A 56,232-nucleotide genomic window follows, 5' to 3' on the forward strand; every position below is an offset into this window, starting at 1 on the left:
CGCCAGGCGCCGGAAGTGATCGAAGGCGCGGACTACGTTGAGGAGGCTGACCTGGTGATCAAGGCCTTGGGTTTTGAGCCGGAAGAGCTGCCCGTGCTGTGGAACCAGCCGGAGCTGCCGGTGACCCGCTGGGGCACCGTCAAGGCGGCGTTCAAGACCGGCGCTACCGAGCTGGGCGGCGTCTATGCAGTGGGTGACATCGTGCGTGGCGCGTCGCTGGTGGTCTGGGCGATCAAGGACGGCCGCGATTGCGCGGAAGCGATCCTGGAGAACTTCAACAGCAAGGCCGCGGTGGCGGCGGAATAACCCGGCACCCCCTGTACATCGTCTGTGCACCCCTTGTGCACCGGCGGAGCAGCGACAAGCCGCAGCAAGGTCAGCATTGCTGACCCAGCCAGCAGAAGGAAGATGGACATGAGCGAATTGCAGGGACAATGCATGTGCGGTGCGGTGACTGTCACCGCCACGCCCGCGCGCGCCTCCATTTCCGCCTGCCACTGCGAGATGTGCCAGCGCTGGGCCAGCGGCCCGTTCCTGAGCTTTCAGGCGGCCAGCGGTTACGCCGCGCTGGGTCCGGTGCAGACCTATGAGTCCTCGGGCTGGGCTGAGCGGGCGTTCTGCGGCAAATGCGGATCGGCGCTGTGGTACCGGATGACCGCAGGAGAACATAAGGGCCAGACGCAGATGTCGGCTGGCCTGTTTGAAAACGCAGGCGGCAATGAATTGCGCCTGGAACTTTACATCGACAAAAAGCCAGCGGGCTACGTTTTCGACAGCAGCAGCCGGAAGCTGACCGGCGCTGACGTGATCGACATGTTTGCCCCCTCCGTAGAAGGAACCAGCCAATGACCAAATATGATGCCGATTGGGTGCGCGCCGAAGAAACCAAGCGCAAGTGGATGGCTGAAAACGGCCTGTATTCCGAGGAGGAAGAGCATTCCTCTTGCGGTGTGGGACTGGTGGTCTCCGTTGACGGCAAGAAAAGCCGCAGGGTGGTTGAGGCCGGCATCGATGCGCTGAAGGCGATCTGGCACCGCGGCGCGGTGGATGCCGATGGCAAGACCGGCGATGGCGCCGGTATCCATGTGCAGATCCCGGTTCCGTTCTTTTACGACCAGATCCGCCGCACCGGCCACGAGCCGCGCCAGGATGAGCTGATGGCGGTGGGCCAGGTGTTTCTGCCGCGCACCGATTTCGGCGCCCAGGAACGCTGCCGGACCATCATGGAAACCGAAGTTCTGCGCATGGGGTATTCCATCTATGGCTGGCGTCATGTGCCTGTGGACGTGACCTGCCTGGGTGAAAAGGCCAACGCGACCCGCCCCGAGATCGAGCAGATCCTGATCTCCAACGCCAAGGGCGTGGACGAGGAAACCTTTGAGCGCGAGCTGTATGTGATCCGCCGCCGGGTTGAGAAGGCGGCCAATGCCGCAGCGATTTCGGGCCTGTATATTGCCTCGCTGTCCTGCCGGTCGATCATCTACAAGGGCATGATGCTGGCCGAGCAGGTGGCGGTATTCTACCCCGACCTGATGGATGCGCGGTTCGAGAGCGCCTTTGCGATCTATCACCAGCGCTATTCCACCAACACCTTCCCGCAGTGGTGGCTGGCGCAGCCATTCCGGATGCTGGCCCATAACGGTGAGATCAACACGCTGAAGGGCAACCTGAACTGGATGAAGAGCCATGAAATCCGCATGGCGTCGGCGACCTTTGGCGACCATGCCGAAGACATCAAGCCGATCGTGCCGGGCGGCGCGTCGGACTCGGCGGCTCTGGATGGTGTGTTCGAAGTTCTGGTGCGTGCGGGCCGGTCGGCGCCGATGGCAAAAACCATGCTGGTGCCGGAAAGCTGGTCCAAGCAGGCGGTGGAGCTGCCGCAGGCCTGGCGCGACATGTATTCCTACTGCAACTCGGTGATGGAACCCTGGGACGGACCCGCAGCACTGGCGATGACCGATGGCCGCTGGGTCTGTGCCGGCCTGGACCGCAACGGTCTGCGCCCGATGCGCTATGTGGTGACCGGCGACGGGCTGGTGATTGCCGGCTCCGAAGCAGGCATGGTTCCGATCGACGAGGCAAACGTGGTCGAGAAGGGCGCGCTGGGTCCGGGCCAGATGCTGGCTGTCGACATGCAGAAGGGCAAGCTGTTCAACGACCAGCAGATCAAGGACAAACTATCCCGTGCGCTGCCGTTCGGCGATTGGGTCAAGCGGATTAACGATCTGGACACTACCCTGGCCAGCGCCACTGAGCAGCCGCTGTTCACCGGCGAAGAGCTGCGCCGCCGTCAGGTTGCCGCCGGCTATACCATCGAGGAGCTGGAGCAGATCCTGGCGCCGATGGCCGAGGACGGCAAGGAATCGCTGGCCTCGATGGGCGATGATACGCCGTCTGCGGTGCTGTCGAAGATGTACCGCCCGCTAAGCCACTTCTTCCGCCAGAACTTCAGCCAGGTGACCAACCCGCCGATCGACAGTTTGCGTGAATTCCGGGTGATGTCGCTGAAGACCCGCTTCGGCAACCTCAAGAACGTGCTGGACGAAGACAGCAGCCAGACCGAGATCATTGTGCTGGAGAGCCCCTTTGTCGGCAACGCCCAGTGGGACAAGCTGGTGGACCAGCTGAACGCGCCGCTGGCCGAGATCGACTGTTCCTTTGCGCCGGGCCGCGGGTCGCTGAGTGCAGCATTGGAGCGGATCCGGGCCGAGGCCGAAGAAGCCGTGCGCTCGGGCGCCGGCCATATCGTGCTGACCGACCAGTTTTCAGGCGCGGGCAAGGTGGCGATGCCGATGATCCTGGCGACCTCTGCCGTGCATTCGCATCTGACCCGCAAGGGGCTGCGTACCTTCTGTTCGCTGAATGTGCGGTCAGCTGAGTGCATTGACCCGCATTATTTTGCGGTGCTGATCGGCTGCGGTGCAACCGTGGTGAACGCCTATCTGGCCGAGGATTCGCTGGCTGACCGGATTGACCGCGGTCTGCTGGACGGCTCGCTGACCGAAAACGTTGCGCGTTACCGTGAAGCCATTGACCAGGGTCTGTTGAAGATCATGGCCAAGATGGGGATTTCGGTGGTGTCATCTTATCGCGGCGGTCTGAATTTTGAAGCCGTGGGCCTGTCGCGCGCCATGTGCGCCGAGTATTTCCCGGGCATGACCTCGCGCATTTCCGGCATCGGTGTGACCGGCATTCAGACCAAGGCGGAGGAGATCCACGCCAAGGCCTGGACCTCAGCCGAAGGCGTGCTGCCGATCGGTGGTTTCTACAAGGCGCGCAAGTCGGGTGAGACCCACGCCTGGGAAGCGACCTCGATGCATATGATGCAAATGGCCTGCAACAGAGCCTCATTCGAGCTGTGGAAACAGTATTCGGCCAAAATGCAGTCGAACCCGCCGATCCACCTGCGCGACTTGTTGCACATCAAACCGCTGGGCAATGCCGTACCGATTGAGGAGGTGGAATCGATCACCTCGATCCGCAAGCGGTTCGTGACACCTGGCATGTCGCTGGGGGCGCTGTCGCCCGAAGCGCATAAGACGCTGAACGTGGCGATGAACCGGATTGGCGCCAAGTCGGATTCGGGCGAGGGCGGCGAAGATCCGGCGCACTTCGTGCCGGAGCCGAACGGCGATAACCCCTCTGCGAAAATCAAACAGGTGGCGTCGGGCCGGTTCGGCGTGACCGCGGAATACCTGAACCAGTGCGAAGAGCTGGAGATCAAGGTGGCCCAGGGTGCCAAGCCCGGCGAGGGCGGCCAGCTGCCGGGGATGAAGGTCACTGACCTTATTGCCCGCCTGCGCCACTCGACCAAGGGGGTGACTCTGATCTCGCCGCCGCCGCACCACGACATCTACTCGATCGAGGATCTGGCACAGCTGATCTACGACCTGAAGCAAATCAACCCGCGCTGCAAGGTGACGGTGAAGCTGGTGGCGTCCTCTGGCGTTGGCACAATTGCCGCCGGCGTGGCCAAGGCAAAGGCGGATGTGATTCTGATCTCGGGCCACAACGGCGGCACCGGGGCGTCGCCTGCGACCTCGATCAAATATGCGGGCCTGCCGTGGGAGATGGGCCTGACCGAAGCGCATCAGGTGCTGGCGATGAACAACCTGCGCGAGCGGGTGACGCTGCGCACCGACGGCGGATTGCGCACCGGGCGCGATATCGTGATGGCGGCAATGCTGGGGGCCGAGGAATACGGCATCGGCACCGCAGCGCTGATCGCGATGGGCTGCATCATGGTGCGCCAGTGCCAGTCCAACACCTGCCCTGTGGGGGTCTGCACCCAGGACGAAGCGCTGCGCGGCAAGTTCACCGGCAATGCCGACAAGGTGGTGAACCTGATCACCTTCTATGCGCAGGAAGTGCGGGAAATCCTTGCCTCCATCGGCGCGCGTAGCCTGGATGAGGTGATCGGCCGGGCGGATCTTCTGGCGCAGGTGTCGCGCGGTTCCGCCCATCTGGACGATCTGGATCTGAACCCGTTGCTGATCACCGTCGATGGCTCGGCCAACATCGTTTACAACCGCGACAAGGACCGCAATGCAGTGCCGGATACGCTGGATGCGGAGATTGTGCGCGACGCCGCCCGCTTCCTGCAGGATGGCGAGAAGATGCAGCTGTCTTATGCGGTGCAGAACACTCACCGCACCGTGGGCACCCGCACTTCCAGCCATATCGTGCGCAACTTCGGCATGCGGAACTCGTTCCAGCCGGATCACCTGACGGTGAAGCTGCAGGGGTCGGCAGGGCAGTCGCTGGGTGCATTTGCTGCACCCGGGCTGAAGCTGGAAGTGTCGGGTGATGCCAACGATTATGTCGGCAAGGGCCTGTCGGGCGGCACCATCGTGGTGCGCCCGCCGCAGGTCAGCTCGCTGACTGCGTCTGAAAACACCATCATCGGCAATACCGTTCTGTACGGCGCCACCGACGGCTACCTGTTTGCAGCCGGCCGCGCAGGCGAGCGGTTCGGCGTGCGGAACTCGGGCGCCTCGGTTGTGATCGAGGGCTGCGGTGCCTGCGGCTGTGAATACATGACCGGCGGCGTGGCTGTGATCTTGGGCACAATCGGCGCCAACTTTGGTGCGGGCATGACCGGCGGCATGGCCTATCTTTATGATCCCGACGGCAAGGCTGAAACCATGATGAACATGGAATCGCTGGTCACCTGCCCGGTCACCGTGGCGCATTGGGAGGGTGAGCTGAAATCCCTGATCGCCCGCCATCTGGAGGAAACCGGCAGCCGCAAGGCCGCAGAGATCCTGCAGCACTGGGACATCGAAAAGGCAAACTTTCTGCAGGTCTGCCCGAAAGAGATGCTTGGCAAGCTGGCGCATCCGGTGATGCAGGAGCAGGCGGCAGTTCCGGCGGAATAAACCAAGTTAGAGGCTGGTAATTAGACCCCGCAGGCAAATGCTTGCGGGGTTTTCTTTTTGGCGGTTGGTCACCGGGGGCATGCTGGCCTATAGAGGGGCATGGCAAAGGCAGTTGCGAAAAAGAAGAAAGCCAAGAGCAGTAAGAAGGCGGTAAAGCTGAAGGTTCAGCCCCTTCGCTGGCTGCGGCGCTGGCTGTTGCGGGCGGTGCTGGCAGCGGCGGCGGGATTCGCCTTCCTCATCCTGTTGTTTTCGGTGGTGAACCCGCCGATCACTCACACCATCTGGGCAGAACAGCGCCGCTTGGGTGAGGTGGACCGGATTTGGGTGCCGCTGGAGGAGATCGCTCCGGTTCTGGCGCGCTCGGTGGTGGCCGCCGAGGATGCGCAGTTCTGCCGTCACTGGGGGTTCGATGCCCGCGCTATCCAGGCGGCGATTGAGGCAGGCGGTGCCCGCGGCGGTTCTACCATTTCGCAGCAGGTGGTCAAAAACGTGTTCCTGTGGCAAGGCCGCAGCTGGCCGCGCAAGGTGCTGGAGACGCTGCTGACTCCGGCGGTGGAGATTGTCTGGAGCAAACGGCGGATTCTTGAGGTTTACCTGAACGTCTCCGAAATGGACGAGGGCGTGTTTGGCGCCGAAGCTGCGGCACGCAAATACTTCGGTGTTGGCCCGGATCAGCTGAGTGCACGTCAGGCAGCGCTGATTGCCGCTGTGCTGCCCAATCCCAAGGACCGTTCTGCCCGCCGACCCAGCGGTTTCGTGCAGAGCCGCGCCGCACAGATTGCCGATGGGGCGGCCACCATTCGCGCAGACGGGCGGGCGGCCTGTTTCGAGGATTGAATCTTTCCTGCTGGCGGGGCATTGCTGGGCCATCCGCTGTAAGTTTTTTGGAGACCCTCTGTAGCCATGGCGCGCCTTTATCACGTTCCCCTGTCCCCGTTTTGCCGCAAGGTGCGGTTGTCACTGGCGGAAAAGAAAATTGAGGTGGAATTGGTCGAGGAGCGCTATTGGGAGCAGGATGCTGATTTCCTGCGCCGGAACCCGGCGGCAAAGATCCCGGTGATCCGCCTGGATGGCAAGATGATGGCCGAAAGCGCGGCGATCTGCGAATATCTGGAAGAAACCCGGCCTGAGCCATGCCTAATGCCCCGCGATGCCGAAGGCCGCTATGAGATGCGCCGGCTGGTCAGCTGGTTCGATGACAAATTCCACAGCGAAGTGACGTCGAAGCTGCTGTATGAGCGGGTGAACAAGAAGATCACCGGTGAGGGCTATCCTGACAGCCGCAATGTGAAAGCCGGCGCCAAGGCGATCAAATACCATCTGGATTACATGGCCTGGCTGCTGGACCACCGGCGCTGGCTGGCGGGCGATATGATGACGCTGGCGGATTTTGCCGCGGCTGCGCATCTGTCGTCGCTGGATTATATCTCGGATGTGGACTGGAACCGCTCGGCGGTGGTCAAGGACTGGTACGCCAAGATCAAGTCGCGGCCTGCTTTCCGGTCGATCCTGGCGGATCAGGTGCCGGGGTTCCGGCCGCCGCCGCATTACACTGATCTGGATTTCTGATATCAACGGGGCAAGGGGCGCTGCCCCTCTTGGGCCTTTGGCCCAATTCACCCCGGGGTATTTGGGACCAGAAAGAAGATGAGTGCAGCGCTGAAAGAACGGCTGGTGGCACAGGCACTGGCCGAGGGGTTTGTCTCCTGCCGGGTCTGCCGTCCGTGGGACGTGCCGCAGGTGCCCGGGCGCCTGCAGGCGTTTCTGGACGCCGGGTATCACGGGCAGATGGGCTGGATGGCGGAGCGCAGCCATTGGCGGGGCGACCCGGCGCTGCTGTGGCCGGATGCGCGGTCGGTGATCATGCTGGCGGAGAGTTATACGCCGGACGAGGACCCGATGGCAGTGGTGGGCCAGGCCGACCGCGGTGCGGTGTCTGTCTATGCCCGCAACAAGGATTATCACGACCTGGTCAAGAAACGGCTGAAGCGGCTGGCGCGCTGGCTGATTGCGGAGGCAGGGGAGGACTGCGAGGTCAAGGTTTTTGTTGATACCGCGCCAGTGCCTGAGAAGGCGCTGGGGATGGCGGCTGGACTGGGCTGGCAGGGAAAGCACAGCAATCTGGTGAGCCGCGATTGGGGGAATTGGGCTTTTCTAGGCTCTGTTTTCACCACAATTGAGCTGCCTGCCGATGACGCTGAGCGGGACCGCTGCGGGTCCTGCCGGGCGTGTTTGGACAGCTGTCCGACGGATGCTTTTCCGGCGCCCTATCAGGTTGATGCGCGGCGCTGCATTTCCTACCTCACCATTGAGCACAAGGGGCCGGTGGATGAAGAACTGCGCGGAAAACTGGGCAACCGGATATATGGCTGCGATGACTGTCTGGCGGCCTGCCCGTGGAACAAGTTTGCGGTTGCGGCGAGTGATATGCGCTATGCTGCGCGCGATGAGCTGAAGGCGCCAAAACTGGCGGAGCTGGCGGTTCTGGACGACGCGGCTTTCCGGGCAGTGTTTTCCGGCTCACCGATTAAGCGGATTGGGCGGGACCGGTTTGTGCGCAATGTGCTCTATGCCATCGGCAATTCCGGCCAGCCGGACCTTCGGGACGTGGCACGCGGGCTGACAGAGGACCCTGATCCGGCAGTTGCGGACGCTGCGAGATGGGCAGTTCAGCAGCTTTCGTGACGCAAACAGGATGGACGCGGCGCAAATAGGCGTTAGACCCTGTCCGGCGAACAGAAGCGGAGAGGACCGGGCATGACGCTGCTCTTGGGTGTGGATACGGGCGGAACCTATACCGATGCGGTGCTGATCCGCGACGAGAAAGAGGTAATCGCCTCGGCCAAGTCACTGACCACGCGGCAGGATCTGGCGATTGGCGTTGGCGGTGCGATCCGGGCGGTGCTGGAACAGTCGGGAGTTCAGCCGGAGGAGGTGTCGCTGGCGGCGCTGTCCACCACCTTGGCCACCAATGCGCTGGTCGAGGGCCAGGGCGGCCGTGTGGCGCTGATCTATATTGGTTTTGCCGAGAGCGATCTGGACCGGCACGGATTGAAGGATGCCTTGAAAGGGGATCCGGCGCTTGTGCTTGCCGGCGGGCACACCCATGCGGGCAGCGAGGCGGCGCCCTTGGACGTGGAGGCATTGGAGAGGTTCCTGCGCACCGAGGGTCAGGGGGTAACCGGCTTTGCGGTTGCCGGGGTTTTTGCCACCCGCAATCCGGCGCATGAGATTGTGGCGGCGCGGATCATTCACGAGATGACCGGGGCGCCTGCCACCTGTTCGCACCAGCTGTCGGCCAAGTTGAACGGGCCTAAGCGGGCGGTGACCGCGGTGCTGAACGCGCGGCTTATCGGCATGATCGACCGGTTGATCGGGCGGGCGCAGGACACGTTGCGCGATCTGGGTATCAAGGCGCCGATGATGGTTGTGCGCGGCGACGGCGCGCTGATGAGCGGCGGGCAGGCGCGGGAGCGGCCGATTGAGACCATCCTGTCCGGCCCGGCGGCCTCAATCGTCGGCGCGCGCTGGATGACCGGCGCGGATCATGCGCTGGTGAGCGACATTGGCGGCACCACAACGGATGTGGCGCTGATCAAGGACGGCAAGCCGGCGATTGATCCGGCGGGGGCCCGGGTTGGCGAATTCCGCACCATGGTCGAGGCGGTGGCGATGCGCACCACCGGCCTGGGCGGAGACAGCCAGGTGCATTTGAACACCAGCGGCCTGGCGGGCGGGCTGACCTTGGGGCCGCGCCGGGTGGTGCCGGTGTCGTTGATTGCCACGGATGCGCCTGAGGTTGTGCACGCCGCGCTGGATGAACAGCTGCGCAACAGCACAGTGGGCGAGTATGATGGCCGGTTTGTGCGGGCGGTGCCGGGGGTGCCGGTTGCGGGTCTGAGCGAGCGCGAGGCCGGGCTGCTGGGACGCATCGGGATGCAGGTGCATCCTCTGGGCCAGATACTGCGTACCCGGATGGAGCACGGCTCCTTGAACCGGCTGGTGGACCGCGGGCTGGTGCAGGTCTCTGGCGTGTCTCCCTCGGATGCGAGCCACGTTCTGGGCCGGGTGGACGCCTGGGACCGCGAGGCGGCGGAGAAAGCGCTGACACTGTTTGCCCGCCGCAGGGTTGGCAGCGGTGATATGGTGGCACAGGATGCAGGGGCGTTGGCGCAGATGATCATTGCTCAGCTGACCGAGCAAACCGCTTTGACCTTGTTAGAGTCTGCTTTTGCCGAAGAAGCGGAAAACTTTGGCCTGCCGGAGAAAGAGCTGGCCCGGCATGTGCTGCTGCAAAAGGGGCTGGCCCGGCACCGTGGCCTGTTGGCGCTTGATGCTGTGCTGAATGTGGATGTTGTCGGGCTTGGCGCCTCTGCCCCAAGCTATTACCCGGCGGTGGCGGAGCGGCTGCATTGCAATATGATCCTGCCGGAACATGCCGGTGTCGCCAATGCCATTGGTGCCGTGGTGGGCCGCGTCACTATGCGGCGCAGCGGCACCGTGACCTCGCCCGCCGAGGGCAAGTACCGGGTTCATCTGGAGAGCGGGCCGGCGGATTATCCGGAGTCCAGAGAAGCGCTGGAGGCGCTGGAGGCGGCCCTGGCGCAAGAGGCCCGCGGTGCGGCGGAAGAGGCCGGTGCCGAGGATATTCACGTGCATGTGGAGCGGGATATCCGCACAGCACAAGTGGAATCGCGGGAGGTCTTTGTTGAGGGAACGCTGACGGTTGAAGCCAGCGGACGGCCGCGGGTGGCGGCCGATTAGGCCAGCTTCAGAAATGCGGGTTTTCCATGAAAACCCGCTGCCTTCGGCGGGGATGTTTTAGGCCAGAAGAAGCGCCGGAGCCTGGAATGGCCTCGATATGAAAAGCCCCGCCGTACTGGGCGGGGCTGAGTACTGGCTTGTTAGAGCCTATTCTGCGGCGGCGTTCCGTTTCGGGAGCACCCAATCGGGACGCGCGAAATGACAGGTGTAGCCGTTGGGCAGGCGCTGCAGGTAGTCCTGGTGCTCGGGCTCGGCTTCCCAGAAATCGCCCGCGGGCTCGACTTCTGTCACCACCTTGCCGGGCCAGAGGCCGGAGGCGTTGACATCGGCGATGGTGTTCTCGGCCACGGCTTTTTGTGTTTCGTCGACGTAGTAGATGGCCGAGCGGTAGCTGGCGCCGAGGTCGTTGCCCTGGCGATTCAGTGTGGTCGGGTCGTGGATCTGGAAGAAAAGCTCCAGCATCTCCCTGAAGGAGGTGTCGGCGGGGTCGAAGGTGATCTCGATCCCTTCGGCGTGGGTGCCGTGATTGCGATAGGTAGCATTGGGCACATCACCGCCGGTGTAGCCGACGCGGGTGCTGATGACGCCGGGGCGCTTGCGGATCAGTTCCTGCATGCCCCAGAAACAGCCGCCTGCCAGGACGGCGCGTTCGGTGGTGCTCAATTCACGACCTCCACTTGGTTGATGTAGGCGCCATAGCCCTCGGCCTCCATATCGTCCAGATGGACAAAGCGCAGGGAGGCGGAGTTGATGCAATAGCGCAGGCCGCCCCGGTCCATTGGGCCATCTGGGAAGACATGGCCAAGGTGGCTGTCGCCATGAGTGGAGCGGACTTCGGTGCGGATCATTCCGAGGGTGCGGTCCTCCAGTTCCTGCACATGTGCGGTCTCAATGGGTTTGGTGAAGCTGGGCCAGCCGCAGCCGCTCTCATATTTGTCGGAGGACGCAAACAGCGGCTCGCCCGAGACAATGTCGACGTAGATGCCAGGCTTCTTGTTACTCAGCAGCTTGCCAGTGCCGGGGCGTTCTGTTCCCGCGTTCTGGGTCACATAGAACTCTTCCTCGGAGAGGGCGGCAATGGCGTCCGGATTTTTGGTGTATTTGGTCATGGTGTCCTCCCGCCTGTTTACTTGTCGCAGAACATGGGGTGTGAGGGCGCAAATGCAATGCCCTGTTACAGGCGGCTCGCAAAGCCGTGTGCGGCGGCGGGTTTGGTCAGGCGGTGAAGGCGCCGGCCAGATCTCCGGGCAGGTCGAACTCTGTCAGCACCCGGGCGCGGGCCTCAGCCGACATCTTGCGGGCGGTTCTTTCGACAATACGCTGGACCTTGTCCGCCGGGTGTTTAGCGGCAAAGGGGGCAAAATACCACTTCAGGAAGACAAAGCAGATGATGTCCTCCAGAGCCTGTACCTGATCGTGGCGCTTGATGCCTTCCTTGCGCAGCATCCTTGCGGCGGCGTTTGCATCGTCTGCGCCATAGCCTGCCTCCTGCATCAGGGCAGAGACCACCTGGGCGTGGTGTTCGGCTTCGGCTTTGCGCCAGGCGAGGTAGCCGGCGCGGCCTTCAGGATAGCTGCTGCGCTGCAGCTTCCAGCGCTCCACATGCTGGCCGCGGGCGGCGATTTTCAGCGCGTCTGAGGCATCGGGGAACAGGCGCATCTGCTGTTCGCTCATACGCTGGCCATACAGCAGCGCGGCAGGCTGGCCGTCCTCCAGGCTGGGATCCTGGGCATTGGCGGCGTCGATGGCGTCCAGAACCTGGGTCAATTGCGCGCTCATGCTGCGTCCTCCTGTTTAGTCATTGAGGGCCAGAATAATGCGGAAGCGCGGCGGGTTGCAACGGCCCGGCACGCCGTCAGGCGTGCCGGGCCCAAGGGGCAGCGACGGGCGTCAGCCCGGCTTTGCCGCGCGGGAGAGCGCCGCTGGCGGCAGGGCGGGGCGGCGGGCAAGCTGAACCGCGAGAATGCCGCCGGTGACAATGGCCACCCCCAGCACATCGAGCGGGCCCAGCTTTTCACCCAGCAGCACGCTGGCGACGGCCACGCCGAACACCGGGTTGAGGAAGTGGAAAGTGGCAGCCCGCACCGCACCGATGCGGTTCAGCAGCATAACCCAAATGAGGGTGGCCATCAGCCCCGGCACTACCGTGGTATAGGTAAAGGCCAGCGCCAGCCGCAGGGTGGGGCGGACGAAGATCTCCTCGGTCAGAGGGGCTGCTATAAACAGGATGACGGAGCCGATCAGCATCTGCAGCCCCACCACCATCATGAAATTGCCGCCTGAGGTGGCGCCGCGCAGGGACAGGGTTGCTGTGGTCAGCGCCAGCACGCCGATCACGCAGAGGAACACTCCGAACAGGTCTACCCCGGCGCCAAGCCGCGTGCCCATGATCATTGCCACGCCAAGGACGCCTGCCGCCAGCCCGGCATAGCCCAGGGGGCGCAGCCGTTCGCCGAACAGCGCCCAGCCCGCCAGCGCAACCAGCAGCGGCATGGTGGAGGCGATGATCGCGGCGAGCGAGGCCTCGATCCATTGCATGGCGACGAAATTCAAACCGAGGTACAGCGCGTTCTGGCAGATGCCGAAGATCACCGTGGCACGCCATTGGCCCGGCGTCAGCCGCCATGTCTGACCCATGGCGCGGGCGATGGCGACACCGATCAGGCCGGAAATCAAGAACCGCACGGCGAGGGAAAACAGCGGCGAGGCGTCTTGGACGATGATCCGGGCGGAGGTGAAAGCAGAGGACCACATCAAGGCAAAGGCCAGCCCCATGGCTATAGCGCGCGCATCCATTTTGAGTACCTTTCTCCCGGAGCGGACCTTCGGGGAATTGATAGAGGAGATCAAGCTGGGTTGAACCGGAATCAGCTGAGCTTGGCCATTAGGATCTGCCAGCTGGCAGCGCCAAAGGCGGCGGCAAAAAGGGCTTCAAACCCGCGGCGCAGGCGGATGTAGACCCGGCTGGCAGTGGTGCTGGAGAACAGAATGGCATAGCCGTGGAAGATCAGCGTACTTTGCACGGCGATGGCGGCTATTACCGTCAGCAGCGCTGATGGTTCAGTACCGGGCGGGATGCCGATGGCGTAAAGCGACCCAAAGAACAGCACCGCCTTGGGATTGGTCAGATGCAGGGCCAGCCCCTTTGCATAAGCCGCGCGCAAGGACCCGGCTGCAGAAACCTTGAGTTCCGGGTTTCCGGGGCGCAGCGCGGAACGGGCCGAGCGCAGCGCGAGATACATCAGGTAGCCTGCACCGAAATAGCGAACGCCCTCAAAAATCCAGGCATTAGCCAGCATCACTGCGCCGAGGCCAAAGGCTGCGGAAACGGACCAGATCAGCGAGCCGCTGCTGACGCCGGCGGCGACGGCCAGCCCGGCGGAGCGGCCGCGCTGCATGGCGGTGCCGGCGATGGTCAGCGTCGCGGGACCGGGGCTGGCACCGGCCAAGAGCGCGGCCCCTAGGATCAGGATAAGGTTCACGTCAGTCATGCAGCAGTCCTCCTCCGGTGTGACGGAAGGGTGCGCTTGACGGGGGCAATAGGCAAGCAACAACGCTGCGGCCGCGGGCGAAGCTTTTCCGCAGCCGGGAAACATCCGGGTAAAAGAAAAGGGCCGCCCGTGCGGGCAGCCCTGAAACCGTCCGGTTTGTCGCCGGTATCAGCCGTTCACGCTGTCTTTCAACGCCTTTGCGATGGTCATTTTCACAACCTTGTCAGCTTCTTTTGTGAACTTCTCGCCGGTGGCCGGGTTGCGCACTTCGCGCTCGGGGCGCTCGCGGCAATAGATCTTGCCGACGCCCGGCAGGGTCACGGCACCGCCGCCCGACACTTCGCGGGTGATCAGCGAGCAGACCGCTTCCAGAGCGGAACCTGCGACTTTTTTGTCGCTGCCCATTTCGTCAGCCAGAGCGGCAACAAGCTGGGTTTTGGTCATCGGTTTGGACATTCTTCGTCTCCTTAAACTGCCCGAACTCTAGGGCCTCATCGCCGGATATTATCGTTATGTTGTATGATAACACAACTTCTTGTGCGCGCCGGGCAGGCAAAAATAGGCATTTTTTCTAGGAAAACTGCAAAATTCAGCCTTAAAGGAAGGCCGTTTCATCGAACGAGCGCAACTTCCGGCTGTGCAGCCGCTCCAGAGGCATTCCGCGCAGCCGTTCCATTGCTCTTATGCCGATTTGCAGATGCCGTGCAACCTGTGTCCGGTAAAAGTCCGAGGCCATGCCCGGCAGCTTCAGCTCCCCATGCAGCGGTTTGTCGGAGACGCACAGAAGCGTGCCATAAGGCACCCGGAAGCGGTAGCCATTGGCGGCGATGGTGGCGCTTTCCATGTCCAGCGCGACGGCGCGGGACTGGGACAGTCGCTGCACCGGACCGGACTGGTCGCGCAGTTCCCAGTTGCGGTTGTCGATGGTTGCGACGGTGCCGGTGCGCATGATCCGTTTAAGGTCAAAACCCTCGTATTCAGTGATCTCGGCCACGGCCTCTTCGAGTGCGACCTGGATTTCCGCCAGCGCCGGGATCGGTGTCCAAACCGGCAGATCATCATCCAGCACGTGGTCTTCGCGCAGGTAGCCATGCGCCAGTACAAAGTCTCCCAATGCCTGAGTGTTCCGAAGGCCTGCGCAATGGCCGACCATCAGCCAGGCATGCGGGCGCAGCACCGCGATATGATCGGTGGCGGTTTTGGCATTGGACGGGCCGACACCGATGTTGACCAGGGTGATGCCGCCTCCGTCTGCGCGCTTCAGGTGATATGTGGGCATCTGCGGCAGCTTGCCTATCACCGGTATTACGGCAGCGGGGTCAGTGATCTCATGATCGCCGGTGCTGACAAAGCTGGTATATCCGGAGTCCGGATCCGCCAGCTGAGCGCGGGCGTAGGCTTCAAATTCGGCGACATAGAATTGGTAATTGGTGAACAGCACGTGGTTCTGGAAATGCTCGGCGCTGGTGGCGGTGTAATGGCTGAGCCGGGCCAGCGAGTAGTCGATGCGCTGTGCGGTGAACAGCGCCAGCGGTCCGGTGCCATTAGGCGGCTGATAGGTGCCGTTGACGATATCGTCATTGGTGGTCGACAGATCCGGCACGTCAAACACGTCGCGCAGGGTGAACCCGGCTGCACCGTCCTGCGGCACTGTCAGGTCAGGACGCGAAGCAACTGCGAAATGCACTGGGATCGGAGTGTCAGAGACATCGATGGTCACTGGCTGGCCGTGGTTGCGAATGAGCAGGGTGATCTGCTGGATCAGGTAATTGCGGAACAGGTCCGGCCGCGTCACCGTGGTGGCATAGGTGCCGGGTGCAGAGACATGACCAAAGCTGAGGCGGCTGTCTACCTGGGCAAAACTCGTGGTGGAGAACCGGATCTCCGGGTAATAGGCGCGGATGCGCTGGTTGTCCGGCGCCCCGTCAGCCATCGCCCGGCTGAATTCCTCGCAGATGAAGCCGGTGGCCTGCCGGTAAAGCAACTCAAGCCGGTCCACCGCTTCGGTTGCGTCGTTGAACGTTTCGGTTGGCGGATGGCCGGGGTGTTTTGTTGTTATCATTGAGCAGGCTCGATTACCGGGATTTTCTGGAAAGTGCGCACATCGACTAGACCAAGGTCGGAAATTCTCAGCTCCGGGATTACGACCAGCGCCAGCAACGAGTGCTGCATATAGGCATTGTTCAGGCTGCAGCCGCAGGCCTCCATCGCTTCCATCATGACTTGCGCCTTGGCAGCCACCTCGGTTGCGGGGCTGTCGGACATCAGGCCGGCAATTGGCAGCTCGACCAGAGCCAGTTCCTTGCCGTCCTGGTAAAGGGTGATGCCGCCGCCCACTTGGGCCAGGCGGTTGGCCGCCAGCGCCATCTCGTGGCGGTCGGTGCCGACCACGATCATGTGGTGGCTGTCATGCGCCACGGTTGAGGCCATCGCCATCTTACCGGTGTAGCCGAAGCCCGAGACAAAGGCGTTGGTGACACCGCCGGTGGCGCGGTGGCGTTCGACCAGCGCAATCTGGCAGACATCGCCCGTGCCCTCGACCAGCCCGTCCACAACCGGCAGTTCTGCCTGCAGCGCCTTGGTGGGAGCCTGATTTTCCACCACGCCGATCACATTGGCGGTGACCGCATTGGCGCCCTCGGGTGCAGCAAGCTCAAAGTCTTTCGCCGTCAGTTCGTGACCCAGATGCACTGTGCCGCGGGCGCTGGCGGGCCAGGTGTAGTGCGGACATTCGACCTTGATAGAGCCTGATTCCGCGACGATTTGTCCGCGTGCGACAACGAGTTCGATAGGCAATTCATGCAAGTCGGAGGTCAGGATCACGTCAGCCCGGCGGCCAGGGGTGATCGAGCCGATCTCACGTTCCAGCCCGAAATGGGTGGCGGTGTTGATGGTGGCCATCTGCAGCGCAACCACCGGATCGCAGCCGCAGGCAATCGCGTGGCGCACCACCCGGTTCATATGGCCGTCATTGACCAGGGTGCCGGAATGGCAGTCGTCGGTGCAAAGGATGAAATTGCGCGGGTCCAGCCCCTTTTCCGTCACCGCAGTGATCTGGCTTTCGACGTCATACCAGGCCGAGCCCAGCCGCATCATCGACCGCATCCCCTGGCGGACACGTGCAATGGCGTCGGCCTCGCAGGTGCCCTCGTGGTCATCCGCCGGACCGCCTGCCACATAGGCGGCGAAATCAGGGCCAAGATCCGGAGAGGCATAATGGCCGCCCACTGTCTTGCCCGCGCGCTGAGTGGCGGCGATTTCAGCCAACATCTTAGGGTCGGCATTGGCCACGCCGGGAAAATTCATCATCTCCCCCAGGCCGATGATGCCGGGCCAGTTCATCGCCTCTGCCACATCCTCGGCAGAGATTTCATAGCCGGTAGTCTCCAACCCTGGTGCCGAGGGCGCGCAACTGGGCATCTGGGTGAAGATGCTGACGGGCTGCATCAGCGCCTCGTCATGCATATAGCGCACCCCGTCCAGACCCAGAACATTGGCGATCTCATGCGGGTCGGTGAACATCGAAGTGGTACCATGCGGGATCACCGCGCGGGCGAATTCCGCCGGGGTCAGCATACCGCTCTCGATGTGCATATGGGCATCGCACAGGCCGGGGATCATGTAGCGGCCACGCGCCTCTATGATCTGCGTCTCCGGTCCGGTGCAATAAGAGGCATCCGGTCCGACATAGGCAATGCGGCCGGCCTTGATCGCAATATCATGGCCCGGCAGCTGCTCGCGGGTGTGGACATTGACCCAGATACCCTGCCGGATCACTGTATCCGCCGGCACGCGGCCGGCTGCGACGTCGATCAATTGAGGGGCGGAGTCGGGCCAGCTTGGAAAAATGTTTTCTGACATATTCCAATTGTTCCGATTGCACGCGGGAAGGCAAGCGGATTGCTGGCTTTGCCATCAAAGCTTCATACGGGCGGTGGAAAGGCGCCGAGGGCTGACGCAATTGGCGTTGCCACCGGGCGGTTTGCGGGGAAGACTGGGTTCATGGATTATGAAGCAATAGGTGCGGACAGTTTCGGCCGCTCCCTGCGTGGGATCGGGATCAATCTGCTGGTGCGGGATGTTCCGGCGGAAGTAGCCTTTTTAGAGACTGTTTTTGATATGAGGGGCCATCAGGTAAGCAAGGATTTTGCTATCGTCACATATGGCGGTCAGGTCTTTCAGCTGCACAGCGACGGCACCTATGCGGAAAATCCGCTGCTGGGGCTGCTGCCGGAAAACCCGCCGCGCGGGTCCGGGATTGAAATCCGCCTGTATGATACCGACCCGGATGAGGCTGTCGACCGGGCAGAGGCGGCGGGATTCACCGTTCTGCAGGCGCCCGCGGACAAGCCGCATGGCCTGCGGGAGGCATATATCCTGTGTGAAAACGGCTACGCCTGGGTTCCAAGCCGGCCGAAAGGATAAGCGGCGGGAATTCCTCCCCTTTCCACTGAAAGAACACCGGTCCATGCTGGCGGTATCTTTTGGATGCCATGAGGGGCCGCCGATGCACGCCATTGCCGATACAACCGCGCTGGTCAAGGAGGGGGTGCTGACTGCGGGTCAGGCCCGCACCATCGAGGCGCGTTCACGCGAAGTGATGGTGTCACTGGCGGTGAATGCGATCCTGTGTTTCGGGATTATCGCGGCCACCGCCGGTTTCATTTTCTGGCTGGCTGATCCGCTGGCGGTGGCAGTGACCGGCATTTTGATGCTGGGCGGCGGGCTGGCGGTGCTGGCGCGCGGCCGCGAGATGCTGCGGATGTTTGGCAATTCCGCCACCCTGATCGGGGCAGGCATGCTGATGGGCGGCGCCGGGATTGAGCTGGTGGACAAATACGAGGATATCGCCGGTGGGCTGATGCTGCCTGCCGGAGCGCTGGTGGCAGCGATTTGTGTCTGGCGCTGGCGGCGCGGGGCCTGGTCCACGGGGTTTGTGCTGGGGGCGATCCTGCTGATGGGGCTGGCAATGCATTTGGCGGGTATTGAGCTGCTGCTGCAGCAATACGAGATCGGCTCGCCGCTGCGGAACCTGGCGTTGCTCTATTATGCTGCCGCGCTGGCCCTGGCTGGCTGGCAAGTGGATGTGCGCTTTGTCACTGCGCTGGCGATTGCGCCTTTTGCCCAGATGCTGGAGACCGGCACCGGCTATTTCCACGCGGCCTATGTGTTCTATTCGCCGGAATCGACGCTGACGATCCTGCAGATGCTGCTGCTGATCGTGCTTTGTGTCTGGGGCGCGTCCCGGCTGGCCGAGCGCGACGCCCGGCACCTGCGCATTCTGGCAATCCTGGGGTTTGCGGTGGCCAATCTCTGCGCGCTGGTCGGCTCGCTGTGGGGCGATGTGGTGGGCGAAACCGTCTGGGGGCCGGGCCGTTACAGCGACGGTTACGAAGACTGGGAAGCCTATTCCGCGGCTCGCGATGCTTTCCGCGACAGCACGCTGTTCATCTCCGAAAACGTCTATTCCGTGCTTTGGGCAGCGGTGCTGGCGGTGGTCATCTTCTGGGCGGCGCAGCGGCATCAGCGCGGACTGTTCAATGCGGCGCTGACCTTTGCTGCGATCCACGCCTATACCCAGATGTTCGAGTCCTTCGCGGATGAGCCGCTGGCCTATGTGATCGGCGGGCTGGCGGCGATTCCGCTGGCCTGGGGGTTGTGGCGTCTGAACCAATGGATGGCAGCCCAGCAGAGCTAGCTGTTGCGAAGGCTGCGGGGCGTGGCGCCGAACTCGGCTTTGAAGGACCGGGTCAGGGCGCTGGGATCATTATACCCACAGCGCAGGGCAATCTCGGAGACACTCAAGTCAGTCTCCAATACAAGTTTTCTGGCGTGTATCAGCCGGAGCCGCCGGTAAACGGCCTGGGGAGTTGCACCAAGTTCCGCCTTCATCCTTGCCTCAAGGTCTTTTTGGCTGCGGCCAGCCTGGCGGGCGACCGCTGCAATGGGAAGCGGCGCCTCCAGGTTTGCTTGCATCATGGCAACTGCGCGGGCGACGGATTTGCTGCGGGCGAGGATCGGGTCCTGGGTTTCCGTGGCTTCGGGGCTCATGAACAGCATGGCCACTTCCAGCCGCAGCGCTGCCCCGTGATGCTCTCCGATCAGCTCCATCATAGTGTCAAAGGCTGCCAGGGCGCCGGTGCAGGTGATACGGTTGCCATCCATGACTTGCCGGGCGCGCTCGGCCTGCACTTCGGGGAAGGTTTCGGTGAAACGGCTGAGTTCCTCCCAATGGATCGTTGCCCGCCGCCGGTCCAAAAGACCCGCCTCCGCCAGCAGCCAGGCGCCGGTGTCAAACCCCGCAATTACCTTATAGCGGTGCGCCGCAGATTTCAGCGCCCGGGCGGCAGTCACAGTGGCATGGCGCAGGAAGTCATAAGACGGCATCGCAATCAGCAGATCGCCGCTGCAATCACCCAATTTCCCATGCGCCCGCACCTCCATGCCCGAGGACGACACCGCAGGCCTGCCGTCCAGCGTGAGGAACCGCCAGGCATAGGCCCGGCGCCCGGCAAAGGTATTGGCCGCGCGCAGCGGCTCAACCGTATTGGCCAGGCAATGGGCCGAGAAGGCGTCGAACAGCAGTACATCCAATTGCTGCACCGCAGCGTTATCTTTTGCCCAACTTCGCATGATTTCTTCTAACTCTGCACGATAGGCGAGGGCAAGCCGCCTAATCTGGCTGGCAACAGATTTGCGAAGGGAGACCGCCATGCAATTCGGGATGACTGAAGAACAGTCGATGATCGTCGAGACCACCCGCGCCTTTGTGGAAAAGGAGCTGTATCCGCATGAGGCAGAGATCGAGCGCACCGGTCATCTGGACATGGATGTGATCCGTGATGTGCAGAAAAAGGCGATGGACGCGGGGTTGTATGCCGCAAACATGCCCGAGGAAGCAGGTGGCGCTGGCCTCGATACGCTGTCGTGGCTGATGTATGAAAAGGAACTGGGCCGCGCTAACTATGCGCTGCATTGGACAGGTGTTGCGCGCCCGTCAAACATCCTGCTGGCCGGTACGGACGAGCAGAAAGAGAAGTATCTCTACCCTTGCATGAAGGGAGAGAAATGGGATTGCCTGGCGATGACCGAGCCGGACGCGGGCTCCGACCTGCGCGGTATGAAGGCGACCGCACGCCAGGACGGCGGCGACTGGATCCTGAACGGCACCAAGCATTTCATCAGCCACGCCGATATCGCCGACTTCGCCATCTGCTTCATGGCCACCGGGGTTGAGGAAACCCCGCGCGGGCCGAAGAAGAAAATCACCGCCTTCTTTGTCGACAAGGGCACGCCGGGCTTTGAGGTGCGCGACGGCTACGGCAACGTCAGCCACCGCGGCTACACCAACGCAGTGCTGGAGTTCGACGATTGCCGCCTGCCGTCCTCTGCCATTCTGGGGGAGATCGACAAGGGCTTTGAGGTGGCCAACACCTGGCTGGGCGCCACCCGCCTGCAGGTCGCGGCCACCTGCCTGGGCCGGGCTGAGCGAGCGCTGCAGCACTCGATCGAATACGCCGCCGAGCGCAAGCAATTCGGTCAGCAGATCGGCAAGTTCCAGGGCATTTCCTTCAAGCTGGCCGACATGGCGCTGGAGCTGAAAGCGGCGAACCTGCTGACCTGGGAAGCCGGCTGGAAATTCGACCAGGGAACCGTCACCGAGAGCGACATGTCGATGGCCAAGCTGAAGGCGACCGAGATGCTGGCCATGGTTGCGGATGAAGCGATCCAGATCCACGGCGGCATGGGGCTGATGGACGAGCTGCCGCTGGAACGCATCTGGCGCGATGCGCGGGTCGAGCGTATCTGGGAAGGCACCAGTGAAATCCAGCGGCACATTATCAGCCGCGAGATGCTGCGCGCCGTCGGAGGCTGATCCATGACCCAAGCCGGGAAACCTGTTGTGATCATTACCTACTGCACCGGCTGCAACTGGCTGCTGCGGGCAGGCTGGATGGCGCAGGAGCTGCTGCAGACCTTCCAGGACCGATTGGGCGGGGTGACACTGGTTCCCGGAGAAATGGGCGGGATCTTTGAGATCCATGTTGATAAGGAGCTGATCTGGGAACGCAAACGGGACGGCGGCTTTCCTGATGTGAAAGAGCTGAAGACCCGCGTGCGCGACCGGATTGACCCCGGCAGGGATCTGGGCCATCTCGACCGAAGCGCGGACGGGTAAGCCGGATGCCTCCGGCGGGGATATTTGGGGCAAGAGGAAAAGGGCGGCCCGCAAGAGCCGCCCCGGTAAAGAGAAATGCTCTCTTCCCCTTGCACGGCCATCGGCGTCCCCGCCTGTACCGCACAACTATTGAGTGTGATTCTGGTTAACCAAAGCTTACTTCCTCATGCGGGAAATATCCCCGCCGGAGGCTCCCGAACTCTCTACCAGCGGAACCGCTAGAAAATGACACGCGACCTTTCCCGCCTCTTCCGACCTAAAACCATTACTGTGATCGGCGGCGGCGCATGGTGCCGCCTGGTGATTGAGCAGTGTCAAAAGATGGGGTTTGAGGGCACCATCTGGCCCGTTCATCCCAAGGCAGACGAGGTCGCGGGCCTGCCAGCATTTAAGGACGTGGACAGCCTGCCGGCAGCACCCGATGCAGCCTTTGTCGGAGTGAACCGCTTTGCCACCATAGAGGTAGTGCGCGCGCTGTCGATGCGCGGTGCCGGCGGGGCGGTGTGTTTTGCTTCCGGCTTCCTGGAGGCAGCGGCAGAGGATGCCGAAGGCGCTGATCTGCAGGCGCAGTTGCTGGAAGCGGCTGGAGATATGCCTTTCCTTGGCCCCAACTGCTATGGTTTCATCAATTATCTGGACGGGGCGCTGCTGTGGCCGGACCAGCATGGCGGGGCGCGGGCAGAACGGGGCGTGGCGCTGGTCACCCAAAGCTCCAACATCGCCATCAACCTGACCATGCAAAAACGCGGCCTGCCGGTGGCCTATGTAGTGACGGCCGGCAACCAGGCACAGTCGGGCATCGCTGCCATCGGCGAAGCGCTGCTGGAAGACGACCGCGTCACAGCACTTGGCCTGCATATCGAAGGTTTTGGTGATTTGCGTGCGTTTGAGGCATTGGCGGCCAAAGCACGCGAATTGGGAAAGCCGATCGTTGCCCTTAAGGTCGGCAGATCCGCCGAGGCCCAGGCCGCGACTGTTTCTCATACCGCCTCGCTTGCGGGCGGTGACGCGGGTGCGGGGGCTTTGCTCTCACGCCTTGGCATTCCGCGTCTTTATGACTTGCCGTCCTTCCTGGAGACACTGAAATTGCTGCATGTGACGGGGCGGCTGCCTTCGAACCGCATTGCAACGATCAGCTGCTCCGGAGGGGAGGCTAGCCTAGCCGCGGACACCTGCCATGCGCGCAATGTCGTGTTCCCGCCCCTGAATGATCGCCAAAAGGCGGATTTGCGGGAAGCGCTGGGCCCGATGGTGGCGCTGGCAAACCCGCTCGACTACCACACTTATATCTGGCGGGATGCCGAGGCGATGACGCAAGCATTCTCGGCAATGATGGATCCACAGCTGGCGATGACTATGCTGATCGTCGACTTCCCGCGCAATGACCGCTGCGATGCCTCGGATTGGGAATGCGCAATCCAAGCAGCGATTGGTTCGTGTGAGCGGACAGGAGCAAACGTTGGTCTGGTGGCGACGCTTCCCGAGTTGCTGCCGGAGGATGTTGCAACCCGTCTGATGGATGCTGGAGTGGTGCCTTTCGCTGGGCTTAGCGAGGCAATTGCTGCCTGCGAGGCCGCGAGCCTGCCATTGCAGGCAGCACCTTCACCGCTGTTGCTGCCAACCCCTGCGGTGGACCCTGATCTGGTGCCTGAAGCCGAGGCAAAGCGGCAGCTGGCAGACTATGGCCTGCGCATCCCACGGTCTAAACGGGCGGCCTCGGCCACCAATGCCCGCGCCGTTGCGGTGGATGTCGGCTTCCCGGTGGTGCTGAAGGGCGAAGGCGTTGCCCACAAGACCGAAGCAGGTGCTGTGGTGCTGAATCTGAACTCGGGGCAGGACGTGAGTGATGCCGCTTTCAACATGCCGGCCTCGTGCTTTCTGGTCGAAGAAATGGTTACCGGTGCGGTGGTTGAGCTTCTGATCGGGGTGGTCAAGGATCCAGCGCATGGGTTTGTCATGACTGTGGCGGCGGGCGGCACCCTGACCGAGTTGATGAAAGACAGTGCTTCCTTTCTGCTGCCAGCCTCGGATGCAGAAATCGAAGCTGCGCTCAACTCTTTGCGCATTGCCAAACTGCTGGACGGCTACCGGGGTGCCCCGGCAGCAGACAGGGAGGCGATCCTGCGCGCCATCCGCGCAGTCGAGGCCTATGTGATGGAAAACGCGCTGGGATTGGAAGAGATCGAGATCAACCCGCTTCTCTGCACGCCAGCTGACGCCGTTGCAGCAGATGCGCTGATGCGGCGGAAATACTGAGGCTTAGGCCTGAAACAAGAGCGGTACTACCGTGCCAGGAGGAATTGATATGACCGACAGCCCCGTGAAAACCCGCCGTGATGGTGCCATACTGGAAGTAACACTGGACCGGCCAAAGGCAAATGCCATCGACCTTCAGACCAGCCGGGTGATGGGCGAGGTTTTCCGGGATTTCCGCGACGACCCTGACCTGCGGGTGGCGATCCTGACCGGCGGTGGAGAAAAGTTCTTTTGCCCGGGTTGGGACCTGAAAGCGGCGGCTGACGGCGATGCGGTGGATGGCGATTATGGCGTCGGCGGCTTTGGCGGTCTGCAGGAGCTGCGCGACATGAACAAGCCGGTGATTGCCGCTGTGAATGGCATCGCCTGTGGCGGCGGGCTGGAGCTGGCGCTGTCAGCGGATGTGATCATCGCTGCCGATCACGCCACCTTTGCGTTGCCGGAAATCCGCTCCGGCACCGTCGCGGATGCGGCCAGTGTGAAACTGCCCAAACGCATTCCCTATCACATCGCAATGGAGCTGCTGCTTACGGGCCGTTGGTTTGACGCAGAAGAGGCCAACCGCTGGGGCCTGGTGAACGAGATCGTGGCGGCGGACCAGCTGATGGACCGGGCCTGGGAGCTGGCGCGGCTGCTCGCCTCCGGCCCGCCGCTGGTCTATGCGGCAATCAAGGAGATCGTGCGCGACGCAGAAGATTCCAAATTCCAGGACGCGATGAACCGGGTTACGCAGCGGCAGCTGAAGTCGGTGGATGTTCTCTATGGTTCCGAGGACAACCTGGAAGGCGCCCGCGCCTTTGCCGAAAAGCGCGATCCGGTCTGGAAGGGGCGCTGACGCGGCGCGCCGCCAGGTGCGCTGCCGGGCCCAAAGGCGCGGGCGGCATCGCAGATGCCGTCCAAAGACGCGGGAGCTCCCGCCTGTTTCAGGAACATCTGAAGATGTCCCTGCGCAGTTGGGCCCGGCGCCGCGCTTTGCGCGGCGTTTGGATCCCCGCCTGTCCAAAATGATAATGGCAAAGGGGCGCTATACTTTTTGAAATCGCGCGATCAGGGCGGTGTCGTTCTTGTGCGCCCCCGTCGCGCGAGGTCCGTAGATGGGCAGTTCCGGCAGAGTAAGATTCTTGATCCATTGCCCGCGCAGCAGCCGGCCGAAGGCTTCGGAAAACCCCGCCTTATCGTAGAACCGGGCATTCACCGACAGAGCAAACCAGGCATCGGGTGCGGCCACCCGCAACAGGGCGGGCAGGACTTCCGGGCCGAGGTGCCCATGGGTGAAGGTGCCGGAAGAGACCACGCCGCAGTAGGACCCGCGCGGCACAGGGATGCCTTCCAGCAGATCAGCTTCGATCACGTCGCGGTAGGCATCCTTGCGCAAGGCTTCGGCCAGCATCGCGGCGCTTAGATCGGTGGCGTCGATAGGTTCTATTCCAATCGCCCGCAACGCTTGGCCGCACAGACCGGTGCCGGCACCGACGTCCAGCACCGGGCCGGCTCCGCCGGCGGCGGCAAAAACCTTGGCGGTCAACCCGGGCAGGAGGTAGCCCTGCCCGGCGGCGAAATCCTGATCGTATGTGCTCGCCCAGTCCCTGTAAAGCCGTTTGGAATCGGCAGGTGTCTGCAGGGCGTAGGCGTTTGAAAGTCCCGGTTTCTGTTTATCCATGCGCGCCATGAAAAGGCTGATCGGGATTCGAATCAACCCTTGCACAGCAGGCGCGGTCAACGCATCTAGGAGCCATGAGGAAAACGCTGCTTTGTCTTGGATTTGGCTATACCGCCCGGGCGCTTGCACCGCGCCTTCTGGCGCAGGGATGGCGGGTTATCGGCACTTCGCGCGAGGTTGTGGAGGCCGAAGGCGTGGAGATGATCACCTGGCCCGGGCAGGACGTGCCGCTGGACGGGGTCACCCATGTTCTAAGCTCGATAGGGCCGAACATGGCGGGTGACCCGGTGCTGGCCGCGATGGCTGGTCAAATCACTGCTGCACCCGGTCTGGAATGGGTGGGGTATCTGTCGACTACGGCAGTTTATGGCCACCACGACGGCGCCTGGGTGGATGAGGCCACGCCGGTGACGCCGTCCAGCGAACGCGGCGACTGGCGCGCTGGGGCCGAGGCGCAATGGCAGGCCATCCCCGGTCTGCCGCTGCATATCTTCCGGCTGGCCGGTATCTATGGCCCCGGCCGCGGTCCCTTTGCCAAGCTGATGGCGGGCAAGGCGCGGCGGATCGTGAAGCCGGGACAGGTGTTTTCCCGTATTCATGTGGATGATATTGCCCAGGTGCTGGCGGCCTCCATCGCGCGGCCCAGCCCCGGTGCTATTTACAATGTCTGCGATGACGACCCCGCGCCGCCGCAGGATGTTTTGGGCCACGCCGCCGAGCTGCTTGGCCTGCCGGTGCCGGCCGAAGTGCCGTTTGACGAGGCCGGCATGACCCCTATGGCGCGCAGCTTCTATGGCGAGAACAAGCGGGTCCGCAACCGCCGTATCAAGGAAGAGCTGGGTGTGGAGCTGCTCTACCCGACCTACCGCGAGGGGTTGCGCGCAGTGCTGGAAGCCGAGGACATGGAGAGCTTTGTGCCGCCTGCGGAGCCGCCGGGGGTTTAGGGTTTGGGAAGCTGGCACCTTCTGTTTGTATTCCTGCAGTTTCGCAGGCTGGGGCGGTTGCGCCGGCGATTGAGAGCGGTTTATCCAGACAGCTTGGAAACAATCTGGTCTGATCTGGGTTTCACCAGACGGCTCGATATTGCGTTATCACCGTCAATTTTTACCGTGGTTTCCGACCGCGCGGCATTGCTGAATCTATTTGTTGCCCGTCAGGATGAGATACAGCCCGCGTGGATGGGAGACGAAACCATTGCGCAGCTTGTCTTTGCTTTGAACAGGCATTGGTCAGCGCCGGGCTATCGGTTGCTTAGCCGGCTGACTGGACTTTCCAGAAGCTGACAGGCTGAGAGACTTGGCTTAAGCCCGCTTCTCGCCAATCGTTGCCACGCCCAGAACCTCCAGCACCTTGGCTTCGATCTGCGGCGCGTTCATTGCTGCGACCTCATACATATCCGCAGGGCTGGCCTGGTCGATGAACGTATCGGGCAGCACCATCGAGCGGTACTTGAGGCCGCTGTCGAACACGCCTTCCTCGGCCAGCAGCTGTGCGACATGGGAGCCGAAACCGCCCACCGCGCCTTCCTCGATGGTGATCAGCGCCTCGTGATCCGCAGCCAGCTGCAGGATCAGATCGCGGTCCAGCGGCTTGGCAAAGCGGGCGTCAGCAATTGTCGGCGTGATGCCCTTGGCGGCCAATGCTTCGGCGGCCTTTTTGACCTCACCCAAACGGGTGCCGAAGGACAGCAGCGCGACGCGTTTTCCCTCCTGGATCATCCGGCCCTTGCCGATTTCCAGCACTTCCGGGGTATCCGGCATCTCGACGCCTTCGCCCTCGCCGCGCGGGTAGCGGAAGGCGATGGGGCCGTCGTCATGGGCGGCTGCGGTGGCGATCATGTGGGCCAGCTCGGCCTCGTCTGCGGCGGCCATCACCACCATGCCGGGCAGGTTGGCCATGAAGCCGATGTCAAAACTGCCTGCGTGGGTGGCACCATCGGCGCCCACCAGGCCCGCGCGGTCAATTGCAAAGCGGACGGCCAAGCGCTGGATCGCCACGTCATGCACCACCTGGTCATAACCGCGCTGCAGGAAAGTGGAGTACATCGCGCAAAACGGCTTCATGCCGCCTGCCGCAAGGGCGGCGGCAAAGGTCACGCCGTGCTGTTCGGCGATGCCCACGTCAAAGGTGCGCGAGGGGTAGCGTTCGGCCATCAGATTCAGACCGGTGCCGTCGGGCATCGCCGCGGTCACGGCGCAGATCTTGTCGTCCGCGGCTGCGAGCTTCACCAGTTCATTGCCGAACACCGAGGTATAGGAGGGCGCGTTGGAGGGCGCCTTTTTCTGCTCCCCCGTCACCATGTCGAATTTGGCGGTAGCGTGGCCCTTGTCGCGGGCAGCCTCGGCCGGGGCGTAACCCTTGCCCTTTTTGGTCAGCACATGGATCAGGATCGGGCCGGTGGCGCGGGCCTTGACCGTGCGCAGTACCGGCAGCAGCTGGTCCATGTCATGCCCGTCGATGGGACCGAGGTAGGAAAACCCCAAGGCTTCGAACAGAGTGCCGCCGACGGCCATGCCCTTGAGCATGTCCTTGGCGCGTTTGGCGCCTTCGCGGAAAGGTTCGGGCAGCAGCGAGACGGCCCCCTTGGCCGCCGCTTTCAGCTCCTGGAAAGGCTCGCCGGCATAAAGCCGCGACAGGTAGGAGGACAGCGCGCCGACCGGAGGGGCGATCGACATTTCGTTGTCATTCAGGATGACGATCAGCCGCTTGCCCAAATGGCCTGCGTTGTTCATCGCCTCAAACGCCATGCCGGCCGACATCGAGCCGTCGCCGATCACCGCGATGGCGTCGCCGTTGCCCTCGGGGATTACACCGCCCAGATCGCGCGCCACGGCAAAACCAAGCGCGGCGCTGATCGAGGTGGAGCTGTGGGCGGCACCAAACGGGTCATAGGGCGACTCGGAACGTTTGGTGAAACCGCTGAGCCCGTCCTTCATCCGCAGGGTGCGGATGCGGTCGCGGCGCCCGGTCAGGATCTTATGCGGGTAGCATTGGTGGGAGACGTCCCAGATCACTTTGTCTCGCGGAGTGTCAAAGACTGCGTGCAGGGCGGTGGTCAGCTCCACCACACCCAGGCCTGCGCCCAGATGGCCGCCGGTGACGGAGACGGCAGCAATGGTTTCCTGCCGCAGTTCCTGCGCCACTTGCACCAGTTGCGCATCCGTCAGCCCCTTCAGATCCGCGGGGCGGGTAATCTGGTCCAGAAGCGGGGTCTTGGGCCGGTCGGACATGGTGTCTCCTTGGGCTGCGCCGGGCAGGGGTGCCGGGGCGTGGCGCGCGGGGTTAGCTGTCGCGCGCAATAACGAAACGCGCGGCTTCCTTCAAGGTTGCTGCATCCTCACCATAAGGCGACAGCGCGTTGCAGGCCTCGCCGCACAAAGACTGCGCGCGGGCTTTTGCCTCTGCCAGACCAAGCAGCGAGACAAAGGTTGCCTTGCCGGCATCGGCATCCTTGCGCACGGCTTTGCCGACCTTGGCGGCATCGCCTTCCACATCCAGGATGTCGTCGGCGATCTGGAAGGCAAGGCCAAGGGCGCGTGCGTATTGCCGCAGCGGTAACGTATCATCGCCCGCCAGCACCGCGCCGGCAATGGCGGACCATTCGATCAAGCAGCCGGTTTTGCGGTTCTGCAGCCTGGTGATCTGCTCCAGCGTCAGCGGCGCGTCGGCGGTCTCTGCCGCAATGTCCAGCATCTGGCCCGACACCATGCCGTCTTTGCCAGAGGACTGCGCCAGGCCGCGGATCAGGGTCAGGGCGTGGGGGCCAGCCTTGGGGTCTGCCAGCAGCTCAAAGGCAAAGGCCTGCAGGCTGTCGCCGGCAAGAACTGCCATCGCCTCATCCCATTTCTTGTGCACAGTAGGCTGGCCGCGGCGCAGACCGTCATCGTCCATGCATGGCAGGTCGTCATGTACCAGCGAATAAGCGTGTATGCACTCAATAGCGAGCGCTGCCTCAAGGGCAGCTTCAGCCGGGACACCGTGCAGACGGCTGCTTTCCAGCACCAGAAAGCCGCGCAGCATCTTGCCGCCGGTGATGGCGTAGCGCATCGCGGTGTGCAGCTCGTCGCTGCCTGCCAGCCGCATTTCCATATGTGCGGTGATGCTGGCCTGTGCGTTCTTCAATGCATCTGCAAAGGGGCGCGTTCGGGCGTCTGCTGCGACGGTCATGGCTTAGCCGGCATCCAGCGGCTGGGTGCCCTTGGGGGTGCCGTTGGAGTCCAGAGTGATGGCGGCGACCTTTTCCTCGGCGCGTTTCAGCTCATCCTCACAGCGTTTCTTCAGCGCGGCACCGCGTTCGTAAAGCGCGATCGAGGCATCCAGCGCCACGTCGCCGCGCTCCAGCTGGTCCACCACGCCTTCCAGCTCACGCATTGCCTGTTCAAAGCTCATCTGGTCTACGGGGGTCTCAGTCATGCCGGTGCCTTTATCAATTCTTCCACATGCGCGCGCGTTGCGGCGGCCAGCGCGTTCAGATCATATCCGCCTTCCAAAGTCGAGACGATACGGCCCTGGCACAGCTCACTTGCCAGTTTGCACAGTTCGGCAGTGATCCAGGCAAAATCTTCTGTTGCCCAGTTGAGGCTGGCAAGCGGATCGTCCTGTTGGGCGTCAAAGCCTGCCGAGATGATGATCAATTCTGGCTTGAAGGCACGCAGGCGCGGGAAGGCCTGGCCTTCATAGGCCGCCTGCATTTCAGCCCGGCCCGAACCCGGTGCCAACGGCATGTTGAGGATATTGCCATGGGCACCGTCCTCCTCAGGGCGGCCGGAGCCGGGCCACAGCGGCATCTGCTGGCTGGTGATCACCAGCGCGCGCGCCTCGTCCCACAGCAGATCCTGGGTGCCATTGCCGTGATGCACATCGAAATCCACCACCGCGACGCGTTTCAGCCCGTGATGATCCAGCGCGTGCTTTGCAGCCAGTGCTGCGTTGCCGAACAGGCAGAAACCCATCGCGGTATCTGTTTCGGCATGATGCCCCGGCGGGCGCACCGCAGCAAAAGCATTCTGCACCTCACCGCCCAGCACCATATCGACACCGCGCACCACCGCGCCTGCAGCCCGGAAGGCAGCATCCAGCGAACCAGGGGAAAGAAAGGTATCCCCGTCGATCTGAGCCCAGCCCTCTGCCGGGGAGGACTTGCGCAAGTCTGACAGGTAGCCGGCTGGGTGAATGCGCAGGATGTCGTCCTCGGCAGCCATCGGCGCGGTTACGCGTTTCAGGTCCAATGGTTCCAGCGCGTGCAGGATATGCTCAAGACGGGCAACTTGCTCCGGGTGACCGTCCGGCGTCACATGAGACAAGCAGTCTGCGTGGGTAATCAGCGCGGTTGCCATAAAGATCCCCTGTTCATCTGGCTAAAAATATCCCCGCCGGAGGCCTGAAAACGCTGCGCAGCGGCTTCTGGTCTCTCAGCTCAGTCCGGTGCCAGCATATAGCCAGCGCCGCGCACCGTCTGCAGGTATTGCGGCTGTTTCGGGTTCGGCTCGATCTTGCGGCGCAGGCGGGTGATCTGCACGTCCACCGCGCGTTCCTGCGCCTGGCCGCGGTCGCGGCCCAGATCCTCGACCAGCTTGGTGCGGGAGACCGGCTCGCCGGGCTGGGCCGAGAAGATCTTCATCAACTGGCTTTCGGTGCCGGTGAGGCGGATCAGCTCATCCCCCTGCCACATTTCACCACGTTCGATGTCATAGCGGATGGCACCCAGATGCAGCACTTTGGGCGCACTTTCCTGTGCAACCGTGTCCGGCATCCGCCGCAGGATTGCGTTGACACGCAGCAGCAGCTCTTTGGGTTCAAAGGGTTTCGGCAGGTAGTCATCCGCGCCAGCTTCCAGCCCCGCAATCCTGTCCTCAGTCTCGCCCTTGGCGGTCAGCAGCAGGATCGGTGTGGCCATGGTTTCGCGCAAGGAAGTTGTCAGCGAGATACCGTCCTCGCCGGGCATCATCACATCCATGACGATCAGATCGAAATCCAATCCCGCCAGCACCCGGCGGGCATGGGCCGCGTCGCGCGCTGCGGTGACCAGAAAGCCGGAGCGCATCAGGAATTTCTTCAACAGCCCGCGGATGCGTTCGTCGTCGTCAATGATCAGCAGATGGGCGTCATGCATGCTCATACGCCTTAATCCCGCAACTTGGCATAGGCACGGCGCATATCCGCATCCATCATTGCCTCAAGCACCTTTTTGAAGCCTTGCACCGCCTCGGGGCCGGCATCTTTGTAGGCGGCGCGCATCCGGGCGCGCTGCGCGTCTGACAGCGTGGCCTCCAGCGCCGCGCCCTGTTCGGTCAGATACAGATGCCGCTCGCGCTTATCCAGCTCACCCACCTTGCTGATCACCAAACCGTCGCCGATCAATGTGCGCAGCACCCGGTTCAGCGACTGTTTGGTCACGCCCAGAATACTGAGAAGGTTGTTCACCGTCGTTCCGGGTGAGCGGTTGATAAAGTGGACCGCCCGGTGATGCGCCCGGCCATAGGACAATTCCGCCAGAATCCGGTCCGGATCGGCGGTAAAGCCGCGGTAGGCAAAAAACATTGCCTCGATCCCCTGGCGCAGCTGCTCATCCGTCAGAAACAGCAGGCTTTCGCCGCCGTATCCCTGCCCTGTCCGGCCTTCAGGCATTCGGTGCCCCCTCGTCTGTATTGCAATGCAGTTTATGTCAGTGTTGTTGACATTCCAAGGGTGAAGATGTATCGAATCTCAGCTTTGACGCAAGATTATGTTCCGTTCGGACGTGATGTGCGCAATAAATGGAAATCCCGCAGAATTTTAGGAGAGTGCGGCATGGCAGGTTATGACGACCGCGACGGTGTGATCTGGATGGATGGGGGGCTGGTCGACTGGCGGGATGCAAAGGTGCATATCCTGACCCATGCGATGCATTATGCCTCCTCGGTGTTTGAAGGGGAGCGCGCCTACAACGGCAAGATCTTCAAAAGCCGTGAACATTCCGAGCGCCTGATAGCTTCCGCCGAGGCGCTGGACATGCCGATGCCCTATACCGTCGATCAGATCGAGGCGGCCAAGGATGAGGCGCTCAAGGCTTCCGGCCTGCAGGACGCCTATGTGCGGGCGCTCGTCTGGCGCGGTTCCGGCGATGATATGGGTGTGGCCTCGGCTGCCAACCCGGTGCGGATGGCGATCGCGGTCTGGGGCTGGGGCGCCTACTATGGCGATGCCAAGATGCAGGGCGCCAAGCTGGCGATTGCCGAATGGAAACGCCCGTCGCCCGAAACCATCCCGGTTCATGCCAAGGCGGCAGGTCTTTACATGATCTGCACCATTTCCAAACACAAAGCGACCGCGCAGGGCTGCTCGGACGCGCTGTTCATGGACTGGCGCGGTTATGTGGCCGAGGCAACCGGCGCCAACATCTTTTTCGTGAAAGATGGCGAAGTGCACACGCCGCTCGCGGATTGCTTCCTTAACGGCATTACCCGCCAGACCGTGATCGGCATGCTCAAAGATAAGGGCATCACCGTGCATGAACGCCGGATCATGCCGGAGGAGATGGAAGAATTCGAACAGTGCTGGCTGACCGGCACCGCCGCCGAGGTGACACCGGTCGGCGAGATCGGCCCGTATAAATTCGAGGTCGGCGCCCTGACCCGCGAGATTGCCGAGGATTACGAGAAACTTGTCCGCGCGTAAACGTACCTCACTTCCGGACTGAAAACCCCCGCCTGCGAGCGGGGGTTTTGTTTTGCCGCCGCTGAGCCGACCTGAAAATAGCAGCTGGAAGAGGCGGCCCCCATTGATGCGCACCCGCGGCAGTCAGACCGGCCGGAAATCCGCGATTGATCATGAACAGTTACAATACTGCCTTCACGGTGGCATAACGGATCCGGATATGGTGACAATTGTCCGCTACCCTAACAGGGATGCCGTGGACAAGGTGTTTCAAAATGCTGAATACCACGCCTTGCGGGAAATCCCGGAACGGGAATTTTTAAACTATCAAATCGGTATTGTTGAAACCTAGCGTCTGATCCGTGACCACAGCGCAGATGGCGGACCTGCTGGCCCTGCCTGTGTTGTGGCTTGGCAATCCGTTCAATTTTCCTTGCAGTTCGTCCTGAACCGTGGACGCCAGATGCCGTGTGCTTATCATAGGCGGCATGTTGGACCTGCTCAGCGATATCCTCACCCGGCTTTCCCTCAAAGGGACGCTCTATTTCCGTACCTCTTTTACACCGCCTTTTGGGATCCAAGTGCCGCCGTTCGAAAACGTGGCGCGGTTCCATTTTGTGCAACGCGGAGAGTTGAAGCTGCATGTGCCCGCCACCGGCGAAACTCTGCGGTTGAAACAGGGCGATTTGGTGCTGATCCCGCATGGTGCGGCCCATATGCTTTTGTGCAACGAAGTGCAGCCGTTGGACGCCCTGCCGCTTGACCGGGTGCTGGAGGACGCAGGTTATGACGGTGGCGGGGTGCTGGTTTACGGCGGTGCTGATGAAGGGCGCGATACCCAGCTGATCTGCGGCCATTTTTCGTTCGCGGGTGTGCCGGCGCGGCGCGGCACCGGGCATATGCTGATCGACCGGTTGCCGCCCTTTATTGTGATCGAGAACTACGGCGAGGAAGCCGGCGCCTGGATTGAGGCGACCCTGCGGATGATCGGATCTGAGGTGCATGGTGCCCGCATAGGTGGCGACCTGATTGCGCTGAAACTGTCAGAGGTGCTGTTTGCCCAGGCGATCCGCGCCTATCTGGAGCATCAAAGCCCCAGCGGCTCGGCGCTGGCGGGCTTTGCCGATCCGCGGATTTCGCGGGCGCTGGCCGCGTTTCACCAATCCCCGGCACAGGAGTGGAGCGTCGAAGGCCTGGCCCGCGAGGCCGGCATGTCGCGCACCGCCTTTGCCCAGGAGTTCACCGCCAAGATGGAGGTGACACCGATGCAGTATCTGACCGGCTGGCGGATGCAGATCGCCTGCCAGGGGCTGACGGAACAAGGGTTGAGTGTTGCCGATGCTGCTGAGGTTGCCGGCTATGCCTCCGAGGCAGCGTTTTCCCGTGTGTTCCGCAAGCAGGTGGGGATTTCGCCGGCGGCCTACCGGCAGCAGCATGCAGCCGCTTGAATGACAGCCAAGGCCGGAACTCTGAACGATCTGCAAGATATGCGAGATTATCTGAAATTCACCGTTCGATCTGTGTAAGGCAATCTGGGGTCAGAGCCGCCAAGGACGCGGCCAGGATTTTCTCAGCAACAAGGATCTGACCCATGCCTTTGCGTTTCGTGACCCGTACCATCCATGCCTATCTCGATTACCCTGTGGCCATTGCCCTGATGGGGCTGCCGTTCCTGCTGGGCCTCGGCGAAAGCAACCCGCTGGCGTTGTGGCTGTCGGTGGCAACTGGCATCGCTGCCTTTGTCCTGACGGTGCTGACCGACCACCACCTGGGTCTGATTCGGGTGCTGCCCTACAAATTGCATCTGACGGTTGACCTGATTGTCGGTCTCACCTTTCTGGCGGCACCGTTTCTCTTTGGTTTTGCCGGGCTGGACGCAGCCTTCTATCTGTTGAACGGGGCTGCGGTTCTGGCAGTGATCTCGCTCAGCGCGCCGGAAGGGGCTGAGACGGCCTCGGCCTGAGATCTACTGGCGCAGCAGCCAGTCGACAACTGCTTTGGCTCGGCCTTTCTGGCTGGGCCAAAGCACATAGAACCCTTGGTCCCCCTGGCGTGGGGCTTGCCACAGGATCCGGAGCGGATGGGTGCCCAGGAAAACCCGTGGCACCAGCGCAATGCCCTGGCCATTCATCGCGGCATCCATCGCCAGCGCGGTTTGATTGAAATGCAGAATCCGCCCCGTTGCCGCCAGGCCTTCTTGCCGCAGCAGCAGGTCCCAGTGCCGGTGCCCGTCCTGGATCAGGGTTTGTGTCGCAAAACTTGCAAGTTCGGGCTGTTTATCGGTAGTTAGAGCCACATCTTCATTGGCCACCGCCACCAGATCCACCAGCGAAAGGAGGGCGGAATTCAGCCCGCTTTCCTGCGGTTTGCCGCCCTGGCGGATGGCGATGTCGATGCCGTCCCGATTGAAATCGGTCAGGTTTTCCTCCGCCACCACCCGCAGTTCGATGTCCGGATGCGCGGCCTCGAACTCCGGCAGCCGCGGCACCAGCCATTTCGACGCAAAGGACGGCGGCACCGAAAGCGTCACACGCTGCACCGCCGGTGCCAGCTTGTCGGTGGCATCGTGAATCAGTTCCAGAGCCTGCCTGACCGGCGCGTGATAGCTGCGCCCGGTATCGGTCAGGCTCAGCCCGCGCGCGTGGCGGCGGAACAGCTTGTGACCCAGGTCCGCCTCCAGCCTGCGCACTTGCTGGGCGACAGCGCCCTGGGTCAAGTGCAGCTCTTCAGCCGCCCGGCCGAAATTCAGGTGTCTGGCGGCGGCGTCAAACATCCGCAGGGCATTGAGGTTAGGCAGGCGCATCCGGGTCAGCCAGTAGTTTTCCTACAGTCTGGCGCGATGAGACATGATTGGTCAAGCGGCGATTGAACCGACATCCTTGGGGCCAAGCAAAGGAGTTCTAAAATGACCAAAGTTGCACTTTTCACCGCTGCAGGCAGCGGCATGGGCGCAGACGCTGCCCGCCATCTTCACGAGCAGGGATATCAGGTCGCGATCCTGTCTTCATCCGGCAAGGGCGAGGCCCTGGCGCAGGAGCTGGGCGGGATTGGGCATACAGGCTCTAATCTGGAGCAAAGCGACCTTCAGGCGCTGGTGGACAAGGCGATGGCTCGCTGGGGCCGCATCGATGTGCTGGTAAACTCCGCGGGCCACGGCCCTAAGGGCGACATCATGGAAATCAGCGATGACGACTGGCATCTGGGGATGGAATTCTACCTGATGAACGTGATCCGCCCGGCGCGTCTGGTGGCACCCATCATGGTGGCACAGGGCAAGGGCTCGATCATCAACATATCGACTTTTGCGGTGTTTGAACCCGATCCGCTGTTCCCGACCTCCGGTGTGTTCCGGGCCGGTCTGGCGAGCTTTACCAAACTGTTTGCCGACAAATTCGCCGCCCAAGGCGTGCGGATGAACAATGTGCTGCCGGGTTTTATCAACAGCCTGCCCGAAACCGAGGACCGCAAGGCCCGCATTCCGATGGGCCGCTACGGCACCTCGCGTGAGATTTCTGCGCTGATTGCCTATCTGGCTTCGGAAGATGCTGCTTATACAACTGGCCAAAACATCCGCGTCGACGGGGGATTGACCCGTGCAGTCTGACGCTCAGGTCCTGCCCGGAAATACCGAGGTCAATCCGGCCTTTTTATTGAAATGGGCCGCGTCCATCGTACAGATCCTTGGCTATTCTGCCACCGCTTGGGGGCTTCACCCCTGGAACATCTATCTGTTCCTGGCCGGGCTAACAGGATGGTTCCTGGTTGGCGTTTTGTGGAATGACAGGGCAATTATGCTGATCCATGCTGTAGCGCTTGGCGCGATGATTGCAGGTATTTGGTCAAGTTAGAGTCAATTATCCGCCCTTGGGATCAATCATCGGCTTAGCCTTGCCGCGCTGCAGGCCAAGCCGGTGCTCGCGCCAGATCACCAGAACATTGCCGGCAATGACCAGCGCTGCGCCGGCAAGCATCACCAGCGTCGGCCATTCTTCGAACCAGACATAGCCAATGACGATTGCAAAAATCATTGAGGCATAGTCATAGGGCGCCAGCATCGACGCAGGCGCAAAGCGGTAAGATGAGGTGACCAGGATTTGCGCCACCCCGCCAACTATCCCGGCGCCGACCAGCAGTGCGGCGGTTTGTGCATCCGGCATGACCCAGCCGAACGGCGCGGTGAGCAGCGCCAGAGCAGAGGCGGTCAGCGAGAAATAGAACACGATCGCCGCGGTGTGTTCCGATTGCACCATGCGGCGGATGTGGATCTGCACAAAGCCGCGGGCCACCGTCGCCCCGACCACCAGCAGCACGCCCAGCATGGCGCCGTCGCTCATATCCCCGCCAAGCCGCGGCCAGATCATGATCATCACGCCCAGCAAACCGATCGCCACCGCGGAAATCCGCACCAACCGGATCGTCTCTCCCAATAACAGCGCCGCCAGAATCAGGGTGAAGATCGGCGTGGCATAGCCGATGGCGGTGACCTCGGGCAGCGGCAGCAGTGCCAGACCCATGAAGGTCATCCCCATTGCCGACGTTCCAACAAGGCCGCGCCACACGTGAAACATCGGCTTTTGAGTGATCAGCCCGTGCCGCAATTCTCCGCGCATGGACAGCCAGACCACAATCACTGGAATTGCAAAAAACGACCGGAAAAACACCGCTTCCCCTGCTGGCACATGCTCTGATGTCGCCTTGATGATCCCGGACAGAGCGGTGAACAGGGCAATTGCTGTCACCTTCAGGAGGATCGCCAGCATAGGCCGATGCGATGTTAAGGATTTTGCCATGGCGTGAACCTGCGCCCATGCGCCGCAAAGATCAATGGTTTGATTTCAGGTGAGGAGAAGGCGCAAATGGCGCCAGTTTAGACGAGAGCCGCCGATACACGATGCCAACCACCTGATCCGTCAGGTCACTGCCTGTACCGCTCCAATTGCCTTCCCATAAGGCACGAGAACGTGAGGCAGACCGCGGTAGTGAGGAAATGGGCGGGTGGTTGGCCCGCGTAGCGGCTAAGTGTGAAGCGGTGCATGCAATTTCCCCCGCCCATGAAGCCGCCGGTCGTATGCAGCGTTGAAAAGGTGTCCGATCTGCTAAAAGGCCGCACCGGGGCCGGAGCTCTCGTTCCGCGCAGTACTCAATTCAGGCAGCCTTAAAGAGTTAGCGCTGATCCTTCGCGAAGAACGTTCAGCGCCGATGGAATGCCTGAGATCGCGTGCGCTTCTATCATCTTAGACACGGGTTCCTGATAGAGCGCGTATGTTGAGTGGTGAGCAGGCAAAATCAGGCCCGCCTTGAGGAATTCCGCGAATTCTACAGCCTGATGACCAGTCATCGACAACTGGCCCAATGTCCCATTTGTACCAACTGCCCCTATATGAGGTATCAACAGATCAGGCGCCGGAAACTGTTGAACTGCTGACTGCACCGGCTCTGCCATGAAAGTGTCTCCGGCCCAGTAGATATGGCTCGTCTTGCCGCGAATTGTCGCTTGCAGCCAGTAACCATTCCCAAGCCCGAGAATGCCGGAAATGCCTGTGTTAAGCGAGTGGACTGCAGGAATAGATGTAATCGAAACCTCTGTATCGCCCCGTCTGAAGGCGCGGTTTTCTCCGTGGTTCAGTGCCTGCGCTGCAAAGCCCTTCTCGGTGAGGGCGTTCACATCTTGAGCGGAACAGAGGACGGGGCCGTTGGCGCCAAGCCATGCCTGTGCTTTCTGGTCGAAATGGTCCTCGTGCGCATGGCTGAGCAGCACAACATCGTACTCCCGCACCGCCATGCCTGGAAATGGTGTAAGCCGTTCGTGCATCTTGATGTTGGGACCAGTGGACAGATCGAACATTTCATTCGGGTCCCCCATCTCAAATGCCTCGGTCCCCTCACCCAGGCATGGGTCAGTGAGAACACATTTATCGCCGATGCGGAGTTCCAGCATCGCGCCTCCAAGCCAGCGGACGGTAACATCAGATGCAGAAATGCCAGCTGCGGAGGAAAGTGGCGTGAGAGCGGCACTTGCTGCGGCGACGGTACCAAGTTTGAGCAGATCTCTTCTGTGCATTGTCATCTCCTTGTGTTTCTCCGTTGACCTATTCCAGTTTCTCACCACACATAACCAACGAAATACTGAATTCATTAAACGGATAATTTGAATGGTGTCAGATCTGCGAACCCTGGAAACTTTTGTTGAAGTAGCTGACTGCCTCAGTTTCGCGGATGCAGGACGCCGCCTTGGGCTGCCTGCCGCGACGGTGACTACAAGAATCAAGTCACTTGAAGCTCAGCTCGGTGTGCGCCTGTTCGACCGCTCGACACGAACAGTCGCCGTGACCGCAGAAGGTCAGATATTTTTGGCGCATAGCCAGATAGCTTTGCACGAACTTATGCTGGCACACCAAGCCGTTGGCGCGGCACAAGAGGCCACCGGGCAGGTACGTGTGTCAATCCCGGCAGCTTTCCCGATGGCACAGTTTGCTGGGATCACCGGCAGGTTCCGCTCCACCTATCCAGACATCTCAATCAAAGTCTACGTGGATGACCGGCCGGCGTCCTTCATAGAAGACGGGGTCGATTTGGCGTTGCGGGGCGGGGCGCCTGGAGGCGACGGCCTAATAGCGCGGCATTTGAACGACACGGAAGTCATCTTTGTCGGCCCGCCAGGGCGTCTCGGGGACGACAGCCTTCCGGTGTTGCGGCCCTTAGAAAAACGTTTTGGAGCTAAGGACAAGCTGAACGGACTTTCCACGCGCTCCTTGCAGCTTTCTCTCGCATTTGTTGCAAGCGGCCAAGCTCGAGCGTACCTTCCCCGATCGATGTGCGAAGCGGCGTTGGCTGCAGCACAAATGGAAGAAGGGGACGGACCAGACGGGCCGCATGTTCCGCTGCCGCTGTTTCTTGTTTATCATCACAAGCAACACCAGCCCAAAAGGGTTCAGCTCTTCAAAGATATTCTCATTCAGGAATTATCTATACCGACGCACGAAATCTGAGTTTTTGAGCGCCCCTCAAGCTGGCGCAAGCCCTGTCATTCAGGTATTTTTGAACCGTTCCACGCCTCCCAAATGGTGCAGGACGATTTCGAAGGAATTGCTGGACATTCGAAATCGTCAAAGCAAATTGTTTGGATTAGGTCATGTTGACTGACCTGCTCCCCAGAAATGTCCGCGTTTTGACGTTAGCCAGTTCTCCACACGAGGAGACAGAAAATGCGGAAAAGCCGATTCAGCGAAGAGCAAGATCATTGGCATCCTGAAGGAACCCCAAGTCGGCATCGGGGCCAGGGAATTGTGCCGCAAGTACGGCATCCACTGCCCGGCAGGGCAGTGCGCAGCAATGTCCCGAGAGGGGCGATGGCACGCTCTACAAGTTGCGCTCGAAGGATGGCGGCATGGAGGTGTCAGTGGTCAAACGGCTGACGGCTCTGGAGGCTGAGAACGCAAAGCTCAAGAAGTTTCTGGCTGAGCACATGCTGGATGTGGCCACGCTCAAGGAGATGCTGGGAAAAATCTTCTGAAGCCCGGTGCAAGGTGAAGAGCGGCGGATTGGGCCATGACAGAGAAGAACTGCAACCAGCGGCGGGCCTGTGCCCTGGCCGGGATTGATCCGCGCGTCTACAGGCGTCGGCCGACCAGGCCTTCGGACACGGAGTTGCGAGAGAGGCTGAAGGAACTGTCCGGTGAACGGCGGCGGTTCGGTTACCGGCGGCAGCACCTGTTGCTTGGGCGAGAGGGCTGGTAGGTGAACTGGAAGAAACTCTATCGGATCTAACGTGAAGATGGCCTGGCTGTGCGCAAGCCTGGCGGCCGGAAACGGGCGATTGGCACCCGTGCGCTCATCACTGCCCGGCAGGCGCATGCACAGCATGCTGCCAAAAGGGGCAATCCCGCAAGGCCCGAACCAAAGATGGTCGTTGGGCTTCGTGTCTGACAGTCTGCCAGACGGGCGCCGTTTCCGGGTTCTGTGCGCCATCGATAACTTCGGCCGGGAGTGCCTGACCTGCCTGGTCGACACATCGCTATCCGGTCAGCGGGTTGCGCGGGAGCTCGACAAAAACGCCCAGGCGCGCGGCTACCATTTTCCTGTCACGACCGGCCTGACGTTTCAGTTTGCGTTGATCGCGTTTGATTGCCGTGGGCAGTTCACAACCCATACCTTATCCAGACCATTGGCAGGGTTCAGGGGTAATAGCTGCGTACCAGAGCAGTGGCGATCAGGCTCCAGCCATCTGCAACTACAAAAAATGCCAGTTTGAAGGGCAGGGACACGATAGCAGGCGGCACCATCATCATCCCCATGGACATCAGGACTGCAGCAACAACAAGATCAATGACCAGGAAAGGCAGGAAGACGAGAAACCCGATTTGAAAAGCGCGCGAAATTTCCGACAGCAGGAAGCTAGGGACCAGCGCCGATAACGGAGCTTCGGGCACGGGATCCATGCCCTGGGTTTCCGGTCTGAGATCCGCAATTGCATAAAATGTGTCCGGATCCAGCCGGTTCGCCATGAAGGCACGGAAGGGCTCCAAGCTGCGGGTGATGGCCACGCCCGGTTCCAGCCTTTCTTCCAGCAGCGGATTGATGCCAGTGGTCCAGGCCTCGGTAAAGACGGGTTCCATCACAAAATAGGTCAGAAACAGCGCCAGACTGATGATCAGCATGTTGGGCGGTGCTTGCTGCAGCCCGATGCCTTGGCGCAGAATCGATAGGACTGTCACTAGGAATGGAAAACAGGTGATCATGATCAGCAGGCCCGGAGCCAGGCTGAGCACAGTAATCAGCAGGATCAGCTGGATCGAGCGGGCCGAGATCGATTCGCCGTCTGCCAGCGAAAGGCTCAGTTCTTGAGCCAGGGCGGTGTGCGGCATGGCCAGCAGGATTGCTGCTGCCAGGGCCGCCCGCACAAAAGTCTTGTGTGTCATCCCAAACCGCTTTGAAGATCAGCAATTTCTGTCAGGCGCACGGCCAGCTGGCCAGCCTGATCTCCCTCCAGCTCTTCGAGCTGGCCACGGGCCACCAGCCGGTCGCCGACGTAAAGATCCACGGGGTCTTCAACCCGTTTATCCAAAGTGAGAATCGCATTTTCGCCAAGGCTGACCAGGTCACGGATCAGCGGCCGGGCTTTGCCGACCGAGACAACCACTTCTACGGGAACCGAAACAAAGGGATTGTTTGCATCAGCGGATTTCATATTCAGGTCGGCAGCATCATCCATACTGGCTGTCCTCTTTCGCGTGATAGGTGAAGGCCTCTATCGAGTCCTGGATCGATTCTAGAAGGGCGTCGCAATTGATTTCGCATTCGGTGCTGCCAATGCGCAGATAGGCTTGGCCTGGAGACAGCACACTGTCTTCCTGCACTGTGACCGGAACGGAGAAATTGTCCGGCAACAGGCTGCGCACTGGTGCCGCCTCCCCGGGAGCGACCACGATCTGCATCGGCTGGTCGGTCTGGCCTTTGGCCATATCAGCAAGCTGATCGACGATATGATGCCCGAAAGAGGCAGCCATGGCATCTGGCAGCACTGCACTGGTCAGCACCTTGAACATCGGGTCCAGCGAATCGAGCAGCTGACTTTGGGCTTCGTGATAAGTGAAACTGAGATCTTCCAGAGAATTGGCCAGCTCGGTCGAAATCCGGCTGCTTTCCTGATCTTTGGCCGTTACGGCATCATCCCACCCGGCGCTGTAGCCGTTCTCAAAGGAAGCCAGCCGCTGCTCTTCTATGAGTTCCTCGGAAACTGCGGGCAGGGCAGGCTCTGCCGAGGTGTTCATTGCGAAGTCTTCGAGCAAATGTGCAATCGTCATTAGGCTTGCTCCTTGTTTTCTTCCAGCCAGCCGCGCAGGATCTGGACAGTTTCTTCCTGCCGCTCGCCAATCAAGTTGCGCAGACGGTCGACCGGGTCATCCATGCTGCCGCCCAGTGCCGGGAAGCCGGCCGCTCCCATCATGTCACCGCCAGTACCCATTGCCGGCAGGTCGCCCAATGGCTCGAACTGTCCGGTTTCGTTGTTTTCAATTTCACCCTCAAGTGCGAGTCCCGAACCAAGATCCGAGGCAGTCATGAACCCGTCGCCGCCAACACCTGGCAGCCCGGGCAGCCCGCCACCATCCGGACCAGACAGCGCCGCCACCGGAGCTGCCTGATTCGACAGGATCGGGCGTACAACGAACAGTCCAAGGATCAGGCTGACCAGGGCCAGAGCCGCAAGCTGGATCAGCGACATTGCATCAAAGTATAGGTTGTCCATGAACCCTGCGGTGGCCACGGAACCCTGCGGTTCCACTGTCGGCAATTCCATGGACTTGAGCGTAATCACATCCCCGCGGTCCGCGTCAAAACCGACAGCGGCGGAAATCAACTCCCGCAAGGCGGCCAATTCGTCTTCCGGCCGGGGCTGGAAGACAGTTTCACCTGCGTCGTTTGTCACTGCAGAGCCATTGACCAGCACTGCAACAGTCAGGCGTTTGATGGCCCCAGGACCACGGAGGATTTCTTTCTCGGTTTCCGAAATTTCATAGTTGATTCGCTCCCGGGTGGCGCTGGTATTGGCTTTTGACCCCTGGCCAGAGGCCGCGTCACCGTCGGGAATGTTGGAGGCAACCGTGACCTCTCCGGATTGGTTGGTGGAGGAGTCGGCGCGTTCCTCGACGTCAGTGCTGACGGCGACACGGCTTTTCGGGTCTACCCGCTTTTCCCGGATTGATTCGGTGTCGGTGACGGTCGCGACACTTACTTCGACCACCGCATTTCCCTGGCCGACGCGTGCCTCAACCAAGCGCATGACACGTTCGCGCAGCGTCTGGGACCGGTCATCGGTTCCGGCACCGGCGGCTGCAGTGGCATCCGAAGACCCGATCAACGCGCCGTTGGCATCAATCACTGCAACGTTTTCAACGGCAAGGCCGCTCACCGCAGACGAAATGAGGAAGCGGATCGCGTTGGCTTGTGCAGGTGTTACTGGGGATCCCATCGGCACGACTGAAACCGACGCGGTGGGTTCTACGGTGCGTTGAAAGGGGTTCGAGCCGGCATTTGCGATATGCACCCGTGCCTGGCTTACATGCGGGCTGCCAACAATAGTGCGGGCCAGCTCGCCTTCCTTTGCGCGCCAATAAGCGGCGTCAAACATCTGCGAGGTGGTGCCAAAGCCACTGAGCGAATCGAGCAGCTCGTACCCTTTGCCGCCATTGGCGGGCAGGCCTTCGCTGGCCAGTGTCATCCGGAATTCGTCACGCTGCGTTGACGGCACGTAGATTGAGCTGCCACGCACTTCATATTGGGCACCGCGCTGTTCAAGCGCCCGCACCACATCTCCGGCCGAGCCGCTTTCCAGCCCGGCATAGAGCAGTGTCATTGTTGGCTTGCTTGCCACATGGGACATCGCGATCACACTGAGAATCATGATTACCGTGGCACCCACGGCTATCAGACGCTTTCGCATGTCCATTTCAGCCCAGACATTCTTGATCTGCTGCACATTAACCTCCGTCGCACCGGCGTTCTCTCCGGCGTGCAACCCTTTTGACGGATCGGCCTTAACATTCGGTTAGTTCCTCGCAGGTTATGAAGATGCTGCACGACGTTTTAGGGATAGCCATGACAGATGCTGCAGTAGATACGGAAGCAGAAGCCCCGGCCAAAAAAAGCAAACTGCCCCTGATTATCGGGGTGGTGCTGGCATTGGCTGGCGGCGGCGGCGGATTCTTTGCCGTACAGTCAGGCCTTCTTCCCTTTGGTCAGAAAGCAGCGCCAGAACCGGCGCATGCGGCCGAAGAGGCGCCAGAAGGCGTGGACAGTGGTGAGACGGCGGAGGATATCGCCAATCTTGCTTTTATCGAAATGGACCCGATTGTGATTACCCTGCGTAAAGCCAGCGGTATCAAGCATTTGCGGTTCCGCGCGCAACTTGAGGTCGATCTGGCTCACCAGGCCGAGGTCGAGAAAATCCTTCCGCGGGTTATCGATGTCCTGAACAGCTACCTGAGAGCACTGGAGCTAGAGGATCTGACTGATCCGATGGCGCTGCCGAAACTGAGGGCGCAGATGCTGCGGCGGATCAATATTGCAACCGGCCAGGGCCGGGTGCGTGATCTGCTGATTATGGATTTCGTACTGAATTAGGAGGACAGGATGGAAATTATTGCTGATATCCTGCTTGCGGCCGGTGCGCTGGGTGCCGGATTCTATTGTCTGGTGCTGTCGCGCAGGCTGAAGCGGTTCAATGATTTGGAAAAAGGCGTGGGCGGTGCAGTTGCTGTCCTGTCTGCCCAGGTCGATGATCTGAACAAGTCACTGCAATCGGCGCAACAGGTGTCCGACGGCTCCAGCAAGGCGCTGCAGCAACTGACGGGCCGGGCCGAAACAGTGGCTCAGCGGCTGGAACTGATGATGGCATCCATGCATGACATCCCCGAGGCCGGATCTGCGGCTCCGGCAGCCAAACCTACGGCCGAGGACGACGCGATGGCTGCCGCTTACGAGGCCGATTCGCAGCCGTCTGGTGAAGAACAGGACGAGGCAAAGCCTTCCGGCTTGATGTTTGTCCGGCATAACCGCAGCCAGAACCGGGTGGCGTGATGGCAAAGGCAGCAAAGAAAACCAGGCGGTTCCGGCGCAGCGGCACCTTGATGATGCTGGCGGTGCTGCTGATGGGATCCGCCGCGGTCCGGCTGGCTCTTGAGGCGGGGCCTGCAATTGCCCGTGAAGTGGCCAGCCTGCAGGAACCCGGCGGCGACGCGCAGTCTCACAAGGGGGAGCCGCAGCGCGAATCGATGCCCACTTCTGCAGAGCTGCAAACAATGCTGGCAGCCTTTAAGGAGCGGGAACAGGCTCTGGCCGCCCGCGAAGCGGAAATTCAGGACCGGATGAAAGCCCTGGAAATTGCCGATCAGGCAATCGACAAGAAGCTGGCTTCGCTGGAACAGGCCGAAGAGAATTTACGGGCAACCCTCGCGTTGGCGGATGGTGCGACCGAAGCGGATGTGACGCGCCTGACGTCGGTCTATGAACAGATGAAACCCAAGGAAGCTGCGGCTTTGTTTGAGGAAATGGATCCTGCCTTTGCGGCTGGTTTCCTCGCCCGGATGCAGCCCGAGGCTGCCGCGGGAATCATGGCAGGGCTGAGCCCGGAAGCCGCCTATACTATCAGCGTTGTTCTGGCTGGCCGCAACGGAGCAGTGCCGAAGGAATAATTCGGTCGCCGCCGCTTAGTCTTTCCTTAGGAAGACTCGCCTAAGCTAATAAAAACCAATGGAATTCGGAGTGGACCCATGATCGGGATTGTAGGCATAGTGGTGATCTTTGTCATGGTGTTCGGCGGCTATCTCCTGGCCGGCGGCAAGATGGCGATCATTATTAAGGCCATGCCCTTTGAGTTGATGATGATCGGTGGTGCCGGAGCCGGTGCTTTTCTGATCGGCAATGACATGGGCGGCATCAAGCATACGTTGAAGGACGTCGGTAAGGTCTTCAAGGGCCCTAAGTGGAAGCCGGACGACTACCGCGACCTGCTGTGCCTTCTGTTTGCCCTGATCCGGATCGCACGGGCGAATCCGGTTGAAGTGGAGCAACACATTGAAGACCCCGAAAACTCCTCTGTCTTCAATAAATACCCCAAGATTCTGGCAGACAAGGAAACAGTGAACCTGATTTGCGACACCATGCGGTCGGCCTCGATGAACTATGACGATCCGCATCAGGTGGAAGAAGTGCTGGAAAAGCGCATGGAGGCCAACCTGCACCATGCAATGCACTCCAGCCACGCTTTGCAAACCCTGGCAGACGGGCTGCCGGCGCTGGGAATTGTTGCGGCGGTGCTTGGTATCATCAAAACCATGGGCTCTATCGATCAGCCCCCGGAAGTTCTGGGTAAACTGATCGGCGGCGCTCTGGTCGGCACCTTTCTTGGCGTGTTCCTGGCTTATGGCCTCGTGGGTCCCTTTGCGACCAAGGTAAAAGCGGTAACCGAGGAAGACGCGCATTTTTATCAGCTTATCCGTGAGGTTCTGGTGGCCAATCTGCACAACCATGCAGCGGCAATCTGCATCGAAGTCGGGCGCCAGAACACACCTTCGCATTTCCGTCCCGGCTTTGCTGAACTTGAAGAAGCCCTCAAATCGGTGAAACAGGACGCAGCATGATTTGGCGAGCACTTGCCACTGCAGCCGCGCTTCTGACGGCAGGAGCTGTCCAGGCGCAGACAATTGTGACCCGGTCAGGAGAGCACAACGGCTTTACCCGCCTGGTGATGCGCCTGCCGGATGGCGCGGATTGGTCGCTGGCTCAAAGCGGCACGACGGCGACAGTGAACATTGACGCGCCACAGGCAGTTTTCGATACTTCACGTGTCTTCAACCTGATCCCTCGCACCCGCCTGCAATCACTTGTGCAGAACGGGCCAGGTCAGCCGCTTCGATTGCAGCTAGGCTGTGACTGCACGGTCACGTCTTATGTTCAGAAGAATGGCTACTTGGTGCTTGATATACGTGATGGCGGTAAACCGGAAACACAGCGGCAGTATTCTGCTACCAGCAGTATTCTGCCACTCACTCCGCAGGCCACACAGAGCGGTTACAGGTTCAGTTTCTCTCAATCGGCCGCAGCTGACGCGCGGATGGCCCTGGAATTGGCAGCGGCTGTTGCGGGGCGAGCGGATCCGGCGCAAACAGTCCGGCCGCAGGACGCTGAAGAAGCTCCGGACCTGAGTGCAACCAAACAGCAAGAAGAAGCTGTAGAAGTAGTTTTGCCGTTGGATGGCAACAGCTTTCCGGTTCAGACAGAAACCGCCGAAGCCAATGCGGCTTCCGGGCTCCCTGAGACCAGAGTGCTGCTCAACCTGGAAGAAACTGAGCGCGCGGCAGCGGTCCAAGATTCCGAGCAACGGTTGCTGCAACAGATCGGACGGGCTGCAAATCAAGGACTTCTGAGTGTTGCAGCAAATGGGCTTCCTGATGCCGATAGCGCCGCTGTATTGGACCCTTTGGGTCGTACAGACAGGCCGTTGAACCCTTTGGACCACATTTCCGTGACCTCTGCTATCGATCGTGAAACCGGGCTGAAGGCTGCCCTGACTGGTGGCAGCGGAGAAGCAGAGCATTGTTTGCAAAACCGTGATGTTGCCATCCATTCCTGGGGCAATGAAAGCCCGTTTGCGGATCAGCTGGCACCGGTGCGCAGCGCATTGGTCCGGGAATTTGATGATGTGAATCCAGCGAGTGTATTTGCGCTCGCACGGATGTATCTCTATTTCGGCTTTGGCGCCGAAGCTCGCTCCATTCTGACTATTCTCCCTCCAGAAAATCAGGATGCGCCGGATATAGCCTTTCTTGAGGCAATGGCGATGCTGATGGATGGAGCTGTTCTGCCGGTTAATCACCCGTTCTCAGGTCAGCAAGGCTGCGAAGGCGACAGTGCCCTGTGGGGCGCTTTGGCGGATGGTCTGGTCAAGAAGAGCGCCAACACCGACGCCATTCAGCAAGCGTTTTCCAAAATGCCGACTCACCTGCGGGTGCACCTGGGGCCTCGGATCAGCAAGATGTTTGCCGAAGCCGGAGATAACCATATCGCCGAGGCAGTGCTGAGAGCGGTTGACCGGACCGGGGTTGAGGACGTTCCGGAAATCAATCTTGCTGAGGCGGCGATTGCCGAATTGGCAGGCGATACCGAAAAGGTGGCCGAAGAGCTGACCAGCGAGGTTGCAGAACGGAACGGAAATGCACCGGCAGCACTGATCGATCTGGTTGCTCTCAGCGTCAAGGAGCGCAAGGCGCTGTCTCCTGACGTGCCGGATTTGATTGCCTCTTATGAACTTGAAAACCGCGAAACAGAGCTCGGAGCAGAGTTGCGTCAGGCGCAGGTCGCTTCTCTTGCCCTGATGGGGCAGTTTCAGGATGCATTTCAAGAACTGAACAACCTGTCTGAGCAGGACGGCCCGAATGCCCGGTCAGCGGCGCTGGAGCCGTTGATGCTGCTGTTGGCAGAACGTGCAGATGACGTGACTTTTTTGCAGTACTCACTGGTTTTCTCCGGTCAAGCCAGCGCGACTGAAGCCGCATCGGTAGCTCCGGCCGTCGCCCGCAGGCTGCTGGACCTTGGATTTGCCGAACAAGCACAGGGCCTGCTTACCAAGCTTGCGCTGGAGCCGGAAAACGAAGCCCGCCGCCTGATGATGGCCGAGGCCGCGTTAGAGTTGGACAAGCCGCATCGGGCCCTTGTCGAGCTGATGGGGCTGGAAAGTTCCGAAGCCAACAAAATGCGTGCGGCAGCCTTGTGGCGCAATGGCGAATATGACCGGGCCGGAGAGTATCTTCTTGCCGAAGATGAGGCCAACGCAGCCGCCCGCGGGTTCTGGCATTCCGAAAACCTGGGCGCCATCGAAGCGATGGAGACTGGAGATGACGCGCAATTCGGTGCCGTTGCCTCTGTCACCACGCAAATTGGCGAAACTGCGCAAGATCCAGAGGGCTTGTCTCCGTTGGCTCACGCACGGGCCTTGGTTGAAAGCAGTGCGGGCACACGTGGCGGCATTGCTGATCTGTTGAACAAAGTTGGCACAGACTTGGAAAGCCCTTAGTATTTTCAGTAATCTGACAGAATGTTCACACAAACAAAGGCCGCCCGGATCAAGGGCGGCCTTTGTTTGTGCTGATAACACTTTGTCAACGGGCTGCCGGTAACGTGATGATCGGGTGAATCCTGATTTGGACGGGCAGAATGCCGGAAAACTATTTAGTACTTTGCCTGAAAGGGCTGTTTCTGCGCGCAATAGGCGCAGAATTCTGGACGCGCTCAGTAACGAGTTTCGTTCTGAAATCTCACTTGATTAAGACTGACAGGCACCGATTGCCGGCAACCGGTATCGCAAAGTCTGATCGTCGGCACCGGTTGGCTGGCAGACGGCTGTTTGCGCGGCAACCGCAGGTGCTGACAAAGCCCCGGAAAACGGACATGCGCTTCAGATTGGATCCTTGGGCACCAATCCAGGCATTCCATCAGTTTGAATCTAGCAATTTGCGGGGCCTGACCTGTGCCTAAGCTAACCACTGAACAACTATTCAGTCCGACCGTCCTGCTGGCGCTAGCGTTGATGGCGATCATTGTGATGATGATCCTGCCGATGCCGGCCTGGGTGCTGGATGTTGGCCTGGCGGCCTCCTTTGGGCTCGCCATTCTGATCTTCACCATCACTCTGTTCATAGAACGGCCGCTGGATTTTTCCTCATTCCCGACGATCCTTCTGGCCTCGCTGATGCTTCGGCTGTCACTGAACATATCCTCCACCAAACTGATCATCGGCCAGGGGCATTCCGGCACCGACGCGGCCGGCAATGTGATCGAGGGTTTCGCCCAGTTTGTGATGGGGGGCAGCGTATTCCTGGGTCTTGTGGTGTTCGGGGTGCTGTTGATCGTCAATTTCATGGTGATCACCAAGGGCGCTGCCAGGATGGCAGAAGTGGGCGCCCGGTTTGCACTGGATGGTATGCCAGGCAAACAGCTGGCGATCGACGCCGACATGTCAGCCGGCGCCATCGACCACCAGACCGCCAAGGAGCGCCGTGAGCGGGATCAGCAGGAAACCACATTCTTTGGCTCACTCGACGGTGCGTCGAAATTTGTCAAAGGCGACGCCATTGCCGGGCTTTTGATCACCTTGCTTAACTTGGTCATGGGGCTGATCATGGGCGTTCTGGTCCATGGCATGCCTGTTGGCAGCGCGTTTGAAACCTATGCCATCCTGACTGTGGGCGATGGTCTGGTGTCGCAGATCCCATCTGTGATCATTTCCATTGCAGCAGCTCTGCTGCTGGCCCGCGGCGGCACCACCGGCGCCACAGATACCGCCCTGTTCGAGCAATTCGGCCGCCATCCCGCCGCGCTGACAACTGTTTCTGTGCTGATGATCCTGTTTGCATTGGTTCCCGGTCTGCCATTTCTGCCCTTCGTGACCGGTGGCAGTGTGCTGGGCTACGCAGCTTTCCGGATGGCAAAGAAGAAGCAGGACGAAGCAGAGGCGGAGATCGAGGAAAAAATCGAAGAAGCTGCAGACCCTACGGCAACCCGGCCGCTGGGAGATATTTTGGATCTGGATGATCTGCACCTGGAGTTTTCGCCGGATCTGGTCAGCATGGTTCTTGATGCCGGCACCGGGCTTGATGCCCGCATAGCCAACATGCGGTCCCATATTGCCACCACCTTTGGTCTGATCCTGCCGGAAATCCGGCTGACTGATCAGCATGAGCTGGAAAGAGGCACCTATGTGGTCAAAGTGCAGGGGGTTGAGCAGGTGCGCGGCACTTTGCATCCTGACATGGTTCTGGCCTTGATGCCGGACAATCATGACGCGCTGCCACCAGGCACTGATGTGACTGAGCCGGTCTACGGCGCGCCGGCCCGCTGGATTTCTGCCAAGTCGCAGGAACAGGCCGCCCTGGCCGGGGCTACCGTAGTCACACCGCCGGAAATCCTGGCGACCCATTTGCTGGAGATCATCAAGCAGAATTTCTCCCGCTTGCTGACACTCAAATCGCTGCGCCGCCTGTTGGATGAGATGACGCAGCTTTCCGATAACTTCCGGTCCGAAGCGAACCGCAAGCTGCTGGATGCGCTGGTGCCGGACAAGGTTCCGATGGATACGCTTCACTCGGTGTTGCGTCTGCTGCTGGAGGAGCGGGTTTCCATCCGCAATATGCCGCTGATCTTGGAATCGATTGCCGAAGCCCGGCAGCACACAACCCAGCCCGAGCTGATCTGTGAACATGTGCGCCAGCGGCTGGGCTTCCAGCTGGTGGCCGAGATGAAACGCGAGGACGGGACCATTCCGTTGATCCAGCTGGCGCCGGAATGGGAAGACAAATTTTCTACCTATCAAGTGGATGCGCAGGGTGCCGGGTTGGACATTGCCTTGCCGCCCGACTTGTTCAATATGCTTGCGGACGGGCTGACCGAGAAGCTGTCGGCAATCACCGACCAAGGTGTGTTTGCGGCTGTTGTGACCTCGACCCGCCGCCGCCGTTACCTGAAGACCATTTTGAAGTCGCGGGGTATCAGCAACCCGGTTCTATCGTTCGAAGAAATCGGCCTTGAGGCGCGGCCTGCCCTGGTTGGAATGGTGCAAGCATGAACCTGAGCTTTCTGCCGCCAGAGCTTATAGCGCTGCTGGGGGCAGGGTTCTGGCATGCTGCACTCGTATTTCTGCGGGTGTCGGCCATGGTATCGGTCCTGCCTGCGGTGGGTGAGCTGTATGTTCCCACCCGGGTCAAACTTGCAGTTGCTGCGGCCTTTACTTTTGTGGTTGCGCCTGCACTTCCGGCCCTCCCTGAGCCGGATGGTGCCATAGAATTTGCCCGGATTGCTGTTGCCGAAGCGATCATCGGCCTGGCACTGGGCATTGGTGTCCGGATCTTTGTTTTGGCGTTGCAAACGGCCGGTACAATGGCGGCGCAAAGCACGTCGTTGTCACAGGTTCTGGGCGGCATCGGCGCAGAGCCGATGCCGGCTCTGGGGGCCGTTCTGATGATTTCCGGTGTGACCCTTGCTGTCATGATGGGTCTGCATATCCGGGCGGCGGAATTGCTTATTGGCTCTTACCAGCTGTTTCCTGCTGGTCAGTTTCCTGCGGCTTCCGGGTTGGCGGAATGGGGTGTGTACCGGGTTTCGCAAAGCTTTTCGCTGGCGTTCACACTGGCGGCGCCTTTTGTCATTACAGCGGTGATTTACAACTTGGCGCTGGGCGTGATTAACCGGGCTATGCCGCAGCTGATGGTGGCCATGGTCGGCGCGCCGGCGATTACCTTCGGCGGTCTGTTTATCCTGATGGTCGGCAGTCCGATGATCCTGGATGTTTGGTCCAGGGCTCTGATGACCTTTATGTCGAATCCTGGAGGCGGCATGCCATGAGCGGTCAGGACGACGATTCAGACAAGTCATTCGAGCCGACGGAACAGAAACTCCGCAAGGCCCGGGAGAAAGGCGAAGTTGCCAAATCTACGGATCTGTCCGTCGCCGCAGCCTATCTGGGTCTGATCATCGCAGTCTACACTGCCGGCAGCAGCAGCGTTGAGGGGATAGGCACCGCTCTGATGGCCTTTCTGGACCAGCCGGACAAGCTGGCCCCGCTGTTCTTTGACGGGCCGGCTGCGGCACCTGTGGGGGGCTTCATCGGAAGTACCGTGCGCCCTGCTCTGCCATGGTTTCTGGTTCCCTTTGCATTGGTTCTGTTGTCGATTGTCGGACAGCGTGCGCTGGTTTTTGCGCCCAGTAAGCTGGAGCCGAAGCTGTCTCGTATTTCTCTCATCTCGGGAGCCAAGAATAAATTTGGCAGATCCGGGCTGTTCGAGTTTTTCAAAAGTTTTGTGAAGCTGGTTCTCTATTCGATCTGTCTGGGCGTCTACCTGTCTTACCGGCTTCCGGACATGATCGCTTCGTCCGGCACTGGCCCGCAGTCAGTTGTCTTGATGCTGGCGCAGCTGGCGATGGAGTTTTTGTTTTTGGCGCTGCTCATCGCGTTATCGATCGGTATTGTGGATGCGGCCTTTCAACATGCGGAACACCATCGCAAGAACATGATGTCCCGGAAGGAGATCCAGGACGAAATGAAGGAATCCGAAGGCGATCCCCATATGAAAGGCCAGCGCCGTCAGCGCGGCCAGCAGATTGCGATGGGGCAAATGATGGCCGATGTGCCCAAAGCCGACGTGGTGGTTGTCAACCCGACTCACTATGCGGTGGCGCTGCAATGGAGCCGCGAAAAGGGTTCCGCGCCTGTCTGCGTTGCCAAGGGGGTTGATGAAGTGGCCGCGGCGATCCGGCGTGTTGCCAATGAAAACGGCGTTCCGATTCACAGTGATCCGCCGACGGCGCGGGCATTGCATGCCACGATTGAGATCGGCGGCGAAATTCTGGAAGAGCATTACGCACCGGTGGCGGCGGCCATCCGGTTTGCCGAAGAGATGCGCAAGCGTGCTAAAGGAAAGATCACATGAAGCAGAAGATGCTGGATCAGATGGCGGCAGTGACTGCAGCGCAGTATATGCAGGAACATGCGAAAATACAGCCGGCTCTGGCCCGGGAAGCGCAGCTTCGCGGGCAGTTGGCCAAACTGAACAGCCAGGTGCAGACAGTCCGGGAACAGGCAGACAGCGATCACACAATGAAGGCTTTGGGGGCAGATCTGTTGTGGCAAGGCTGGCATACCCGCACCCGGCGCCAATTGAACCTGGAGCTGGCGCAGGCCACGGCACAAAAGCTGCGGATGATGGATCAGCTGCGCAAAGCCTTTGGACGCAAACACGCGGTGGAAACCATGGCGGCCTCCGAACGCAAGCGGCACAAGGCGGAACAGGCAAAAACCTTCATGGACCGGCTGTTGGACAGCTGAAAATACCTTGAGTATTGCCTGAGCAAAAAAAGGCCGGTCCCTTGCGGGTCCGGCCTTTTCTACATTGGATCTGCGGCTCGCCGGTCAGACGTCCTGCCGCGATATTTCCATGATCAAAACGTCATAGACGCCTTTGCCGATATGTTTCTGTGCCGCCTCGCGCAGCGCTGTGCGCAGGGGCTCCAAGACATCTGAGCGGGTAAACGCTCCGCGGAAACCGCCCATATTGGCGTGGTCGAAGAGAACTTGCAGGAAAACATCCCGCAATTTGGGCGCGTAGGAATGCACCTTTTCGGCAATGCCTTTCTTTACCTCAAGGCTGAGCGAGATCACCACCAGGGATGTCATCTGGTCGCGCTCCACAATCGGCACTACAAACTGGTCGCCGACTTTGATGTATTCGCGCTGGTTTTCTTCGCTTTCTTCTTCGGTTTCCTCTGCGGCCTCTTTCGGGGCTGGGGCGGCCTCGCCGCCGGCAGCGGCTTGATTTTCTTCAGGCGGAGGCGCCAGCATGATGCCGGCGCCAATGCCGCCTCCGGTCCCGATGATCAGCAGGGTGACTGGAAGGAGTTTAGACAGCATGGCAATCCTCAGAACGGCAGAATGGCGTCGAGCAGCTGCTGGCCGTAGCGCGGCTGCTGAACGTCAGTGATTTGGCCACGGCCGCCATAGGACACACGGGCCGAAGCGATCTTGTCATAGGTGATCTCGTTCTGGCGGCTGATGTCTTGCGGCCGGACATAGCCGGTCACCAAAAGTTCGCGCAGCTCGAAATTCACCCGCAGTTCCTGGGTGCCGCTGATCGCCAGCACGCCGTTGGGCAGAACGTCGACAACAGTCGCCGCAACTCGCAATTCCAGCTTTTCGCTGCGCTTGACGGATCCTTTGCCGCCGGCAGAACTGGAACTGCCCAGTTCCACGGCGTCGGCGGAGGTGGCACCTTCCGGCAGCTTCCTGTCAAGACGCTGCGGCAGGCCAAGGAGATGCGGCATGTTCAGGCTTTCAGCCCCCGAGCGTGAGCGCTGGGTGTCGTTGGAAATTTCGGCCTCTTCATCGATCTCGATCACCACTGTCAGAATATCGCCGCGCTTGATCGCGCGGCGGTCGCCCAGCAGCGATTGCTGCGAGCCGCTCCACAGGGATGCACCATCAACGGTGCGCCGGTTCTGTGTCTGTGCAGGCAATCCCTGGTACAGCATCGCAACATGTTCAGAGCTTTCATTGGACGGGGTGAAAGAGGGCGGTTTACCCATATGATCCATCCGGGCGCAGGCACCCAGCAGGGCGAGCCCGAACAGCAGCGGTTTGACGGGAGAAAGTTTCTTTTTCATCAGTTTACCTCAACGGAACCGTCTGCCGCGATCCGCCCGGTTACGGTGGTGCGGGAATTAAGATTCATGACCCGGACGGCCTCACCAGCAGCACCGCGTCCCAAGGCGCGGCCTTCGGCCGCTATGGTCAGGACACCCTGGCGGAAGGTCAAAGTGACCAGGTCA

General features: G+C 60.9%; 56 protein-coding genes and 1 pseudogene (2 of these 57 only partly in view). 31 read left to right on the plus strand and 26 right to left on the minus strand.

The window, feature by feature from the left end:
* The 7 genes from K3555_RS20535 to K3555_RS20565 form a co-directional block, all read left to right on the plus strand.
* Positions 1-306, plus strand: the 3' portion of a protein-coding gene (locus K3555_RS20535) for an NAD(P)-dependent oxidoreductase (protein WP_260006851.1). It extends 1,134 nt beyond the left edge of the window; 306 of the gene's 1,440 nt are visible here — the last part of the coding sequence; its start codon lies off the left edge, out of view; it ends in the stop codon at positions 304-306.
* 108 nt (positions 307-414) lie between these two features.
* The gene (locus tag K3555_RS20540) at positions 415-849 is read left to right on the plus strand and encodes a GFA family protein (protein WP_260006852.1); all 435 of its coding nucleotides are present in this window, start codon (positions 415-417) and stop codon (positions 847-849) included.
* Entirely contained in the window at positions 846-5,378 is a 4,533-nt protein-coding gene (gene gltB / locus K3555_RS20545) for a glutamate synthase large subunit (RefSeq protein WP_260006853.1), read from the plus strand. Before K3555_RS20540 ends, gltB begins: the two co-directional genes overlap by 4 nt.
* Before the next feature lie 99 nt (positions 5,379-5,477).
* Positions 5,478-6,215: a monofunctional biosynthetic peptidoglycan transglycosylase gene (gene mtgA / locus K3555_RS20550; protein ID WP_260006854.1), complete on the plus strand. Its 738-nt coding sequence runs from the start codon at positions 5,478-5,480 to the stop codon at positions 6,213-6,215.
* A 66-nt stretch (positions 6,216-6,281) separates the two neighbouring features.
* Complete coding sequence (locus K3555_RS20555; protein WP_129372581.1) at positions 6,282-6,947, plus strand: glutathione S-transferase family protein; 666 nt, start codon at positions 6,282-6,284, stop codon at positions 6,945-6,947.
* 78 nt (positions 6,948-7,025) lie between these two features.
* Positions 7,026-8,063, plus strand: a complete 1,038-nt coding sequence (gene queG, locus K3555_RS20560; protein ID WP_260006855.1) for a tRNA epoxyqueuosine(34) reductase QueG — start codon at positions 7,026-7,028, stop codon at positions 8,061-8,063.
* A gap of 72 nt (positions 8,064-8,135) precedes the next feature.
* On the plus strand, positions 8,136-10,142 hold the full coding sequence (locus tag K3555_RS20565) for a hydantoinase/oxoprolinase family protein (protein ID WP_260006856.1): 2,007 nt from the start codon (positions 8,136-8,138) through the stop codon (positions 10,140-10,142).
* Positions 10,143-10,289: 147 nt separating this feature from the next.
* Here the strand turns inward: K3555_RS20565 and msrA are convergent, their stop codons facing one another.
* The 8 genes from msrA to ade all read right to left on the minus strand — a co-directional run bounded on the left by msrA (position 10,290) and on the right by ade (position 17,494).
* Positions 10,290-10,805: a peptide-methionine (S)-S-oxide reductase MsrA gene (gene msrA / locus K3555_RS20570; RefSeq protein WP_260006858.1), complete on the minus strand. Its 516-nt coding sequence runs from the start codon at positions 10,803-10,805 to the stop codon at positions 10,290-10,292.
* Complete coding sequence (gene msrB / locus K3555_RS20575; protein WP_260006859.1) at positions 10,802-11,251, minus strand: peptide-methionine (R)-S-oxide reductase MsrB; 450 nt, start codon at positions 11,249-11,251, stop codon at positions 10,802-10,804. Before msrB ends, msrA begins: the two co-directional genes overlap by 4 nt.
* Positions 11,252-11,357: 106 nt before the next feature.
* A complete protein-coding gene (locus K3555_RS20580) occupies positions 11,358-11,921 on the minus strand; it encodes a DUF4202 domain-containing protein (protein WP_260006860.1) in 564 nt (187 codons plus the stop codon).
* A 111-nt stretch (positions 11,922-12,032) separates the two neighbouring features.
* A complete protein-coding gene (locus K3555_RS20585; RefSeq protein WP_260006862.1) occupies positions 12,033-12,938 on the minus strand; it encodes a DMT family transporter in 906 nt (301 codons plus the stop codon).
* Positions 12,939-13,009: 71 nt separating this feature from the next.
* On the minus strand, positions 13,010-13,633 hold the full coding sequence (locus K3555_RS20590; RefSeq protein WP_259995691.1) for a LysE family translocator: 624 nt from the start codon (positions 13,631-13,633) through the stop codon (positions 13,010-13,012).
* Between the two features lie 168 nt (positions 13,634-13,801).
* Positions 13,802-14,089, minus strand: coding sequence for an HU family DNA-binding protein (locus K3555_RS20595; protein WP_027256921.1), 288 nt, complete (start codon positions 14,087-14,089; stop codon positions 13,802-13,804).
* A gap of 139 nt (positions 14,090-14,228) precedes the next feature.
* Positions 14,229-15,695: an AMP nucleosidase gene (locus K3555_RS20600; RefSeq protein WP_259988756.1), complete on the minus strand. Its 1,467-nt coding sequence runs from the start codon at positions 15,693-15,695 to the stop codon at positions 14,229-14,231.
* Complete coding sequence (gene ade, locus K3555_RS20605) at positions 15,692-17,494, minus strand: adenine deaminase (protein ID WP_260006863.1); 1,803 nt, start codon at positions 17,492-17,494, stop codon at positions 15,692-15,694. The genes K3555_RS20600 and ade overlap by 4 nt, the downstream gene beginning before the upstream one ends.
* Before the next feature lie 141 nt (positions 17,495-17,635).
* On the opposite strand from ade, the gene K3555_RS20610 reads away from it, so the two are divergent.
* Both K3555_RS20610 and K3555_RS20615 read left to right on the plus strand, forming a co-directional pair.
* Positions 17,636-18,058, plus strand: coding sequence for a glyoxalase (locus tag K3555_RS20610; protein ID WP_260006864.1), 423 nt, complete (start codon positions 17,636-17,638; stop codon positions 18,056-18,058).
* Between the two features lie 82 nt (positions 18,059-18,140).
* Positions 18,141-19,331, plus strand: coding sequence for a hypothetical protein (locus tag K3555_RS20615; protein ID WP_260008572.1), 1,191 nt, complete (start codon positions 18,141-18,143; stop codon positions 19,329-19,331).
* Here the strand turns inward: K3555_RS20615 and K3555_RS20620 are convergent.
* Positions 19,328-20,266, minus strand: coding sequence for a GlxA family transcriptional regulator (locus K3555_RS20620; protein WP_260006866.1), 939 nt, complete (start codon positions 20,264-20,266; stop codon positions 19,328-19,330). The two genes, K3555_RS20615 and K3555_RS20620, sit on opposite strands and share 4 nt — an antisense overlap.
* 79 nt (positions 20,267-20,345) lie before the next feature.
* On the opposite strand from K3555_RS20620, the gene K3555_RS20625 reads away from it, so the two are divergent.
* The 4 genes from K3555_RS20625 (at position 20,346) to K3555_RS20640 (ending at position 24,903) form a co-directional block, all read left to right on the plus strand.
* A complete protein-coding gene (locus tag K3555_RS20625; RefSeq protein ID WP_260006867.1) occupies positions 20,346-21,509 on the plus strand; it encodes an acyl-CoA dehydrogenase family protein in 1,164 nt (387 codons plus the stop codon).
* A gap of 3 nt (positions 21,510-21,512) precedes the next feature.
* Entirely contained in the window at positions 21,513-21,812 is a 300-nt protein-coding gene (locus K3555_RS20630) for a SelT/SelW/SelH family protein (protein ID WP_260006868.1), read from the plus strand.
* A 225-nt stretch (positions 21,813-22,037) separates the two neighbouring features.
* On the plus strand, positions 22,038-24,068 hold the full coding sequence (locus K3555_RS20635; RefSeq protein WP_260006869.1) for an acetate--CoA ligase family protein: 2,031 nt from the start codon (positions 22,038-22,040) through the stop codon (positions 24,066-24,068).
* A gap of 49 nt (positions 24,069-24,117) precedes the next feature.
* The gene (locus K3555_RS20640; RefSeq protein ID WP_259995662.1) at positions 24,118-24,903 is read left to right on the plus strand and encodes a carnitinyl-CoA dehydratase; all 786 of its coding nucleotides are present in this window, start codon (positions 24,118-24,120) and stop codon (positions 24,901-24,903) included.
* A 189-nt stretch (positions 24,904-25,092) separates the two neighbouring features.
* On the opposite strand, the gene K3555_RS20645 is transcribed toward K3555_RS20640, so the two are convergent.
* Positions 25,093-25,728, minus strand: a complete 636-nt coding sequence (locus K3555_RS20645) for a class I SAM-dependent methyltransferase (RefSeq protein WP_260008573.1) — start codon at positions 25,726-25,728, stop codon at positions 25,093-25,095.
* 74 nt (positions 25,729-25,802) lie between these two features.
* Between K3555_RS20645 and K3555_RS20650 the strand changes: the two genes are divergently transcribed.
* Positions 25,803-26,672, plus strand: a complete 870-nt coding sequence (locus tag K3555_RS20650) for an SDR family oxidoreductase (RefSeq protein WP_260006870.1) — start codon at positions 25,803-25,805, stop codon at positions 26,670-26,672.
* A gap of 357 nt (positions 26,673-27,029) precedes the next feature.
* On the opposite strand, the gene dxs is transcribed toward K3555_RS20650, so the two are convergent.
* From dxs to K3555_RS20680, 6 genes are all read right to left on the minus strand, one after another.
* Entirely contained in the window at positions 27,030-28,958 is a 1,929-nt protein-coding gene (dxs, locus tag K3555_RS20655; protein ID WP_260006871.1) for a 1-deoxy-D-xylulose-5-phosphate synthase, read from the minus strand.
* A gap of 52 nt (positions 28,959-29,010) precedes the next feature.
* Positions 29,011-29,895 carry a polyprenyl synthetase family protein gene (locus K3555_RS20660; RefSeq protein WP_260006872.1) on the minus strand — a complete coding sequence of 295 codons (885 nt, stop codon included), beginning with the start codon at positions 29,893-29,895 and terminating at the stop codon, positions 29,011-29,013.
* Positions 29,896-29,898: 3 nt separating this feature from the next.
* Positions 29,899-30,141: an exodeoxyribonuclease VII small subunit gene (locus K3555_RS20665; protein ID WP_260006873.1), complete on the minus strand. Its 243-nt coding sequence runs from the start codon at positions 30,139-30,141 to the stop codon at positions 29,899-29,901.
* Positions 30,138-31,064: a histone deacetylase family protein gene (locus K3555_RS20670; protein ID WP_260006874.1), complete on the minus strand. Its 927-nt coding sequence runs from the start codon at positions 31,062-31,064 to the stop codon at positions 30,138-30,140. Before K3555_RS20670 ends, K3555_RS20665 begins: the two co-directional genes overlap by 4 nt.
* An 80-nt stretch (positions 31,065-31,144) precedes the next feature.
* Positions 31,145-31,846: a response regulator gene (locus K3555_RS20675; RefSeq protein ID WP_260006875.1), complete on the minus strand. Its 702-nt coding sequence runs from the start codon at positions 31,844-31,846 to the stop codon at positions 31,145-31,147.
* 5 nt (positions 31,847-31,851) lie between these two features.
* The gene (locus K3555_RS20680; protein ID WP_129372557.1) at positions 31,852-32,355 is read right to left on the minus strand and encodes a MarR family winged helix-turn-helix transcriptional regulator; all 504 of its coding nucleotides are present in this window, start codon (positions 32,353-32,355) and stop codon (positions 31,852-31,854) included.
* 162 nt (positions 32,356-32,517) lie between these two features.
* On the opposite strand from K3555_RS20680, the gene K3555_RS20685 reads away from it, so the two are divergent.
* The 4 genes from K3555_RS20685 to K3555_RS20700 all read left to right on the plus strand — a co-directional run bounded on the left by K3555_RS20685 (position 32,518) and on the right by K3555_RS20700 (position 35,326).
* Positions 32,518-33,384 carry a branched-chain amino acid aminotransferase gene (locus tag K3555_RS20685; protein WP_259988783.1) on the plus strand — a complete coding sequence of 289 codons (867 nt, stop codon included), beginning with the start codon at positions 32,518-32,520 and terminating at the stop codon, positions 33,382-33,384.
* A gap of 103 nt (positions 33,385-33,487) precedes the next feature.
* On the plus strand, positions 33,488-33,715 hold the full coding sequence (locus tag K3555_RS20690) for a hypothetical protein (protein WP_260006876.1): 228 nt from the start codon (positions 33,488-33,490) through the stop codon (positions 33,713-33,715).
* 136 nt (positions 33,716-33,851) lie between these two features.
* Complete coding sequence (locus K3555_RS20695) at positions 33,852-34,811, plus strand: AraC family transcriptional regulator (RefSeq protein WP_260006877.1); 960 nt, start codon at positions 33,852-33,854, stop codon at positions 34,809-34,811.
* 143 nt (positions 34,812-34,954) lie between these two features.
* Positions 34,955-35,326, plus strand: coding sequence for a hypothetical protein (locus tag K3555_RS20700; RefSeq protein WP_259988787.1), 372 nt, complete (start codon positions 34,955-34,957; stop codon positions 35,324-35,326).
* 3 nt (positions 35,327-35,329) lie between these two features.
* Here K3555_RS20700 and K3555_RS20705 read toward each other — a convergent pair whose 3' ends face one another.
* Positions 35,330-36,166, minus strand: a complete 837-nt coding sequence (locus K3555_RS20705; protein ID WP_260006878.1) for a LysR substrate-binding domain-containing protein — start codon at positions 36,164-36,166, stop codon at positions 35,330-35,332.
* A gap of 102 nt (positions 36,167-36,268) precedes the next feature.
* On the opposite strand from K3555_RS20705, the gene K3555_RS20710 reads away from it, so the two are divergent.
* Positions 36,269-36,967, plus strand: a complete 699-nt coding sequence (locus K3555_RS20710; protein ID WP_260006879.1) for an SDR family oxidoreductase — start codon at positions 36,269-36,271, stop codon at positions 36,965-36,967.
* Positions 36,957-37,211 carry a DUF6552 family protein gene (locus K3555_RS20715; RefSeq protein WP_129372550.1) on the plus strand — a complete coding sequence of 85 codons (255 nt, stop codon included), beginning with the start codon at positions 36,957-36,959 and terminating at the stop codon, positions 37,209-37,211. The genes K3555_RS20710 and K3555_RS20715 overlap by 11 nt, the downstream gene beginning before the upstream one ends.
* A gap of 6 nt (positions 37,212-37,217) precedes the next feature.
* Here the strand turns inward: K3555_RS20715 and K3555_RS20720 are convergent, their stop codons facing one another.
* Together K3555_RS20720 and K3555_RS20725 are read right to left on the minus strand one after the other, a co-directional pair.
* Entirely contained in the window at positions 37,218-38,153 is a 936-nt protein-coding gene (locus K3555_RS20720; protein WP_260006880.1) for a DMT family transporter, read from the minus strand.
* Between the two features lie 365 nt (positions 38,154-38,518).
* Positions 38,519-39,424, minus strand: a complete 906-nt coding sequence (locus K3555_RS20725; protein ID WP_260006882.1) for an MBL fold metallo-hydrolase — start codon at positions 39,422-39,424, stop codon at positions 38,519-38,521.
* A gap of 91 nt (positions 39,425-39,515) precedes the next feature.
* On the opposite strand from K3555_RS20725, the gene K3555_RS20730 reads away from it, so the two are divergent.
* Together K3555_RS20730 and K3555_RS20735 are read left to right on the plus strand one after the other, a co-directional pair.
* Positions 39,516-40,352: a LysR family transcriptional regulator gene (locus tag K3555_RS20730; RefSeq protein WP_260006883.1), complete on the plus strand. Its 837-nt coding sequence runs from the start codon at positions 39,516-39,518 to the stop codon at positions 40,350-40,352.
* Positions 40,353-40,568: 216 nt separating this feature from the next.
* Positions 40,569-41,434 (plus strand): annotated as a pseudogene (locus tag K3555_RS20735) (IS3 family transposase); the annotation flags it as partial.
* 103 nt (positions 41,435-41,537) lie between these two features.
* Here the strand turns inward: K3555_RS20735 and fliP are convergent.
* Genes fliP through fliF form a run of 4 tightly spaced genes read right to left on the minus strand, consistent with a single transcriptional unit; the run spans position 41,538 to position 44,839 of the window.
* Positions 41,538-42,281 carry a flagellar type III secretion system pore protein FliP gene (gene fliP, locus K3555_RS20740; RefSeq protein ID WP_259988800.1) on the minus strand — a complete coding sequence of 248 codons (744 nt, stop codon included), beginning with the start codon at positions 42,279-42,281 and terminating at the stop codon, positions 41,538-41,540.
* Positions 42,278-42,574, minus strand: a complete 297-nt coding sequence (locus K3555_RS20745; protein WP_027257075.1) for a FliM/FliN family flagellar motor C-terminal domain-containing protein — start codon at positions 42,572-42,574, stop codon at positions 42,278-42,280. Before K3555_RS20745 ends, fliP begins: the two co-directional genes overlap by 4 nt.
* Positions 42,567-43,166, minus strand: a complete 600-nt coding sequence (locus K3555_RS20750; protein WP_237456773.1) for an ABC transporter ATP-binding protein — start codon at positions 43,164-43,166, stop codon at positions 42,567-42,569. The genes K3555_RS20745 and K3555_RS20750 overlap by 8 nt, the downstream gene beginning before the upstream one ends.
* A complete protein-coding gene (gene fliF / locus K3555_RS20755) occupies positions 43,166-44,839 on the minus strand; it encodes a flagellar basal-body MS-ring/collar protein FliF (protein WP_259995617.1) in 1,674 nt (557 codons plus the stop codon). Before fliF ends, K3555_RS20750 begins: the two co-directional genes overlap by 1 nt.
* 119 nt (positions 44,840-44,958) lie before the next feature.
* Here fliF and fliL point away from each other — a divergent pair, with 119 nt between their 5' ends.
* The 9 genes from fliL (at position 44,959) to K3555_RS20800 (ending at position 54,736) form a co-directional block, all read left to right on the plus strand.
* Positions 44,959-45,483: a flagellar basal body-associated protein FliL gene (fliL, locus tag K3555_RS20760; protein WP_259992713.1), complete on the plus strand. Its 525-nt coding sequence runs from the start codon at positions 44,959-44,961 to the stop codon at positions 45,481-45,483.
* A gap of 9 nt (positions 45,484-45,492) precedes the next feature.
* On the plus strand, positions 45,493-45,939 hold the full coding sequence (locus K3555_RS20765; RefSeq protein WP_260006884.1) for a hypothetical protein: 447 nt from the start codon (positions 45,493-45,495) through the stop codon (positions 45,937-45,939).
* Positions 45,939-46,553 carry a MotE family protein gene (locus K3555_RS20770; RefSeq protein WP_260006885.1) on the plus strand — a complete coding sequence of 205 codons (615 nt, stop codon included), beginning with the start codon at positions 45,939-45,941 and terminating at the stop codon, positions 46,551-46,553. The genes K3555_RS20765 and K3555_RS20770 overlap by 1 nt, the downstream gene beginning before the upstream one ends.
* Positions 46,554-46,631: 78 nt before the next feature.
* Positions 46,632-47,501, plus strand: coding sequence for a flagellar motor stator protein MotA (gene motA / locus K3555_RS20775; protein WP_027257081.1), 870 nt, complete (start codon positions 46,632-46,634; stop codon positions 47,499-47,501).
* Positions 47,498-49,933, plus strand: coding sequence for a hypothetical protein (locus K3555_RS20780; RefSeq protein WP_260006886.1), 2,436 nt, complete (start codon positions 47,498-47,500; stop codon positions 49,931-49,933). The genes motA and K3555_RS20780 overlap by 4 nt, the downstream gene beginning before the upstream one ends.
* 513 nt (positions 49,934-50,446) lie before the next feature.
* A complete protein-coding gene (gene flhA, locus K3555_RS20785; RefSeq protein WP_409201223.1) occupies positions 50,447-52,480 on the plus strand; it encodes a flagellar biosynthesis protein FlhA in 2,034 nt (677 codons plus the stop codon).
* Positions 52,477-53,256 carry a flagellar biosynthetic protein FliR gene (locus tag K3555_RS20790; protein WP_259995602.1) on the plus strand — a complete coding sequence of 260 codons (780 nt, stop codon included), beginning with the start codon at positions 52,477-52,479 and terminating at the stop codon, positions 53,254-53,256. Before flhA ends, K3555_RS20790 begins: the two co-directional genes overlap by 4 nt.
* Positions 53,253-54,341, plus strand: coding sequence for a flagellar type III secretion system protein FlhB (flhB, locus tag K3555_RS20795; RefSeq protein WP_260006887.1), 1,089 nt, complete (start codon positions 53,253-53,255; stop codon positions 54,339-54,341). Before K3555_RS20790 ends, flhB begins: the two co-directional genes overlap by 4 nt.
* Entirely contained in the window at positions 54,338-54,736 is a 399-nt protein-coding gene (locus K3555_RS20800; protein ID WP_259995591.1) for a hypothetical protein, read from the plus strand. The genes flhB and K3555_RS20800 overlap by 4 nt, the downstream gene beginning before the upstream one ends.
* 84 nt (positions 54,737-54,820) lie before the next feature.
* Here K3555_RS20800 and K3555_RS20805 read toward each other — a convergent pair whose 3' ends face one another.
* The 3 genes in view from K3555_RS20805 to flgA are tightly spaced (at most 8 nt apart) and all read right to left on the minus strand, a layout consistent with a single transcriptional unit that may run on beyond the window.
* Positions 54,821-55,318 carry a flagellar basal body-associated FliL family protein gene (locus tag K3555_RS20805; RefSeq protein ID WP_260006889.1) on the minus strand — a complete coding sequence of 166 codons (498 nt, stop codon included), beginning with the start codon at positions 55,316-55,318 and terminating at the stop codon, positions 54,821-54,823.
* Positions 55,319-55,326: 8 nt separating this feature from the next.
* Complete coding sequence (flgH, locus tag K3555_RS20810; RefSeq protein WP_260006890.1) at positions 55,327-56,067, minus strand: flagellar basal body L-ring protein FlgH; 741 nt, start codon at positions 56,065-56,067, stop codon at positions 55,327-55,329.
* Positions 56,067-56,232 carry the final stretch of a flagellar basal body P-ring formation chaperone FlgA gene (flgA, locus tag K3555_RS20815; RefSeq protein ID WP_129372534.1) on the minus strand. It continues 257 nt past the right edge of the window, so the window shows 166 of its 423 coding nt (coding positions 258-423); its start codon lies off the right edge, out of view; the stop codon is at positions 56,067-56,069. Before flgA ends, flgH begins: the two co-directional genes overlap by 1 nt.

The sequence above is a fragment of the Leisingera sp. M527 genome (assembly GCF_025141525.1).
Taxonomy (GTDB): Bacteria; Pseudomonadota; Alphaproteobacteria; order Rhodobacterales; family Rhodobacteraceae; genus Leisingera.

Coding starts and splice junctions, on each gene's coding strand:
- K3555_RS20620 (WP_260006866.1), bottom strand. CDS start 20,266: ATGCGAAGTTGGGCAAAAGATAACGCTGCGGTGCAGCAATTGGATGTA.
- K3555_RS20800 (WP_259995591.1), top strand. CDS start 54,338: ATGAAGCAGAAGATGCTGGATCAGATGGCGGCAGTGACTGCAGCGCAG.
- K3555_RS20600 (WP_259988756.1), bottom strand. CDS start 15,695: ATGATAACAACAAAACACCCCGGCCATCCGCCAACCGAAACGTTCAAC.
- motA (WP_027257081.1), top strand. CDS start 46,632: ATGATCGGGATTGTAGGCATAGTGGTGATCTTTGTCATGGTGTTCGGC.
- K3555_RS20685 (WP_259988783.1), top strand. CDS start 32,518: ATGGCAGGTTATGACGACCGCGACGGTGTGATCTGGATGGATGGGGGG.
- K3555_RS20645 (WP_260008573.1), bottom strand. CDS start 25,728: ATGGATAAACAGAAACCGGGACTTTCAAACGCCTACGCCCTGCAGACA.
- K3555_RS20705 (WP_260006878.1), bottom strand. CDS start 36,166: ATGCGCCTGCCTAACCTCAATGCCCTGCGGATGTTTGACGCCGCCGCC.
- flhA (WP_409201223.1), top strand. CDS start 50,447: ATGGCGATCATTGTGATGATGATCCTGCCGATGCCGGCCTGGGTGCTG.
- K3555_RS20595 (WP_027256921.1), bottom strand. CDS start 14,089: ATGTCCAAACCGATGACCAAAACCCAGCTTGTTGCCGCTCTGGCTGAC.
- dxs (WP_260006871.1), bottom strand. CDS start 28,958: ATGTCCGACCGGCCCAAGACCCCGCTTCTGGACCAGATTACCCGCCCC.
- queG (WP_260006855.1), top strand. CDS start 7,026: ATGAGTGCAGCGCTGAAAGAACGGCTGGTGGCACAGGCACTGGCCGAG.
- K3555_RS20780 (WP_260006886.1), top strand. CDS start 47,498: ATGATTTGGCGAGCACTTGCCACTGCAGCCGCGCTTCTGACGGCAGGA.
- K3555_RS20675 (WP_260006875.1), bottom strand. CDS start 31,846: ATGAGCATGCATGACGCCCATCTGCTGATCATTGACGACGACGAACGC.
- K3555_RS20615 (WP_260008572.1), top strand. CDS start 18,141: ATGCACGCCATTGCCGATACAACCGCGCTGGTCAAGGAGGGGGTGCTG.
- K3555_RS20640 (WP_259995662.1), top strand. CDS start 24,118: ATGACCGACAGCCCCGTGAAAACCCGCCGTGATGGTGCCATACTGGAA.
- K3555_RS20540 (WP_260006852.1), top strand. CDS start 415: ATGAGCGAATTGCAGGGACAATGCATGTGCGGTGCGGTGACTGTCACC.
- K3555_RS20610 (WP_260006864.1), top strand. CDS start 17,636: ATGGATTATGAAGCAATAGGTGCGGACAGTTTCGGCCGCTCCCTGCGT.
- K3555_RS20680 (WP_129372557.1), bottom strand. CDS start 32,355: ATGCCTGAAGGCCGGACAGGGCAGGGATACGGCGGCGAAAGCCTGCTG.
- K3555_RS20580 (WP_260006860.1), bottom strand. CDS start 11,921: ATGAGCGCGCAATTGACCCAGGTTCTGGACGCCATCGACGCCGCCAAT.
- K3555_RS20770 (WP_260006885.1), top strand. CDS start 45,939: ATGGCAAAGGCAGCAAAGAAAACCAGGCGGTTCCGGCGCAGCGGCACC.
- K3555_RS20555 (WP_129372581.1), top strand. CDS start 6,282: ATGGCGCGCCTTTATCACGTTCCCCTGTCCCCGTTTTGCCGCAAGGTG.
- K3555_RS20630 (WP_260006868.1), top strand. CDS start 21,513: ATGACCCAAGCCGGGAAACCTGTTGTGATCATTACCTACTGCACCGGC.
- K3555_RS20585 (WP_260006862.1), bottom strand. CDS start 12,938: ATGGATGCGCGCGCTATAGCCATGGGGCTGGCCTTTGCCTTGATGTGG.
- K3555_RS20565 (WP_260006856.1), top strand. CDS start 8,136: ATGACGCTGCTCTTGGGTGTGGATACGGGCGGAACCTATACCGATGCG.
- fliL (WP_259992713.1), top strand. CDS start 44,959: ATGACAGATGCTGCAGTAGATACGGAAGCAGAAGCCCCGGCCAAAAAA.
- K3555_RS20650 (WP_260006870.1), top strand. CDS start 25,803: ATGAGGAAAACGCTGCTTTGTCTTGGATTTGGCTATACCGCCCGGGCG.
- msrB (WP_260006859.1), bottom strand. CDS start 11,251: ATGACCAAATACACCAAAAATCCGGACGCCATTGCCGCCCTCTCCGAG.
- ade (WP_260006863.1), bottom strand. CDS start 17,494: ATGTCAGAAAACATTTTTCCAAGCTGGCCCGACTCCGCCCCTCAATTG.
- K3555_RS20670 (WP_260006874.1), bottom strand. CDS start 31,064: ATGGCAACCGCGCTGATTACCCACGCAGACTGCTTGTCTCATGTGACG.
- K3555_RS20625 (WP_260006867.1), top strand. CDS start 20,346: ATGCAATTCGGGATGACTGAAGAACAGTCGATGATCGTCGAGACCACC.
- K3555_RS20790 (WP_259995602.1), top strand. CDS start 52,477: ATGAACCTGAGCTTTCTGCCGCCAGAGCTTATAGCGCTGCTGGGGGCA.
- K3555_RS20720 (WP_260006880.1), bottom strand. CDS start 38,153: ATGGCAAAATCCTTAACATCGCATCGGCCTATGCTGGCGATCCTCCTG.
- K3555_RS20750 (WP_237456773.1), bottom strand. CDS start 43,166: ATGACGATTGCACATTTGCTCGAAGACTTCGCAATGAACACCTCGGCA.
- flhB (WP_260006887.1), top strand. CDS start 53,253: ATGAGCGGTCAGGACGACGATTCAGACAAGTCATTCGAGCCGACGGAA.
- K3555_RS20695 (WP_260006877.1), top strand. CDS start 33,852: ATGTTGGACCTGCTCAGCGATATCCTCACCCGGCTTTCCCTCAAAGGG.
- K3555_RS20765 (WP_260006884.1), top strand. CDS start 45,493: ATGGAAATTATTGCTGATATCCTGCTTGCGGCCGGTGCGCTGGGTGCC.
- K3555_RS20590 (WP_259995691.1), bottom strand. CDS start 13,633: ATGACTGACGTGAACCTTATCCTGATCCTAGGGGCCGCGCTCTTGGCC.
- K3555_RS20660 (WP_260006872.1), bottom strand. CDS start 29,895: ATGACCGTCGCAGCAGACGCCCGAACGCGCCCCTTTGCAGATGCATTG.
- K3555_RS20805 (WP_260006889.1), bottom strand. CDS start 55,318: ATGCTGTCTAAACTCCTTCCAGTCACCCTGCTGATCATCGGGACCGGA.
- K3555_RS20730 (WP_260006883.1), top strand. CDS start 39,516: ATGGTGTCAGATCTGCGAACCCTGGAAACTTTTGTTGAAGTAGCTGAC.
- K3555_RS20725 (WP_260006882.1), bottom strand. CDS start 39,424: ATGCACAGAAGAGATCTGCTCAAACTTGGTACCGTCGCCGCAGCAAGT.
- fliP (WP_259988800.1), bottom strand. CDS start 42,281: ATGACACACAAGACTTTTGTGCGGGCGGCCCTGGCAGCAGCAATCCTG.
- K3555_RS20700 (WP_259988787.1), top strand. CDS start 34,955: ATGCCTTTGCGTTTCGTGACCCGTACCATCCATGCCTATCTCGATTAC.
- gltB (WP_260006853.1), top strand. CDS start 846: ATGACCAAATATGATGCCGATTGGGTGCGCGCCGAAGAAACCAAGCGC.
- K3555_RS20635 (WP_260006869.1), top strand. CDS start 22,038: ATGACACGCGACCTTTCCCGCCTCTTCCGACCTAAAACCATTACTGTG.
- K3555_RS20745 (WP_027257075.1), bottom strand. CDS start 42,574: ATGGATGATGCTGCCGACCTGAATATGAAATCCGCTGATGCAAACAAT.
- K3555_RS20665 (WP_260006873.1), bottom strand. CDS start 30,141: ATGACTGAGACCCCCGTAGACCAGATGAGCTTTGAACAGGCAATGCGT.
- mtgA (WP_260006854.1), top strand. CDS start 5,478: ATGGCAAAGGCAGTTGCGAAAAAGAAGAAAGCCAAGAGCAGTAAGAAG.
- flgH (WP_260006890.1), bottom strand. CDS start 56,067: ATGAAAAAGAAACTTTCTCCCGTCAAACCGCTGCTGTTCGGGCTCGCC.
- K3555_RS20710 (WP_260006879.1), top strand. CDS start 36,269: ATGACCAAAGTTGCACTTTTCACCGCTGCAGGCAGCGGCATGGGCGCA.